The 55272-nt window shown below is 59.2% G+C and carries 62 protein-coding genes (2 of these 62 running past the window's edge); 11 read left to right on the top strand and 51 right to left on the bottom strand.

Features of this window, described 5'->3' with window-relative positions:
* From thiL to nrdR, 7 genes are all read right to left on the bottom strand, one after another.
* Positions 1-961 carry the 5' portion of a thiamine-phosphate kinase gene (gene thiL, locus ACVWZP_RS24090; RefSeq protein ID WP_457370195.1) on the bottom strand. 5 nt of this gene lie to the left of the window's left edge, so the window shows 961 of its 966 coding nt (coding positions 1-961); the start codon lies at positions 959-961; the stop codon falls past the left edge of the window.
* 18 nt (positions 962-979) lie between these two features.
* Positions 980-1480: a transcription antitermination factor NusB gene (gene nusB, locus ACVWZP_RS24085; protein ID WP_017849576.1), complete on the bottom strand. Its 501-nt coding sequence runs from the start codon at positions 1478-1480 to the stop codon at positions 980-982.
* Positions 1477-1953, bottom strand: coding sequence for a 6,7-dimethyl-8-ribityllumazine synthase (gene ribH / locus ACVWZP_RS24080; RefSeq protein ID WP_017849577.1), 477 nt, complete (start codon positions 1951-1953; stop codon positions 1477-1479). Before ribH ends, nusB begins: the two co-directional genes overlap by 4 nt.
* A gap of 88 nt (positions 1954-2041) precedes the next feature.
* Positions 2042-3133: a bifunctional 3,4-dihydroxy-2-butanone-4-phosphate synthase/GTP cyclohydrolase II gene (gene ribBA / locus ACVWZP_RS24075; protein ID WP_017849578.1), complete on the bottom strand. Its 1092-nt coding sequence runs from the start codon at positions 3131-3133 to the stop codon at positions 2042-2044.
* Positions 3134-3148: 15 nt separating this feature from the next.
* Positions 3149-3826, bottom strand: coding sequence for a riboflavin synthase (locus ACVWZP_RS24070; protein ID WP_017849579.1), 678 nt, complete (start codon positions 3824-3826; stop codon positions 3149-3151).
* A gap of 47 nt (positions 3827-3873) precedes the next feature.
* The gene (gene ribD, locus ACVWZP_RS24065) at positions 3874-5010 is read right to left on the bottom strand and encodes a bifunctional diaminohydroxyphosphoribosylaminopyrimidine deaminase/5-amino-6-(5-phosphoribosylamino)uracil reductase RibD (RefSeq protein WP_046381891.1); all 1137 of its coding nucleotides are present in this window, start codon (positions 5008-5010) and stop codon (positions 3874-3876) included.
* Positions 5007-5471 carry a transcriptional regulator NrdR gene (nrdR, locus tag ACVWZP_RS24060; RefSeq protein ID WP_026140361.1) on the bottom strand — a complete coding sequence of 155 codons (465 nt, stop codon included), beginning with the start codon at positions 5469-5471 and terminating at the stop codon, positions 5007-5009. The genes ribD and nrdR overlap by 4 nt, the downstream gene beginning before the upstream one ends.
* A gap of 139 nt (positions 5472-5610) precedes the next feature.
* Here nrdR and ACVWZP_RS24055 point away from each other — a divergent pair, with 139 nt between their 5' ends.
* From ACVWZP_RS24055 to trxA, 3 genes are read left to right on the top strand one after another with little or no spacing between them, the layout of a single operon-like run.
* Entirely contained in the window at positions 5611-6066 is a 456-nt protein-coding gene (locus ACVWZP_RS24055; RefSeq protein ID WP_017849582.1) for a YbaY family lipoprotein, read from the top strand.
* Complete coding sequence (locus tag ACVWZP_RS24050; RefSeq protein ID WP_017849583.1) at positions 6063-6725, top strand: class I SAM-dependent methyltransferase; 663 nt, start codon at positions 6063-6065, stop codon at positions 6723-6725. The genes ACVWZP_RS24055 and ACVWZP_RS24050 overlap by 4 nt, the downstream gene beginning before the upstream one ends.
* A gap of 32 nt (positions 6726-6757) precedes the next feature.
* Positions 6758-7630 carry a thioredoxin gene (trxA, locus tag ACVWZP_RS24045; RefSeq protein ID WP_046381889.1) on the top strand — a complete coding sequence of 291 codons (873 nt, stop codon included), beginning with the start codon at positions 6758-6760 and terminating at the stop codon, positions 7628-7630.
* Positions 7631-7731: 101 nt separating this feature from the next.
* Here trxA and ACVWZP_RS24040 read toward each other — a convergent pair whose 3' ends face one another.
* Positions 7732-8082: a hypothetical protein gene (locus ACVWZP_RS24040; RefSeq protein WP_046381888.1), complete on the bottom strand. Its 351-nt coding sequence runs from the start codon at positions 8080-8082 to the stop codon at positions 7732-7734.
* Positions 8083-8214: 132 nt separating this feature from the next.
* Here ACVWZP_RS24040 and ACVWZP_RS24035 point away from each other — a divergent pair, with 132 nt between their 5' ends.
* The 5 genes from ACVWZP_RS24035 to ACVWZP_RS24015 all read left to right on the top strand — a co-directional run bounded on the left by ACVWZP_RS24035 (position 8215) and on the right by ACVWZP_RS24015 (position 12130).
* Complete coding sequence (locus ACVWZP_RS24035) at positions 8215-8820, top strand: DUF2796 domain-containing protein (RefSeq protein ID WP_046381887.1); 606 nt, start codon at positions 8215-8217, stop codon at positions 8818-8820.
* A 6-nt stretch (positions 8821-8826) separates the two neighbouring features.
* Positions 8827-9537 carry an ABC transporter ATP-binding protein gene (locus ACVWZP_RS24030; protein ID WP_046381886.1) on the top strand — a complete coding sequence of 237 codons (711 nt, stop codon included), beginning with the start codon at positions 8827-8829 and terminating at the stop codon, positions 9535-9537.
* Between the two features lies 1 nt (position 9538).
* Positions 9539-10804, top strand: coding sequence for an ABC transporter permease (locus ACVWZP_RS24025; RefSeq protein ID WP_026140362.1), 1266 nt, complete (start codon positions 9539-9541; stop codon positions 10802-10804).
* A gap of 11 nt (positions 10805-10815) precedes the next feature.
* Positions 10816-11337: a DUF3299 domain-containing protein gene (locus ACVWZP_RS24020; protein ID WP_046482555.1), complete on the top strand. Its 522-nt coding sequence runs from the start codon at positions 10816-10818 to the stop codon at positions 11335-11337.
* Between the two features lie 94 nt (positions 11338-11431).
* Positions 11432-12130 (top strand): OmpW/AlkL family protein, encoded by a 699-nt coding sequence (locus tag ACVWZP_RS24015; RefSeq protein ID WP_017849590.1) that lies wholly within the window; start codon positions 11432-11434, stop codon positions 12128-12130.
* Positions 12131-12266: 136 nt separating this feature from the next.
* Here ACVWZP_RS24015 and ACVWZP_RS24010 read toward each other — a convergent pair whose 3' ends face one another.
* Positions 12267-13151: a sugar nucleotide-binding protein gene (locus tag ACVWZP_RS24010; RefSeq protein WP_026140363.1), complete on the bottom strand. Its 885-nt coding sequence runs from the start codon at positions 13149-13151 to the stop codon at positions 12267-12269.
* Between the two features lie 166 nt (positions 13152-13317).
* On the opposite strand from ACVWZP_RS24010, the gene ACVWZP_RS24005 reads away from it, so the two are divergent.
* Entirely contained in the window at positions 13318-17565 is a 4248-nt protein-coding gene (locus ACVWZP_RS24005) for a DEAD/DEAH box helicase (RefSeq protein ID WP_457370194.1), read from the top strand.
* Between the two features lie 164 nt (positions 17566-17729).
* On the opposite strand, the gene ACVWZP_RS24000 is transcribed toward ACVWZP_RS24005, so the two are convergent.
* Positions 17730-18701 (bottom strand): GlxA family transcriptional regulator, encoded by a 972-nt coding sequence (locus ACVWZP_RS24000; protein WP_046482562.1) that lies wholly within the window; start codon positions 18699-18701, stop codon positions 17730-17732.
* Positions 18702-18798: 97 nt separating this feature from the next.
* Here ACVWZP_RS24000 and ACVWZP_RS23995 point away from each other — a divergent pair, with 97 nt between their 5' ends.
* Positions 18799-19359: a cysteine hydrolase family protein gene (locus ACVWZP_RS23995; protein ID WP_177030066.1), complete on the top strand. Its 561-nt coding sequence runs from the start codon at positions 18799-18801 to the stop codon at positions 19357-19359.
* Between the two features lie 21 nt (positions 19360-19380).
* Here the strand turns inward: ACVWZP_RS23995 and tam are convergent, their stop codons facing one another.
* The 3 genes from tam to ACVWZP_RS23980 all read right to left on the bottom strand — a co-directional run bounded on the left by tam (position 19381) and on the right by ACVWZP_RS23980 (position 22236).
* The gene (gene tam, locus ACVWZP_RS23990; protein ID WP_046381880.1) at positions 19381-20142 is read right to left on the bottom strand and encodes a trans-aconitate 2-methyltransferase; all 762 of its coding nucleotides are present in this window, start codon (positions 20140-20142) and stop codon (positions 19381-19383) included.
* A 174-nt stretch (positions 20143-20316) separates the two neighbouring features.
* A complete protein-coding gene (locus ACVWZP_RS23985; RefSeq protein WP_017849542.1) occupies positions 20317-20832 on the bottom strand; it encodes a single-stranded DNA-binding protein in 516 nt (171 codons plus the stop codon).
* 9 nt (positions 20833-20841) lie between these two features.
* Positions 20842-22236 (bottom strand): MFS transporter, encoded by a 1395-nt coding sequence (locus ACVWZP_RS23980; protein WP_017849543.1) that lies wholly within the window; start codon positions 22234-22236, stop codon positions 20842-20844.
* A gap of 178 nt (positions 22237-22414) precedes the next feature.
* Between ACVWZP_RS23980 and uvrA the strand changes: the two genes are divergently transcribed.
* Entirely contained in the window at positions 22415-25249 is a 2835-nt protein-coding gene (gene uvrA, locus ACVWZP_RS23975; protein ID WP_017849544.1) for an excinuclease ABC subunit UvrA, read from the top strand.
* Positions 25250-25315: 66 nt separating this feature from the next.
* Here uvrA and bfr read toward each other — a convergent pair whose 3' ends face one another.
* The 38 genes from bfr to rplJ all read right to left on the bottom strand — a co-directional run.
* The gene (gene bfr, locus ACVWZP_RS23970; RefSeq protein WP_017848805.1) at positions 25316-25780 is read right to left on the bottom strand and encodes a bacterioferritin; all 465 of its coding nucleotides are present in this window, start codon (positions 25778-25780) and stop codon (positions 25316-25318) included.
* Positions 25781-25935: 155 nt separating this feature from the next.
* Complete coding sequence (locus ACVWZP_RS23965; protein ID WP_017848804.1) at positions 25936-27384, bottom strand: catalase; 1449 nt, start codon at positions 27382-27384, stop codon at positions 25936-25938.
* 239 nt (positions 27385-27623) lie between these two features.
* Positions 27624-28010, bottom strand: coding sequence for a 50S ribosomal protein L17 (gene rplQ, locus ACVWZP_RS23960; protein WP_003176402.1), 387 nt, complete (start codon positions 28008-28010; stop codon positions 27624-27626).
* A gap of 41 nt (positions 28011-28051) precedes the next feature.
* Positions 28052-29053 (bottom strand): DNA-directed RNA polymerase subunit alpha, encoded by a 1002-nt coding sequence (locus ACVWZP_RS23955; protein ID WP_003176403.1) that lies wholly within the window; start codon positions 29051-29053, stop codon positions 28052-28054.
* Positions 29054-29075: 22 nt separating this feature from the next.
* Positions 29076-29696: a 30S ribosomal protein S4 gene (gene rpsD / locus ACVWZP_RS23950; protein ID WP_003176404.1), complete on the bottom strand. Its 621-nt coding sequence runs from the start codon at positions 29694-29696 to the stop codon at positions 29076-29078.
* An 18-nt stretch (positions 29697-29714) separates the two neighbouring features.
* Positions 29715-30104 (bottom strand): 30S ribosomal protein S11, encoded by a 390-nt coding sequence (gene rpsK / locus ACVWZP_RS23945; RefSeq protein ID WP_002555466.1) that lies wholly within the window; start codon positions 30102-30104, stop codon positions 29715-29717.
* A 30-nt stretch (positions 30105-30134) separates the two neighbouring features.
* Complete coding sequence (rpsM, locus tag ACVWZP_RS23940) at positions 30135-30491, bottom strand: 30S ribosomal protein S13 (protein WP_017848803.1); 357 nt, start codon at positions 30489-30491, stop codon at positions 30135-30137.
* A gap of 129 nt (positions 30492-30620) precedes the next feature.
* Positions 30621-30737, bottom strand: a complete 117-nt coding sequence (rpmJ, locus tag ACVWZP_RS23935; protein WP_002555468.1) for a 50S ribosomal protein L36 — start codon at positions 30735-30737, stop codon at positions 30621-30623.
* Between the two features lie 27 nt (positions 30738-30764).
* Positions 30765-32093, bottom strand: coding sequence for a preprotein translocase subunit SecY (gene secY / locus ACVWZP_RS23930; RefSeq protein WP_003176406.1), 1329 nt, complete (start codon positions 32091-32093; stop codon positions 30765-30767).
* Complete coding sequence (gene rplO / locus ACVWZP_RS23925) at positions 32094-32531, bottom strand: 50S ribosomal protein L15 (RefSeq protein ID WP_003176407.1); 438 nt, start codon at positions 32529-32531, stop codon at positions 32094-32096. It abuts the gene before it with no gap.
* A 3-nt stretch (positions 32532-32534) separates the two neighbouring features.
* Positions 32535-32711, bottom strand: coding sequence for a 50S ribosomal protein L30 (gene rpmD, locus ACVWZP_RS23920; RefSeq protein WP_003176408.1), 177 nt, complete (start codon positions 32709-32711; stop codon positions 32535-32537).
* 2 nt (positions 32712-32713) lie between these two features.
* Positions 32714-33214, bottom strand: a complete 501-nt coding sequence (gene rpsE, locus ACVWZP_RS23915; RefSeq protein WP_003186035.1) for a 30S ribosomal protein S5 — start codon at positions 33212-33214, stop codon at positions 32714-32716.
* Positions 33215-33217: 3 nt separating this feature from the next.
* On the bottom strand, positions 33218-33568 hold the full coding sequence (rplR, locus tag ACVWZP_RS23910) for a 50S ribosomal protein L18 (RefSeq protein WP_003186037.1): 351 nt from the start codon (positions 33566-33568) through the stop codon (positions 33218-33220).
* A gap of 10 nt (positions 33569-33578) precedes the next feature.
* Complete coding sequence (rplF, locus tag ACVWZP_RS23905) at positions 33579-34112, bottom strand: 50S ribosomal protein L6 (RefSeq protein ID WP_003176412.1); 534 nt, start codon at positions 34110-34112, stop codon at positions 33579-33581.
* A 12-nt stretch (positions 34113-34124) separates the two neighbouring features.
* Positions 34125-34517: a 30S ribosomal protein S8 gene (gene rpsH / locus ACVWZP_RS23900; RefSeq protein ID WP_017848802.1), complete on the bottom strand. Its 393-nt coding sequence runs from the start codon at positions 34515-34517 to the stop codon at positions 34125-34127.
* A 206-nt stretch (positions 34518-34723) separates the two neighbouring features.
* Positions 34724-35029 (bottom strand): 30S ribosomal protein S14, encoded by a 306-nt coding sequence (gene rpsN / locus ACVWZP_RS23895; protein ID WP_003176414.1) that lies wholly within the window; start codon positions 35027-35029, stop codon positions 34724-34726.
* Positions 35030-35042: 13 nt separating this feature from the next.
* A complete protein-coding gene (gene rplE, locus ACVWZP_RS23890) occupies positions 35043-35582 on the bottom strand; it encodes a 50S ribosomal protein L5 (RefSeq protein ID WP_003194642.1) in 540 nt (179 codons plus the stop codon).
* Positions 35583-35604: 22 nt separating this feature from the next.
* The gene (gene rplX / locus ACVWZP_RS23885) at positions 35605-35919 is read right to left on the bottom strand and encodes a 50S ribosomal protein L24 (RefSeq protein WP_007896770.1); all 315 of its coding nucleotides are present in this window, start codon (positions 35917-35919) and stop codon (positions 35605-35607) included.
* A gap of 11 nt (positions 35920-35930) precedes the next feature.
* Positions 35931-36299, bottom strand: a complete 369-nt coding sequence (gene rplN / locus ACVWZP_RS23880; RefSeq protein WP_002555479.1) for a 50S ribosomal protein L14 — start codon at positions 36297-36299, stop codon at positions 35931-35933.
* 23 nt (positions 36300-36322) lie between these two features.
* Complete coding sequence (gene rpsQ, locus ACVWZP_RS23875) at positions 36323-36589, bottom strand: 30S ribosomal protein S17 (protein WP_003176419.1); 267 nt, start codon at positions 36587-36589, stop codon at positions 36323-36325.
* Between the two features lie 2 nt (positions 36590-36591).
* Positions 36592-36783, bottom strand: a complete 192-nt coding sequence (rpmC, locus tag ACVWZP_RS23870) for a 50S ribosomal protein L29 (protein ID WP_002555481.1) — start codon at positions 36781-36783, stop codon at positions 36592-36594.
* Positions 36783-37196 carry a 50S ribosomal protein L16 gene (gene rplP, locus ACVWZP_RS23865; protein WP_003232424.1) on the bottom strand — a complete coding sequence of 138 codons (414 nt, stop codon included), beginning with the start codon at positions 37194-37196 and terminating at the stop codon, positions 36783-36785. Before rplP ends, rpmC begins: the two co-directional genes overlap by 1 nt.
* 12 nt (positions 37197-37208) lie before the next feature.
* Complete coding sequence (gene rpsC, locus ACVWZP_RS23860) at positions 37209-37895, bottom strand: 30S ribosomal protein S3 (protein ID WP_003176422.1); 687 nt, start codon at positions 37893-37895, stop codon at positions 37209-37211.
* 13 nt (positions 37896-37908) lie between these two features.
* Positions 37909-38241, bottom strand: a complete 333-nt coding sequence (rplV, locus tag ACVWZP_RS23855) for a 50S ribosomal protein L22 (RefSeq protein WP_003103908.1) — start codon at positions 38239-38241, stop codon at positions 37909-37911.
* Positions 38242-38252: 11 nt separating this feature from the next.
* Positions 38253-38528 carry a 30S ribosomal protein S19 gene (gene rpsS, locus ACVWZP_RS23850; RefSeq protein ID WP_002555486.1) on the bottom strand — a complete coding sequence of 92 codons (276 nt, stop codon included), beginning with the start codon at positions 38526-38528 and terminating at the stop codon, positions 38253-38255.
* A 16-nt stretch (positions 38529-38544) separates the two neighbouring features.
* Positions 38545-39369, bottom strand: coding sequence for a 50S ribosomal protein L2 (gene rplB / locus ACVWZP_RS23845; RefSeq protein ID WP_003210080.1), 825 nt, complete (start codon positions 39367-39369; stop codon positions 38545-38547).
* 14 nt (positions 39370-39383) lie between these two features.
* Positions 39384-39683, bottom strand: a complete 300-nt coding sequence (gene rplW / locus ACVWZP_RS23840; protein WP_002555488.1) for a 50S ribosomal protein L23 — start codon at positions 39681-39683, stop codon at positions 39384-39386.
* Positions 39680-40282, bottom strand: a complete 603-nt coding sequence (rplD, locus tag ACVWZP_RS23835) for a 50S ribosomal protein L4 (RefSeq protein ID WP_003210082.1) — start codon at positions 40280-40282, stop codon at positions 39680-39682. Before rplD ends, rplW begins: the two co-directional genes overlap by 4 nt.
* 12 nt (positions 40283-40294) lie before the next feature.
* Complete coding sequence (rplC, locus tag ACVWZP_RS23830) at positions 40295-40930, bottom strand: 50S ribosomal protein L3 (RefSeq protein WP_007253310.1); 636 nt, start codon at positions 40928-40930, stop codon at positions 40295-40297.
* 81 nt (positions 40931-41011) lie between these two features.
* Entirely contained in the window at positions 41012-41323 is a 312-nt protein-coding gene (rpsJ, locus tag ACVWZP_RS23825; protein ID WP_003186070.1) for a 30S ribosomal protein S10, read from the bottom strand.
* Positions 41324-41481: 158 nt separating this feature from the next.
* Entirely contained in the window at positions 41482-42675 is a 1194-nt protein-coding gene (gene tuf / locus ACVWZP_RS23820) for an elongation factor Tu (protein ID WP_017848801.1), read from the bottom strand.
* A gap of 30 nt (positions 42676-42705) precedes the next feature.
* Positions 42706-44811 carry an elongation factor G gene (gene fusA, locus ACVWZP_RS23815; protein WP_017848800.1) on the bottom strand — a complete coding sequence of 702 codons (2106 nt, stop codon included), beginning with the start codon at positions 44809-44811 and terminating at the stop codon, positions 42706-42708.
* 30 nt (positions 44812-44841) lie between these two features.
* Positions 44842-45312 carry a 30S ribosomal protein S7 gene (gene rpsG, locus ACVWZP_RS23810; RefSeq protein ID WP_002555493.1) on the bottom strand — a complete coding sequence of 157 codons (471 nt, stop codon included), beginning with the start codon at positions 45310-45312 and terminating at the stop codon, positions 44842-44844.
* Between the two features lie 118 nt (positions 45313-45430).
* Positions 45431-45802: a 30S ribosomal protein S12 gene (gene rpsL, locus ACVWZP_RS23805; RefSeq protein ID WP_002555494.1), complete on the bottom strand. Its 372-nt coding sequence runs from the start codon at positions 45800-45802 to the stop codon at positions 45431-45433.
* Positions 45803-46019: 217 nt separating this feature from the next.
* Entirely contained in the window at positions 46020-50219 is a 4200-nt protein-coding gene (gene rpoC, locus ACVWZP_RS23800; protein WP_017848799.1) for a DNA-directed RNA polymerase subunit beta', read from the bottom strand.
* 64 nt (positions 50220-50283) lie between these two features.
* Positions 50284-54357: a DNA-directed RNA polymerase subunit beta gene (gene rpoB, locus ACVWZP_RS23795; RefSeq protein WP_017848798.1), complete on the bottom strand. Its 4074-nt coding sequence runs from the start codon at positions 54355-54357 to the stop codon at positions 50284-50286.
* Positions 54358-54576: 219 nt separating this feature from the next.
* Positions 54577-54942 carry a 50S ribosomal protein L7/L12 gene (gene rplL / locus ACVWZP_RS23790; RefSeq protein WP_057005470.1) on the bottom strand — a complete coding sequence of 122 codons (366 nt, stop codon included), beginning with the start codon at positions 54940-54942 and terminating at the stop codon, positions 54577-54579.
* 78 nt (positions 54943-55020) lie between these two features.
* A protein-coding gene (gene rplJ, locus ACVWZP_RS23785) for a 50S ribosomal protein L10 (RefSeq protein ID WP_016969477.1) crosses the window boundary here: on the bottom strand, positions 55021-55272 show its 3' portion. Its footprint extends 249 nt past the window's final position; the window shows 252 of its 501 coding nt (coding positions 250-501); its start codon lies beyond the right edge, outside the window — the gene reads right to left on this strand; its stop codon occupies positions 55021-55023.

Here is a 55272-nt window from a genome sequence, read left to right as displayed (position 1 = left end):
GCGTCTCGCGAAAATGTTGATAACCGCGAACGGCCGGGGTGATGTCGCGCCCGTTCGCGTCGAGCAGCGTCACCCCCTGCCCCGCCTCGACCCGGCCGATCACATGCACCGGCCAGCCGCCCGCCAGCAATGGTGCCAGCCCGGCCGGTGGCAGGGTGAACACCAACACATAGTCGTCGCCGCCACTCAAGGCCGCCACCCGCGCCACGTCATCGCCGACAAACGCGAGCAAGGCCTTGGATAACGGCAGTCGCTGGCGCTCGACCAGCAGGCTGACAGCCGATGCCTTAGCGATATGCCCACAATCGGCCAGGAGCCCGTCGGAAATATCCATTGCAGACGTCGCCTTGCCCCGAAGGGCAACGCCCAGGGCCAACTGCGGTTGCGGCGACCAGTAATGCGCCAGCAGCGGGTCGGCGATGCTGGCCTCGGCGCTGCGCTGGCCCAGCACCAACGGCAGCGCTCCCGCCGCGTTGCCCAATTCCCCGCCCACACACAGCAAGTCACCCGGCCGCGCACCGCTGCGGGTCAACGCTTGCCCGGCCGGTACACGGCCGAACACGGTCATGGTCAGGCTCAGCGGCCCGCGCGTGGTGTCGCCGCCGACCAGGCCCACGCGGCAGCTCTGCGCCATGGCGTTCAAACCCTGAGCATAGCGTTGCAGCCAATCGGCATCGACGGTGGGTGTTGTGAGGGCCAGGGTAAACGCGATGGGGTCGGCGCCCATGGCGGCCAGATCGCTCACCGCCACGGCCAGCGAGCGCTGGCCGAGCAGGAACGGATCACAGGGGTCGGCGAAATGCACGCCGGCCACCAAGGTATCGGTGGAGATTGCCAACTGCTCCCCGGCGGGGAGCGCCAGCAAGGCGCAGTCATCGCCGATCCCCAGGGCAATGCCCTCGCCGCCCTGCGCACAAGGCGCGGCGGCGAAGTATTTGCGGATCAGCTCAAACTCGCCCATCGGGAACTCAAGCGCGGATCAGCGCTTGTGTTCCTTCACTTCGGCTTCGCGCAGGCGCGGGGCCAGCTTGTCGAGCACGCCGTTGACGAACTTGTGACCGTCGGTCGAACCGTAGACTTTCGCCAGTTCGATGCCTTCGTTGATCACCACGCGGTACGGCACGTCGACGCGCTTGAGCAACTCCCAGGTGGACAGGCGCAGTACGGCCAGTTCAACCGGGTCCAGCTCGTCGAGGGTCAGGTCCAGGCACGGTGCCAGCGCGATGTCGATTTCGGTCTTATTGGCCGGGACGCCGTGCAGGATGTCGTGGAAGTAGCTGGCATCGACGTCGCTGAAATCGTTGTCGACGCGAAATTGCGCCTCGATTTCGTTCAGCGAGGTTTTCGCCATGTGCCACTGATACAGCGCCTGGGTCGCAAGCTGACGCGCTTCGCGACGCTTGACGCTCTTGGACGGCTTGCCAGCGTCGGCTGGGCGTGGGTCACGCGGGTTGAAACGATCGCTCTCGTCGGAAATCACTTGGCCTCCAACTGCGCCAGCAGGCTGACCATTTCCAGGGCGGACAGGGCAGCTTCAGCACCTTTGTTACCGGCCTTGGTGCCGGAACGTTCGATGGCTTGTTCGATCGAATCCACGGTCAGCACGCCGAATGCAACCGGTACGCCGAACTCCATGGACACCTGGGCCAGGCCCTTGGTGCATTCGCCAGCCACGTATTCGAAGTGCGGCGTACCGCCACGAATGACCGCGCCCAGGGCGACGATCGCCGCGTATTCACCCCGTTGCGCAACTTTTTGCGCAACCAGTGGAATTTCGAAGGCGCCAGGGGCACGGATGATGGTGATGTCGCTCTCGCTCACACCGTGGCGAACCAGGGCGTCCACGGCACCGCTTACCAGGCTTTCAACCACGAAGCTGTTGAAGCGGCCAACCACCAGGGCATAGCGGCCTTTGGGGGCGATGAAGGTACCTTCGATGGTCTTCAGGGTCATTCGACAAATCTCTTAAAGAGCCGGGACGCGAAAAGTGCGTCCCTCAGTGATGATTTAACCGCGAACAAGGGGCGAAAATCGCCAGCCTTTATTCGGAGGGCACGTATTCTACAACTTCCAGGTCGAAACCGGATATCGCATTAAATTTCATCGGTGCGCTCATCAGGCGCATTTTGCGCACGCCGAGGTCACGCAGGATCTGCGAACCGGCACCGACGATGCTGTAGGTGGTCGGCGTTTTGACCTGGGCCTGCTCGGCGGTTTCGCGGATATGCGCGAGCAAGACGTCGCCATCCACCGGGTTGCCCAACAGCAATACCACCCCGCTGCCGGCCTCGGACACCGCGGCCATCGCGGCGCGCAGGCTCCAGCGCCCGGGTTGCTTGACCATCAACAGGTCGCGCAGCGGGTCCATGTTATGCACGCGCACCAGGGTCGGTTCGTCGGCGCAGATGGTGCCCAGGGTCAGCGCCATGTGAACGTCGCCTTCCACCGAATCACGGTAGGTCACCAGGTTGAATTGGCCCAGTTCGCTGTCCAGCGGCTGCTCGGCAATCCGCTGAACGGTACGTTCGTGGATCATCCGGTAGTGAATCAGGTCGGCAATCGTGCCGATCTTGAGGTTGTGTTGGGCGGCAAAGGTTTCGAGTTCGCTACGACGGGCCATGGTGCCGTCGTCGTTCATCACTTCGCAGATCACCCCGCTCGGCTCGAAACCGGCCATGCGCGCCAGGTCGCAGGCGGCTTCGGTGTGGCCGGCGCGGGCCAGGGTGCCGCCCGGCTGGGCCATCAGCGGGAAGATGTGGCCCGGGCTGACGATGTCTTCGGCCTTGGCGTCTTTCGCGGCGGCCGCTTGCACGGTGCGCGCACGGTCGGCGGCGGAGATCCCGGTGGTCACGCCGGTGGTGGCCTCGATCGATACGGTGAACTTGGTGCCAAACCCGGAACCGTTGCGCGGCGCCATCAGCGGCAGCTTGAGCAACTCGCAGCGTTCGCGGCTCATGGGCATGCAGATCAACCCACGGGCGTGCTTGGCCATGAAGTTGATGTGCTCCGGCTTGCACGCCTCGGCGGCCATGATGATGTCGCCTTCGTTCTCACGGTCTTCGTCATCCATCAGGATGACCATCTTGCCTTGGCGGATATCTTCAACCAGTTCTTCGATGCTATTGAGCGCCACAGGGCACCCCCTTGGTCAGGATTTCAGGTAGCCGTTAGCGGCCAGAAAACTTTCGGTGATGTTACTGGCAGGCTTTTGTCGAGAGTCAGACTCTGCGGCCTTATCGCCCATAAGCAGGCGCTCCAGGTAACGGGCAAGCAAGTCGACTTCCAGGTTCACCCGGCGACCTGGCTGGTACGACGCCATGATGGTTTCGCTCAGGGTGTGGGGAATGATGGTCAGTGCGAATTCGGCGCCATCCACGGCGTTCACGGTCAGGCTGGTGCCATCGACGGTGATCGAGCCTTTGTGGGCGATGTATTTGGCCAACTCCTTGGGCGCGCGGATGCGGAACTCCACGGCGCGGGCGTTTTCGCTGCGCGCCACTACTTCGCCGACGCCGTCGACATGGCCGCTGACCAGATGACCGCCCAGGCGCGTGGTCGGGGTCAGGGCTTTTTCCAGGTTGACCGGGCTGCCGGCCTTGAGGTCGCTCATCGCCGTGCAGTCCAGGGTTTCGCGGCTGACATCGGCGGCAAAGCCGTTGCCCGGCAAGTCGACGACGGTCAGGCACACGCCGCTGACGGCGATGCTGTCGCCCAGCTTGACGTCGCCCAGGTCGAGCTTGCCAGTGTCAACCAGCAGGCGCACGTCGCCGCCCTTGGGGGTCATGGCACGGATGCTGCCGATGGATTCGATAATGCCGGTGAACATGGCCTTCTCCTGGAAAACGGTGCGGGCGTTTGAGCGCCCGGTCAGAATTATACGCTCGCTGCTGGCACAGGGATGGCAGTGACTCGCCAGTCATCGCCCACAGCGCGCATTTCAGTGATCTTGAGTTGGGGCGCGTCGGCCAGTTTCTCAAGCGGCCAGTCCAGCAAAGGCCGGGCTGCGGAGCCGAGGAACTTGCCGGCGACGAAAATCACGTATTCGTCCACCAGGCCCTGCTGGGCGAACGCGCCCGCCAGGCTTGGCCCGGCTTCCACCAGCACGTCGTTGACGCCACGGGCCGCCAACGCCACCAGCGCCGAGCGCAGGTCGACCTGGCCATCGACACCGGGCACCACCAGGCACTCGGGGCCACGGGGGAACTGGTTTTCCGCAGTGACACAGGTGATGACCAGCGCCGGGCCGGCCTTGAAGAACGGCGCATTGAGCGGCACCCGCAGGCGGCCGTCGATCAATACGCGCAGCGGCGGACGCGACATGGCCAGCGCGGTGGTTTCTGCGTCCAGGCCGAGTTCGGCGGCGCGCACGGTCAGGCGCGCACCATCGGCCAGCACGGTGTCGGCGCCGGTCAGCACTACGCTGGCCTCGGCGCGCAGGCGCTGCACGGCGGCGCGGGCGGCGGGGCCGGTGATCCATTGGCTCTCGCCGCTGGCCATCGCGGTGCGGCCGTCCAGGCTCATCGCCAGCTTGACACGCACAAACGGCAGGCCGTGTTCCATGCGTTTGAGGAAACCTTTATTGAGCGCCCGCGCTTCCACTTCGAGCACACCGCTGCGCACTTCGATGCCGGCCTGGGCCAAACGCTGCATACCGCGCCCGGCGACATCCGGGTTGGGGTCCTGCATCGCCGCGACCACCCGCGCCACCCCGGCACTCACCAGCGCATCGGCGCACGGCGGGGTATGGCCGTAATGGCTGCAGGGTTCCAGGGTGACGTAGGCCGTGGCGCCACGGGCTTTGTCAGCGGCTGCGCGCAAGGCATGCACTTCTGCATGGGGCTCGCCGGTACGTACATGCCAACCTTCGCCGACGATCTGCCCATCGCGCACAATCACGCAACCCACACGCGGGTTGGGATGGGTGGTGTACAGGCCGTTGCGCGCCAGTTCGAGGGCGCGGGCCATGTAATGGGCGTCGAGGATGGCCTGTTCAGCAGACGGTGGGTTCATTTTTTGATCGGCTCACGGGCCAGGCGGTCGATCTCTTCGCGGAACTCATTGAGGTCCTGGAAACGTCGATACACCGAAGCGAAACGGATATAGGCGACTTCGTCGAGCTTTTGCAGCTCGCCCATCACCAGCTCTCCAACCACCAGGGACTTGACCTCGCGCTCGCCGGTCGCGCGCAACTTGTGCTTGATATGCGCCAGCGCCGCCTCCAGCCGCTCGACACTCACCGGGCGTTTTTCCAGGGCGCGCTGCATACCGGCGCGCAATTTGTCTTCGTCGAAAGGCTGGCGGCTGCCGTCGGATTTGATCAGGCGCGGCAATACCAGTTCGGCGGTTTCGAAGGTGGTGAAACGTTCACCGCAGGCCAGGCATTCGCGCCGGCGACGCACTTGATCGCCCTCGGCGACCAGACGCGAGTCAATGACCTTGGTGTCGTTGGCACCGCAGAAGGGACAGTGCATGGTGGCAGGCAACAAAAAAAGGGAGGGCCATGGTAGCGCATCCCCGTGGCAAGACAAGCCATAGCCTTTACGGTATATAGGCTGACGATTATGTTTCCTGTTTTTTAAGCCACGGATTTTGTCCTTTCTGGAGCCGTACATGCAGTTACGACCACTCGTTTTACTCACCTTGTTCGGTTTTCTGGTCGCCTGCAGCAGCGAAGCCCCAAAACCTTCGACGCCGCAGCCTCAGCCGGCGCAAGAGAAAAAAGTCCCCGGCATCGAAGACCTCGGCCCGCTGCCGGCCTACCAGCGTGAGATCAACGGCAGCCTGACCAACGTGCCCGCCGGCGCCGAAGTCGAAATGGCGCTGTTGGTGATCGACGACCGCAGCCGCCCGCAACAACTGCTCGCCAGCAGCGTGCTGAGCGGCAACGGCAAGCCCCTGGCCTTCCGCCTGCGCTTCAGCCCCGACGCGTTCCCGGCCGGTGCGCGGGTCGAACTGCGCGGGCGCGCCAGCCAGTCCGGCCAACTGATCCTGCACCTGCCCGCGGTACGCATCACCCAGGCCATCACCCAGACCACCGGCCCCCTGCAACTCGTCAAGGCACCATGACGCCACCGCTCGACCTGCAACGGGCGCTGAGCGCCCTGATCGGCGACGCACAGCTGGTGCCCTGCCCGTTGCCGGGCACCGACCTGGCGTTGTGGCTGCTCGACGCCGACAACATGGACCGCGCCTTCAGCCCCGAAGAAACCCGGCGCATCCTGCATGAGCCGCCCTACTGGAGTTTTTGCTGGGCCAGCGGCCTGGCACTCGCACGCTACCTGGCGGCGAACCCGGAATGGGTCGCGGGCAAGCGCGTGCTGGATTTCGGCGCCGGCTCCGGCGTCGCCGGGATTGCCGCCGCCAAGGCCGGCGCGCTGGAAGTGGTGGCCTGCGACCTGGACCCACTGGCATTGGCGTCCTGCCGTGCGAATGCCGAACTCAACGGGGTTGAACTGGGCTATTCGACGGACTTTTTCGCCGAGGCCGACCGCTTCGACCTGATCCTGGTGGCCGACGTGCTCTACGACCGCGCCAACCTGCCGCTGCTCGACCAGTTCCTCACGCGCGGGCGTGAAGCACTGGTGGCGGACTCGCGGGTGCGGGACTTTCAGCATCCGGATTATCAGCGCCTGGCGATACTCGATGCCCTGACATTGCCGGACTTGGCCGAGCCTTGGGAGTTTCGCAAGGTGAGCCTGTACCATTCGCGGCGCCAGCCCTTATAGTTGCCCCATTCCCGCTTTATTCGAGACGCCCCATGAGTGAGCCCACGCCGTATATCTTCGACGCCACCACCGCCACGTTCGACCAGGCGGTGATCCAGAACTCCTTCGAAAAGCCCGTGCTCGTGGACTTCTGGGCCGAGTGGTGCGCGCCGTGCAAGGCGTTGATGCCGATGCTGGCGAAGATCGCCGAGAGTTATCAGGGCCAATTGCTGCTGGCCAAGGTCGATTGCGAGGCCGAGCAGGACATCGTTGCGCGCTTTGGTATTCGCAACCTGCCGACGGTGGTGCTGTTCAAGGACGGCCAACCGGTGGACGGGTTTGCCGGGGCGCAGCCGGAGTCGGCGGTACGGGCGATGCTCGAACCTCACGTGCAGATGCCGCCGCCGGCTGCGGCGGACCCGCTGGAGCAGGCTCAGGCGCTGTTTACCGAGGGCCGTATCAGTGAAGCCGAAGCCGTGCTGGTCGCGCTGCTGGGCGAAGACAACAGCAACGCCGGCGCGCTGATTCTGTACGCGCGCTGCCTGGCCGAACGCGGTGAATTGGGCGAAGCCCAGGCCGTTCTCGACGCCGTCAAGAGCGACGAGCACAAGGCCGCCCTCGCTGGCGCCAAGGCGCAAATCACCTTCCTGCGCCAGGCCGCCGACCTGCCCGACCCCGCCGACCTGAAAAGCCGCCTGGCGCAAAACCCGCAGGACGACGAAGCGGCCTATCAGTTGGCCATTCAGCAACTGGCGCGCCAGCAGTACGATGCCGCGCTGGAAGGCTTGCTCAAACTGTTCATCCGCAACCGCAGCTACAGCGAAGGCTTGCCGCACAAGACCTTGCTGCAGGTGTTCGAACTGCTGGGCAACGATCACCCGCTGGTGACCGCGTACCGCCGCAAGCTGTTCGCCGCGCTGTACTAATCGCCCTGTAGGAGCGAGCTTGCTCGCGAAAAACTCAAGGACACCGCATTCATTCAGGATGGGCGCGTTGTGGTTGACGCTCTTCGCAAGCAAGCTCGCGCCTACAACGGGTCAATCCAGGTATAGAGCGGCGTATCACCGCCGCTGCTGACCTTGACCTGGCCGCTATGGCGCAGGCGCACCAGCAGGCGCTTGCCCGCTGCGGCGTCGCCGGCCAGTCCTTCCAGTTGATCGAGCAATTCCAGCCCGTTGAGCTGGCCGGCGGCGCGCAACAGGTCCTGGGCGTTCTGCCACAGGTCATCGTTCTGCTTGACCGCAACGGCCGGCGCAGCGGTGGCGCTGGGCACCGGCGTCGTCTGCAACTGCGCGCGCAGGCGTGCCCAATCAGCGTCATCCAGCTCCAGAGTCAAGTCCACCGGCAGGTCGCCGACAGTTCCACGAATCCGCAACATCGTCCCTACTCCTGCATTTTTTCCGACGGGCATGCTCCCATGCGGCTTGCGCAACGCCAAGCGGACGGTCAAACTCTCGACACTATTGTTATAAGATCACATAACATAAATTTCATGTTCTGGAGCTTCCCCATGCGCCGTCTGCTGCTTGCTTTGCCGTTTGCCCTGCTGCCACTGGCTATCGCCCACGCCGCTGACGAGCATGATCATGAGCATGCCAGCCTGGGAGCCCATGAACATGGGGTCGGCCGTCTCAACGCGGTGCTCGACGGCCAGGCCCTGGAGCTTGAGCTGGACAGCCCGGCGATGAACCTGGTGGGGTTCGAACACCCGGCCACCAGCGCCGCCGACAAAGCCAAGGTCGCCGCCGTGCGCAAACAGCTGGAAAACCCAGCCGCCCTGTTCAACCTGCCCAAGGCCGCCGGTTGCGTGGTCAGCACCCAGGAACTCAACAGCCCGCTGTTCGGCGACAAGCCCGAAGCCGAGCATGATGACGACGATGACGACCACGCCACCGCCGACAAAGACGCGGCCGCCCACGAGCACCATCACGACCACAGCGAAATCCACGCCCACTACCAGTTCACCTGCGCCACGCCGACGGCCTTGAGCAACCTCGACCTGAGCCAAGTGTTCAAGACCTTCCCCGCCACCCAGAAAATTCAGGTACAACTGATCGGCCCGAGCGGCCAGCAAGGTGTGGAAGCGACGGTCACAGCAGCCACCCTGAAGTTCTGAGTAGCCATGAGCCACGCATTGATCGAACTGTCCGACCTGGGCTTCAACTGGCCCGGACACCCGCCGTTGCTGGACATCCCCGCGTTCCGCCTGGAACCGGGGGAGACCCTGTTTCTCAAGGGCCCCAGCGGCAGTGGCAAGACCACCCTGCTCGGCCTGCTGGGCGGCGTGCAGACACCCGGCCGAGGCAGCATCCGTCTGCTCGGCCAGGAACTGACCGAACTCTCGGCCAGTGCCCGCGACCGTTTTCGCGTCGACCATACCGGCTACATCTTCCAGCAGTTCAACCTGCTGCCGTTCCTGTCGGTGCGCGAAAACGTCGAGTTGCCGTGCCACTTTTCCAAGCTGCGCGCGCAGCGGGCCAAGCAGCGCCACGGCAGTGTCGACCAGGCCGCCGCGGCGTTGCTGGCGCACCTGGGGTTGAAGGACAGCGCCCTGCTGGAGCGCCGCGCCGACTCGCTGTCGATCGGCCAGCAACAACGGGTGGCCGCCGCCCGTGCGCTGATCGGCCAGCCGGAGCTGGTGATCGCCGACGAGCCCACCTCGGCGCTGGACTACGACGCCCGCGAAGCCTTCCTGCAACTGTTGTTCGCCGAATGCCGCGAGGCCGGCGCCAGCCTGTTGTTTGTCAGCCATGACCAGAGCCTGGCCCCGCTGTTCGACCGTCACCTGTCGCTGGCCGAACTCAATCGCGCCGCCACGCCCGCAGAGGTTTGAGATGTATCTGTTCCGTCTAGCCATGGCCAGCCTGGCTAACCGCCGCTTTACCGCGATCCTCACCGCCTTCGCCATCGCCCTCTCGGTGTGCCTGCTGCTGGCGGTGGAACGGGTGCGCGTTGAAGCGCGCAACAGTTTCGCCAGCACCATCAGCGGCACCGACCTGATCGTCGGCGCGCGTTCCGGCTCGGTCAACCTGCTGCTGTATTCGGTGTTCCGCATCGGCAACGCCACCAACAATATCCGTTGGGACAGCTACGAACACTTCGCCGCCAACCCGCAGGTGAAATGGGCGATTCCGATCTCCCTCGGCGACTCCCATCGCGGTTACCGGGTGATGGGCACCAACGAATCCTATTTCGAGCACTACCAGTACGGCCGCAAGCAACACCTCGAACTGGCCAGCGGCCGCGCCTTCGCCACCGATCCGTTCGAAGTGGTACTCGGCGCCGAAGTGGCCGAAGCGCTGCACTACAAGCTCGGCGATCAGTTGGTGCTGGCCCATGGCGTGGCGGTGGTGAGCCTGGTCAAGCACGATGACAAACCGTTCACCGTGGTCGGCATCCTCAAGCGCACCGGCACCCCGGTGGACCGCACGCTGCATATCAGCCTCGGCGGCATGGAGGCGATCCATATCGACTGGCACAACGGCGTGCCGGCCCAGGGCAAAGGCCGCATCAGTGCCGATCAGGCGCGCAACATGGACCTGACCCCGCAAGCGATCACCGCCTTCATGCTCGGCTTGAACAACAAGATCTCCACCTTCGCCCTGCAACGCGAGATCAATGAATTCCGTGGCGAACCGATGCTGGCGATCCTGCCCGGCGTGGCGCTGCAAGAGCTGTGGAGCATGATGGGCACCGCGGAAAAAGCGCTGTTCGTGATCTCGCTGTTCGTGGTGCTGACCGGTTTGATCGGCATGCTCACCGCGATCCTCACCAGCCTCAACGAGCGCCGTCGCGAAATGGCGATCCTGCGTTCGGTGGGCGCGCGGCCGTGGCATATCGCGACGTTGCTGATCTTCGAAGCCTTCGCCCTGGCGCTGTCCGGTGTGATCGCCGGCGTGGGTCTGCTGTACGTGTGCATCGCCGCTTCACGCGGGTACCTGCAGGCCAACTACGGCCTGGACCTGCCGATGGCCTGGCCCAGCGAGTATGAATGGAGCTTGCTCGCCGGTATCCTCGCGGCGGCGCTGCTGATGGGCAGCGTGCCGGCGTGGCGGGCCTATCGACAATCCTTGGCCGATGGCCTGTCCATACGTTTATGAGGAAGGCTTCGATGCGTCGTGCCCTGTTTGCCCTGTTGTTGCTGCTGGCTGCGCCCGCCTGGGCGGAGGATCAGCCCAAGGATTTGTCCTGGCAGGAGATGATCCCGGCGGACGCGCCGCCGGAAATCCCCAATATGAAACCGCTGCACGACCTGTCGAAAATGGCCGATGCGTTATCGGTGGAGGCCGCGCCAGCGGCCAAGCAGGACTTGCCCAACGCACCGGTGGTGCCAAGCCTCGACGGCCGGCATATCCGCCTGCCGGGCTATATCGTGCCGCTGGAAGTCAGTGAAGAAGGCCGTACCACCGAGTTCCTGTTGGTGCCGTATTTCGGCGCGTGCATTCACGTACCGCCACCGCCGTCGAACCAGATCGTGCATGTGAAAAGCGAAGTCGGCGTGAAGCTCGACGAGCTGTATCAGCCGTATTGGATCGAGGGCGTGATGCAGGTCAAACCGTCCTCCAGTGAGTTGGCCGACGCCGGCTATCAGATGGATGCCGAGAAGATTTACGTCTACGAATTGCCGGAATAGCGCTTATCACCCATTCATTGAGCTGCGTCAAAAGACCGAACGGAACGATCTTTACCATTGGATGTACAACCTTTAAACGTCCTCTGGAGCTCCCATGAACAATAAGTCTCTGCTCGGCGCGTCACTCTTCGCGCTCGCCCTCGCCGCCCCCGTTGCCCACGCTCACGAGGCCGGTGACATTCTGGTTCGCGCAGGTGCAATCACCGTGAACCCGAATACCGACAGCGGCAGCGTCAAAGTTGACCAGGGCCCAATTGCCGGCACGAACCTGGGCGGCAAAGCGACCTTGAGCAGCGACACGCAACTGGGTCTGAACTTCGCCTACATGTTCACCAGCCACTGGGGTATCGAACTGCTGGCGGCCACACCGTTCTCGCATGACGTGAAGCTCAAGAATACCGCTTTGAGCCCAGCCAACGGTAAACTCGGCTCCCTGAAACAACTGCCGCCAACCCTGAGCGTCGTGTACTACCCGCTGGACAGCAAATCGGCGTTCCAACCGTATGTGGGTGCCGGTATCAACTACACCTGGATCTATGACGAGAGCGTCAGCGGCAGCGCGAAACAAAACGGTTTCAGCAACTTCAAGGCCGAAAACTCCTGGGGCTGGGCCGCGCAGATCGGCGCCGACTACATGATCAACGACAAGTGGATGATCAACGCCCAGGCGCGCTACATCGACATCAACACCAAGGCCACAGTGAACTACAACGCCGTGCCTGGCACTCGCGCCAAGGTCAATGTTGACGTTGATCCATTCGTTTACATGGTCGGTATCGGCTACAAGTTCTAAGCGATATTTCACAAACACCGCAAAACCAATGTGGGAGGGGGCTTGCCCCCGATAGCGCGGCGTCAGTCAACAGATTCATTGACTGAGCCACCGTTATCGGGGGCAAGCACCCTCCCACATTTTGCTTTGGGGTGTTTCAGCTACGGCGGTAGAACCGATCCAGCAACGCCGGCAACCCTGCTCGCCACGCCCGCGGCTTGATGCCGAAGGTGTGGAGGATTTTCTTGCAGGCCAGCACCGCGTGTTGCGGTTCTTCACCGGCATCCGGCCGAGCCGCATGGGCCTGGGCGGTGGGGGCTTCGATCACCAGCGCACGGAAACTGCGCGCTTCGGTGAGGATCGCCTGGCCCAGAGCCAACGGCGTGGTCGCCTCGTGACCGGCGTAGTGATAAGTGCCCCACAGCGGCGCCGCGCAATCGAGTTGCTTGAGCACGGAGATGATCACCCGTGCCGCATCGTCCACCGGCGTCGGATTGCCGCGACGGTCGTCCGCCATCAGCAGTTCTTCAGTCTGCTCGGCCCGCGCCAGGAAACGCCCGAGGGTGCCGTCGACACTGTCATCCAGCAGCCAGCCAAAGCGCAGCAACACATGCTGCGGGCAGGTGGCGCGCACGCTCTGTTCGATACGCCACAACGCCTGGCCGCGCAGGCCCAGGGGCACCGGCTCGTCCTTTTCGCTGTAGGCAGTGGCGCGGGAGCCATCGAACACGCGGTAGCTGGACGGTTGCAGCAAGGTGATGCTGTGGTGCTGACACAGTTCGGCCAGGCGTTCGATCGCCGACTCCTGGGCGGCCAGACGGCTTTCGCTGACCGTTTCGGCCTGGAACCAATCGAAATAGTAGGCGAGGTTGATCAACGCATCGGGACGGGTGTCGTCGAGCAATTGGGTAAGGCTCGCGGCATCCCAGCCGTCTTGGGGCGGTTTGGGGGCGAGGAAACCGATGTCTTCCTCTGCACCGAGGCGAATCAGCGCCTGCCCGAGGGCATTCCCGCCGCCCAACAACATAAGGCGCATTCGCATAGATTGAGCTGGCCCGGTCTGTTTGGAACGATGGTTAGTATCGACAGGCGTTTGAGCCTTGCCGTGGGTATTTGCCAGAATCGTTGCATTTTGCGGGTTTGTAGCGCAACCGTCACGGACAAAGTGCGGGCTTGCAACTTGGCCCGGGCGGTTGCATATAGGGATCATGAACCTTCCTGAAACAACCGATACGGTCTTGAACGGCTTTCACCCCGCCGTCAGCGCCTGGTTCCGCAGCACCTTCCCCTCGGTGACCCACGCCCAGGCCCAGGCGTGGCCGCTGATCCGCCAGCGCCGCTCGACGCTGATCGCCGCGCCCACCGGCTCCGGCAAGACGCTGACGGCCTTCCTCGCGGTGCTCGATGACCTGGTTCATCAAGGCCTGGCCAACGGCGGGCAACTGCCGGATGAAACCCAGGTGGTGTATGTGTCGCCGCTCAAGGCGCTGTCCAACGATATCCAGATCAACCTGCAAACCCCGCTGACCGGGATCACCGCGCATTTACAGCAACTGGGCCTGCCACCGCTGGCGATCCGCACCGCCGTGCGTACCGGCGACACGCCGCAAAAAGACCGCGTGCTGATGCGCAAGCGTGCGCCGCATATTCTGGTGACCACGCCGGAATCGCTCTACGTGCTGCTGGGCTCGGACTCCGGCCGGCAGATGCTCGCCAGCACGCGCACGGTGATCGTCGATGAGATCCATGCGATCGCGGCGAGCAAACGCGGCAGTCACCTGGCCCTGAGCCTCGAACGCCTGCAAGGCTTGTGCGCCGAGCCGTTGATACGCATCGGTCTGTCGGCCACGCAAAAACCCATCGAGGCGGTGTCGCGTTTTCTGGTGGGCACGGCACGTCCGTGCGCGATCGTCGACATCGGCCATGCGCGCCCGCGTGACCTGGATATCGAAGTGCCGCCGGTGCCGCTGTCAGCGGTAATGGCCAACGACGTGTGGGAATTGGTCTACGACCGCCTCGCCGCCCTCGCCCGCGAACACAGCACCACGCTGATTTTCGTCAACACCCGGCGCCTGGCCGAACGCCTGGCGCGGCATTTGAGCGAGCGCCTGGGCAAGTCCGCCGTGGCCGCGCACCACGGCAGCCTGGCCAAGGAGTTGCGCCTGGACGCCGAACAACGGCTCAAGGCTGGCGCGCTGCAAGTGCTGATCGCCACCGCATCCCTGGAGTTGGGGATCGATATCGGCGAGGTCGACCTGGTGTGCCAGATCGGCTCGCCCGGTTCCATCAATGGGTTTCTGCAAAGAGTCGGCCGCTCCGGGCACCAGGTCGGTGGCACGCCCAAGGGGCGCCTGTTCGCTACCACCCGCGATGATCTGATCGAATGCGCCGCCCTGCTCGACTGCGTGCGCCGGGGCGAGTTGGACACCTTGCACATCCCGGTCGCGCCGCTGGACGTGCTGGCCCAGCAAATCGTCGCCGAAGTCAGCGCGCGGGAATGGCCGGAACAGGCGCTGCTCGAACTTATCCACCGCGCCGCGCCCTATACCAAGCTGGATGAACGCCATTACCAGGCGCTGGTGCAGATGCTCTGCGACGGCTACAACGGCCGCCAGGGCATCCGCAGCGCCTACCTGCACCGCGACGCCGTGACCGGCACCCTGCGCGGCCGTCGGGGCGCCAGGCTGACCGCCGTGACCAGCGGCGGCACCATCCCCGACAACGCCGACTACAGCGTGTTGCTCGAGCCTCAGGGCCTGAACATCGGCAGCGTCAACGAAGACTTCGCGGTGGAAAGCATCGCCGGGGATGTCTTCCAGCTCGGTAATACGTCCTACCGGATCTTGCGGGTCGAAGCCGGCAAGGTGCGGGTCGAGGACGCCCATGGCCAGCCGCCGACCATCCCGTTCTGGCTCGGCGAAGCGCCGGGGCGCAGCCGCGAACTGTCGGCGGCGGTCGCGCGTTTGCAGGGCCAGTTGGACGAACTGCTCGGCGCCACGCCCGGCGATCTGCAGCCCACCCTCGCCTGGCTCACCGACACCCTGGGCCTGAACCGCGCCAGCGCCGAACAGATCGTGGATTACCTGGCCCGCGCGCGCCTGGCGCTCAGCGCGTTGCCGTCCCAGGACACGCTGATCATGGAGCGGTTTTTCGACGAGTCCGGCGGCACCCAACTGATCATCCACACGCCGTTCGGCAGCCGCATCAACCGCGCCTGGGGCCTGGCGCTGCGCAAGCGTTTCTGCCGCACCTTCAACTTCGAACTGCAAGCGGCGGCCAGCGAGAATGCGATCGTGCTGTCGCTGTCCACCAGCCACAGTTTCGCGCTGGATGAGGTGTGGCGTTATCTCAACAGCCAGACCGCCGAGCACCTGCTGATCCAGGCCGTGCTCGACGCGCCGTTGTTCGGCGTGCGCTGGCGCTGGAACGCCGGGGTGGCCCTGGCGTTGCCGCGTTTTACCGGCGGGCGCAAGGTGGCGCCGCAGATCCAGCGGATGAAAAGCGAAGACCTGATCGCCAGCGTGTTTCCCGACCAGATCGCGTGCCTGGAAAACCTCGCCGGCGAGCGCGAAGTACCCGACCACCCGCTGGTCGAACAAACCCTGGATGACTGCCTGCACGAAGCGATGGACAGCGACGCCTGGCTGGCCCTGTTGCGGCGCATCGAGCGCGGCGAGGTACGCCTGATCAGCCGCGACCTGCCGGCGCCCTCGCCCATGGCCGCGGAAATTCTCAGCGCGCGGCCCTACACCTTTCTCGACGACGCGCCGCTGGAAGAACGCCGCACCCAGGCCGTGCTCAACCGGCGCTGGAGCGACCCGCAGAGCACCGACGACCTTGGCGCGCTGGACGCCGACGCCATCGCCGGCGTGCGCGAAGAGGCCTGGCCGGCGCCCCATGGCCTGGATGAAATGCATGAAGCCTTGATGAGCCTGGCGTGCATCGTCGACAGCGAGGTTACGCCGCAATGGCAGCAGTGGTTGCAAACGCTGGCCAAGGGCGGACGCGCCTGTCATCTGCCCCAAGGCCAGTGGGTGGCGGTGGAACGCCTGAGTTGCTTGCGGGCGATTTACCCCAACGACTTGCCGCTGTTGCCCGGCTTCGATGAGCCCTGGACCTTCGATGACGCGCTGGTGGAAGTGCTGCGCGCGCGCCTCGGGGGGTTCGGCCCGCTGAGCCTGATCGAAATCGCCGCGCCCCTTGGGCTGCCGGTGACCGACATCGCCCAGGCCCTGGCCCGCCTGGAGCAGGAAGGCTATGTGTTGCGCGGGCGTTTCAGCCCCGGCGCTCGCGAGGAACAATGGTGTGAACGGCACCTGCTGGCGCGGATTCATCGCTACACGGTCAAGCGCCTGCGCCGGGAAATCGAGCCGGTGGCGTTGCAGGACTTCATGCGCTTTCTGTTCGATTGGCAGCACCTGTCCGACGGTACGCGTGGCCAGGGCAGCGCGATGTTGCCGCAGATCGTCGCCCAGTTCGAAGGCTACGCGGCGGCCACCTCGGCCTGGGACAGTGACTTGCTCAGCGCGCGGCTCAAGGATTACACATCAACCTGGCTCGACGACCTGTGCCGCAGCGGCAAGCTGGTGTGGACACGCCTGAGCAACAAGCCCGGCGCCACCGCCCTGCGCAGCACGCCCGTGGTGCTGCTGCCACGCAGCCAGGTGCCGCTGTGGAGCGGGCTGACCGAACAGACCGACAGCACGACGTTGTCGCCCAAGGCGCAGAAAGTCCACCAGACCCTGCGCGAGCACGGCGCGTTGTTTTTCGATGAGCTGGCCCACGAAGCCCATCTGCTGCGCAGCGAGCTGGAAACGGCGCTGCAGGAGCTGGTCGGTGCCGGCCTGGTGAACGCCGACAGTTTCGCCGGGCTGCGTGCACTGACCACTCCCGCGAGTAAACGCCAGGCGCGCAGCAGCCGGCGCGGGCGCGGTGCATTTGTCGGCGGCATGGACGATGCCGGGCGCTGGGCGCTGATCCGGCGCCCGTCGACCGCCGCCGGCCCGCACTCGGCCGAAACCCTGGAGCATGTGGCGATGACCTTGCTGCGCCGCTACGGCGTGGTGTTCTGGCGACTGCTGGAGCGCGAGGCGGATTGGCTGCCAAGCTGGCGCGAACTGTTGCGCACCTTTCACCGCCTGGAGGCACGCGGGGAGATTCGCGGCGGGCGGTTCGTCAGCGGGTTGGCGGGCGAACAGTTCGCCTTGCCGGAAGCGATCCCGCTGCTGCGTGAGGTGCGGCGGCGGGCCCATGATGGAAGCCTGATCGCGGTGTGCGGGGCTGATCCGCTGAACCTGGTGGGCACGCTATTGCCGGGCAGCAAAGTGCCGGCGGTGAGTGGTAATCGGATTGTGTATCGCGATGGGTTGCCGGCGGCGGTGATGGTCGGCGGCAAACAGCAACTGTTGGTGGAGGGGGATCAGCGGGCGGTGTTGGAGAAGTTGATCAGGCATTGAGCCGGGTGACTTTGAAGGCCTCATCGGGGGCAAGCCCCCTCCCACATTTGATTGTGTTCACAGATCAACATGTGGGAGGGGGCTTGCCCCCGATGAGGCCAGAACATCATCAGGCCTATAGGAAGCTGACGAGGCGAGCGAGGGCGGTGACGACGAAACATTCTTCACACACCAAACCGGCTGCGATACTCGCTGGGGGCCAGGCCGGTGATTTTCTTGAAGGTGGCGCGAAACGCGCTGGGGTCCTGATAGCCCACGGTCCAGGCGATATGGTCGATGGTGCCGTTGGTGAACTCGAGCATTTGCCGGGCTTTGCCCACTCGCAGGTGTTGGCAGTATTCGGTGGGTTTCAAACCCGTCGCGCCGCGAAAGCGCCGCAGGAACGTGCGTTCTTCGAGGCCGGCCTCCTGCGCCATCGCCGCCACCGAGACATCCACCGCGCCACTGGCTTGCAACCAGTGCTGCACTTTCAGGATCGCGCCGTCGCCATGCCCGAGAATCGGCGCAAAGTTGCTGCCGCACTGGCTGGCGCTGTCGCTGTGTTCGATCACCAGAAAGCGCGCCGTGTCCGCCGCAACGCTCGGCCCCATGAGGCGGTCGACCAGACGCAGGCCCAGTTCGGACCACGCCATCAGCCCGGCGGTGGTGATCAGGTCGCCGTCATCGACGATCGGTTTATCCGCTTCCAGACGCACCGCAGGGTAATGCTCTGCGAACGTACTGGCGGAAGACCAATGGGTGGTGGCGCTGCGCCCGTCCAGCAAACCACTGCGCGCCAGCATGATCGAGCCGATGCACACGCCACCGAGCACGGTACCCGCCGCGTGTTGTTGGCGTAGCCATTGCAACAACGCGGGTGGCGTCTGTTGCTCGGTGAATTCGCCAATCGACGGTGGCACCAGCACGGCCATCAGCGGTTGGCCGGGGCCGGGATGGCTGGCGAATACGCGCGCGGGCGTACCATCTGCCGCCACCTGCCAATGGCTGACCCGCAGCAGCGGCAATTGCGCGGATTGGTGCGCGGCGGCGATCCGGTTGGCCACCCCGAACAGATCGGTCAGGCCATGCACCGCCGCCAGCTGCGCGCCCTGATAGATCAACACACCCAACTCGATGATCGAGCGTTCCACGGCCATTGTCAGTTTTCCCCCTGTTATTGTCGGTGCAGCCAATCCCCGGTCGGTGCGCCAGCTACGATACTGGCGCCCATCAACCCATCACGAGGCAACACACATGGCCAAGCAAGCGCTCATCCTAATCGATATCCAGAATGACTACTTCCCCCACGGCAAGTGGCCACTCGACGGCGTGGAAGCCGCGGCAGACAAGGCCGCGCAGGCGCTGCAGGCATTTCGCCAGGCGGGCGATGCGGTGATTCATGTGCGCCATGAGTTCACCTCGGAAGATGCGCCGTTCTTCACCCCAGGCTCCGAAGGCGCGCATCTGCATCCCAAGGTGCTGAACGAAGGCAGTGAGCCGGTGGTGCTTAAACATTTCGTGAATGCGTTTCGCGAAACCCAGCTGCGCACCGTGCTGGAACAACGCAGCATCACGGACCTGGTGGTGGTCGGCAGCATGAGCCATATGTGCATCGACGCCGTGGTACGGGCGGCGGCGGACCTCGGTTACAAGGTCACCGTGCTCCATGACGCCTGCGCCACGCGGGATCAGGAGTTCAACGGGCAAGTGATTCCGGCGGCGCAGGTGCATGGGGCGTATATGGCATCGCTGGCATTTGGGTATGCGAGCGTGGTGTCGACGCAGGAATACTTGCAGGCGCAAGCGGCGGCCTGACCGCCACGTGCGGGCGTGGGGCTAGCGGGTTGCGATGATGAACAGGCGCGGGAAAGGCAGCAGCACGGTGCCATCAGCCAGGGCCGGATAAGCCTGGGTAATTCGCGCCTGATAGTCCTGCAGGAAAGCGGCTTTTTCGTCGTCACTCAACGGTGCGAGGAACGGCCGCAATGCCGAGGCCTTGAACCACTCCACCACAGCCGCGTGATCCGCCAGCGGGTGCAGGTAGGTGGTGCGCCACACATCGACAGCGCTGCAGTGTTTGCTCAGCAGTTCGTAGTAATAGCTCGCCGTGTGCCGTTCATTGTGTTTGACCGCGCCGATCCTGGCGGACCATGGGCCATCGGCGGCGACTTCACGCGCCAGCCGATGGGCGGGCTCGTCGAGGTTGTCCGGGGTTTGCACCGCCAGGGTTCCGCCGGAGGTCAACTGGCTGACCAGGTGCGGGTAAAGCGTGGCGTGGTCCGGCAGCCATTGCAGGGAAGCATTCGCCAGGATCACATCGAACGGTTGCGCCGGGCTCCAGGCGCCGATATCCGCCCGTTCGAAGTTCAGCGTCGGCAGGCGCTTGCGGGCGTCGGCCAGCATGTCGTCGGAGCTGTCCATGCCGGTGACGCGAGCCTGCGGAAAACGTTCGGCCAACACTTGCGTGGAATTACCGGGGCCGCAGCCCAGGTCGACGGCGGTTTGCACCGCGGTATTGGGAATGGCCGCGACCAGATCACGGACGGGGCGTGTGCGCTGTTGTTCGAACAGCGTGTATTGCTTGGCGGACCAGGTCATCGCGGCGTTCCTTGTGTTTAAAGGTTGATCACAGCCTAAATGTTGTGAGCCGTGGGAACAAATGTCGGGGCTGGCAATGTGAGCTTCGACGGAGGCCTGATCAACGGACATAAAAAACCCCCGCGGCCTACGCCAGCGGGGGTTCTTGTGTATTGCTCGTTTTGGGTCTTGGACCTAGAACGGAATATCGTCATCAAAGCTATCAAAATCCGCAGCCGGTTGCGGAGCGGCCTGTTGTGGCGCTGGGCGCGACTCACGCTGTGGTTGCTGGCTTGGCTGCGGACGCGACTGCTGTGGACGCGGTGCCGAGTTGGACATGCCGCCCTGGCCCTGTTGGTCGCCCTGTGGACGGCCGCCGAGCAGTTGCATGGTGCCTTGCATGTCGACCACGATTTCAGTGGTGTAACGCTTGATGCCGTCTTTTTCCCACTCGCGGGTCTGCAGTTTGCCTTCGATGTAGACCTGCGAACCTTTGCGCAGGTATTCACCGGCGATCTCTGCCACTTTGCCGAACATCGACACACGGTGCCATTCGGTTTTCTCGACCTTCTGGCCGGTCTGCTTGTCGGTCCACTGTTCGCTGGTCGCCAGACTCAGGTTGGTCACGGCGTTACCGTTAGGCAAGTAGCGAACTTCGGGATCCTGGCCGCATGTACCGACCAATATGACTTTGTTAACCCCACGGGCCATAACGTTCTCCTAAGCTGGGCGCGCTGTCGGCACTGGGTTGACCAGTTGCTCGAGCGTCGCGCGATCCAATAATTCGGTGTCCAATTTGATGTAGATGGCGGCTTCTTCAGCAATAACCACAGCATCGGTAACCCCTGTAACGGCCTTAAGGCGCTCGGCCAAGCCAGCTTCGCGTATCGCTTCAGGCGATAACGGCAAGCGCAGACTCGTCACATAGGGAGGTTCACGCATGGTAACAGCAAAGGCTAGCCAGAGGGCAGCCAGACCTGCGCATCCGAGGAACACAACCGACAAACCGCCGTGCTGAAACATCCAGCCACCCATGATGCCGCCCAGTGCAGAGCCCAGGAACTGGCTGGTGGAATACACCCCCATCGCCGTGCCCTTGCCGCCGGCCGGTGAAACTTTACTGATCAGCGAAGGCAGCGAAGCCTCCAGCAGGTTGAACGCGGTGAAGAACACCACCGTACCGATTACCAGCGCCCGCAGGCTGTCGCCGAACTGCCAGAAGAATAGCTCAGTGAGCATCAGCGTCACGACGGCGCCGAGTAAAACTCGTTTCATTTTGCGTTTCTTCTCGCCATAGATGATGAACGGGATCATGGCGAAGAATGAAATCAGCAGCGCGGTCAGATAGACCCACCAGTGCTGTTCCTTGGGCAGCCCGGCTTTTTCCACCAGGGCCAGGGGCAAGGCCACGAAGCTGCTCATCAGCATCGCGTGCAATACAAAGATACCTAAATCCAGGCGCAGCAGGTCCGGGTGCTTGAGGGTAGGCAGCAGCGCCTGACGCGCGACGCCGGATTCACGGTGCTGCAGAGTGCCGGTGGAACGCGGCACCATGAAGGCCACGATCACGATACCGAACAACGCCATGCCGCCGGTGGCCAGGAACAGCCCGTGCAAACCGAAGGCGCGGGTCAGCAACGGGCCGACCACCATCGCGACGGCGAACGACAGGCCGATGGTCATGCCGATCATGGCCATGGCCTTGGTGCGGTGTTGTTCGCGGGTCAGGTCCGACAGCAAGGCCATGACCGCTGCGGAAATCGCGCCGGCGCCCTGTAGGACACGCCCGGCAATCACGCCCCAGATCGAATCGGACTGGGCCGCGAGTACGCTGCCGAGGGCAAACACGATCAACCCGAGGTAGATCACCGGGCGGCGGCCGATGCGGTCGGAAATGATCCCGAACGGAATCTGGAAAATTGCCTGGGTCAGGCCATAAGCGCCAATGGCCAGGCCGATCAGGGCGGGGGTCGCGCCTGCGAGATCCATCCCGTAGGTCGCCAGCACCGGCAACACCATGAACATGCCAAGCATACGGAAGGCGAACACCAGGGCCAGACCGCTTGCTGCTCGGGTCTCGCCGCTACTCATGCGTTCGCTGTGGGGATCGTGCATGGAAAAACCTCGTGTGAACCGGCGGCGATTCTACCAGTCCCATCGATTGAGAGGGTATATGCGGCGGTTTGCCGCGCAGGTTTCATGTAAGGCTGCACCTGGCACCTTGACAGTGTATATTCATCCAGTCTTTAGCCGTATACTCCGGCATTATTTACGCCCGCCGTGCGAGGCCATCTTGGACAAGATCCTGATTCGTGGGGCTAGAACCCACAACCTGAAGAACATCGACCTGACCCTGCCCCGGGACAAACTGATCGTCATCACCGGTTTGTCCGGGTCCGGCAAATCGTCGCTGGCGTTCGACACGCTGTACGCCGAAGGCCAGCGGCGCTATGTCGAGTCGCTGTCGGCCTATGCCCGCCAGTTTCTGTCGATGATGGAAAAACCCGACGTCGACACCATCGAAGGCCTGTCGCCGGCAATTTCCATCGAGCAGAAGTCGACTTCCCACAACCCGCGCTCCACCGTGGGCACCATCACCGAGATCTACGACTACCTGCGCCTGCTGTATGCGCGCGTCGGTATCCCGCGCTGCCCGGACCACGACATCCCGCTGGAAGCCCAGACCGTCAGCCAGATGGTCGACCTGGTGCTGGCCCAGCCGGAAGGCGCCAAGCTGATGCTGCTGGCGCCGGTGATTCGCGAGCGCAAGGGTGAACACCTTTCAGTGTTTGAAGAACTGCGCGCGCAAGGTTTCGTGCGTGCGCGGATCAACGGCAAGCTGTACGAGCTGGACGAAGCGCCGAAGCTCGACAAGCAGAAGAAGCACTCGATCGATGTCGTGGTCGACCGCTTCAAAGTCCGCGCCGATTTGCAGCAGCGTCTGGCGGAGTCCTTCGAGACAGCCCTGAAGCTGGCGGACGGTATCGCCCTGGTCGCGCCGATGGACGACGAACCGGGCGAAGAGATCATTTTCTCCGCACGCTTTGCCTGCCCGATCTGTGGCCACGCCATCAGCGAGCTGGAACCCAAGCTGTTTTCCTTCAACAACCCGGCCGGCGCCTGCCCGACCTGCGATGGCCTGGGCGTGAAGCAGTTTTTCGACATCAAGCGCCTGGTCAATGGCGAGCTGACGCTGGCGGAAGGCGCGATACGCGGCTGGGACAGGCGTAATGTCTATTACTTCCAGATGCTCGGCTCATTGGCCTCGCACTATAAGTTCAGCCTGGAAGTACCGTTCAACCAACTGCCGGCGGATCAGCAGAAGGTCATTCTCAACGGCAGCGGCTCGCAGAACGTCGACTTCAAATACCTCAACGACCGTGGCGATATCGTCAAACGCTCGCATCCGTTCGAAGGCATCGTACCCAACCTCGAACGCCGCTACCGCGAGACCGAGTCGGCGAGCGTGCGGGAAGAACTGGCCAAGTTCCTCAGCACCCAGCCCTGCCCGGATTGCCGTGGCACCCGCCTGCGCCGTGAGGCGCGGCACGTATGGGTTGGCGAGAAGACCCTGCCGGCGGTGACCAACCTGCCGATCGGCGACGCCTGTGAATATTTCGGCGTACTCAAGCTGACCGGACGCCGTGGGGAGATTGCCGACAAGATCCTCAAGGAGATTCGCGAGCGCCTGCAGTTCCTGGTCAACGTCGGCCTGGATTACCTGTCGCTGGACCGCAGCGCGGATACCTTGTCGGGCGGTGAAGCCCAGCGCATCCGCCTGGCCAGCCAGATCGGCGCCGGTCTGGTGGGCGTGTTGTATATCCTCGATGAGCCGTCGATTGGCTTGCACCAACGCGATAACGATCGCCTCCTGGGCACGCTGAAACACCTGCGGGACATCGGCAACACGGTGATCGTGGTCGAGCACGACGAAGACGCGATTCGCCTGGCCGATTATGTGGTCGATATCGGCCCGGGCGCTGGCGTGCATGGTGGGCATATCGTCGCCCAAGGCACGCCTGCCGAAGTGATGGCTCATCCAGACTCGCTGACCGGCAAGTACCTGTCCGGGCGCGTGAGGATTGAAGTGCCGTCCAAGCGCACGCCACGCAACAAGAAGATGGCGTTGCACCTCAAGGGCGCGCGCGGCAACAACCTGCGCAATGTCGACCTGGAAATTCCGCTGGGTCTGCTGACCTGCGTGACGGGTGTTTCCGGCTCGGGCAAGTCGACGCTGATCAACAACACGCTGTTCCCGTTGAGCGCCACCGCCCTGAACGGCGCGACCACGCTGGAAGCGGCAGCACATGACAGCATCAAGGGCCTGGAGCTCCTCGACAAAGTGGTCGATATCGACCAGAGCCCGATTGGCCGTACCCCCCGCTCCAACCCGGCGACCTATACCGGGCTGTTCACGCCCATTCGCGAGTTGTTCGCCGGCGTGCCGGAATCCCGCTCGCGGGGCTACGGGCCGGGCCGGTTCTCGTTCAACGTCAAGGGCGGGCGCTGCGAAGCGTGCCAGGGCGATGGCTTGATCAAGGTAGAGATGCACTTCCTGCCGGACATCTACGTGCCGTGCGATGTGTGCAAGAGCAAGCGCTACAACCGCGAAACCCTTGAGATCAAATACAAGGGCAAGAACATCCACGAAACCCTGGAGATGACCATCGAGGAAGCGCGGGTGTTCTTCGACGCGGTTCCGGCGTTGGCGCGCAAGCTGCAGACGCTGATGGATGTGGGCTTGTCGTACATCAAGCTGGGGCAATCGGCGACCACGCTGTCCGGTGGTGAAGCGCAACGGGTCAAGCTGTCCCGTGAGCTGTCCAAGCGCGATACCGGTAAAACCCTGTATATCCTCGATGAGCCGACCACGGGCCTGCACTTCGCGGACATTCAGCAATTGCTGGATGTGTTGCACCGCCTGCGCGACCACGGCAACACCGTGGTGGTGATCGAGCACAACCTGGATGTGATCAAGACCGCCGACTGGCTGGTCGACCTCGGGCCGGAAGGCGGTTCCAAGGGCGGTCAGATCATCGCGGTAGGTACGCCGGAGCAGGTCTCCGAGATGCCGCAATCGCACACGGGTTACTACTTGAAACCGTTGCTCGCGCGCGACCGGGCCTGATTTATCCGGCCCAATAAAAAGCCCCTGTCACTTCAACGGTGACAGAGGCTTTTTTACAGCCGGGAATCAGAACTGCGATTGCAGGTAATTCTCCAGGCCGACCAGCTTGATCAGGCCCAGCTGCTTTTCCAGCCAGTAGGTGTGATCTTCTTCGGTATCGGCCAACTGCACGCGCAGAATTTCACGGGTGACATAGTCGTTGTGCTGCTCGCACAGCTCGATGCCCTTGCACAGCGCGGCACGGACCTTGTTCTCGAGGCGCAGGTCAGCGGCGAGCATCTCAGGCACCGTTGTGCCTACGTCCAAGTCGTCGGGACGCATGCGTGGCGTGCCTTCGAGCATCAGGATACGGCGCATCAGTGCGTCGGCGTGCTGGGTCTCTTCTTCCATCTCATGGTTGATACGCTCGTAGAGCTCGGTAAAGCCCCAGTCTTCATACATACGCGAATGAATGAAATATTGGTCACGAGCCGCGAGTTCGCCCGTCAGCAACGTGTTGAGGTAATCGATTACGTCGGGGTGACCTTGCATCGCCCTACATCTCCCTGCTTGAAAGTCTTTAGTTTGAACCATGCTGACCCATAGGTCACGGAGCCAACGGCTGAAAAGTGAAGATTTCCTGAGAAAAACAGCTGATTTAACGCAAAAACCGCCCAAATGAGGGCGGTTCTGCTTATCGTTTAGAGTCAGTTAATCGATACACCCAGCGCCTTTGCGATTGCTTCTCCATAAGCCGGATCGGCTTTGAAGAAGTGCTGCAACTGACGCTGGACCACATCACTGGAAACCCCCGCCATGGCGCCGGCGATGTTGCCGGTGAGCAAGGCTTTCTGCTCATCGTTCATCAGGCGGAACAGCGCACCGGCGTGGCTGTAATAGTCGGTGTCTTCGCGGTGATCGTAACGATCCGCGGCACCGCTCAGGGCCAATGCGGGCTCGGCGTACTGTGGCGCTTGTTTCGGCGCGTCGGCGTAGCTGTTTGGCTCATAGTTGGGCGCCCCACCGCCGTTGCTGCCGAAGGCCATCGAGCCATCACGCTGGTAGCTGTTGACCGGGCTACGTGGGGCATTCACCGGCAATTGCTGGTGGTTGGTGCCGATACGGTAGCGGTGGGCATCTGCGTAAGCGAAGACGCGACCTTGCAGCATGCGGTCCGGCGACAGGCCAACACCCGGGACCATGTTGCTCGGGCCGAACGCCGCTTGTTCCACTTCGGCGAAGTAGTTCTGCGGATTACGGTTGAGCTCCAGTTCACCGACTTCGATCAGCGGGAACTCCTTCTGCGACCAGGTTTTGGTCACGTCAAAGGGGTTCTCGTAATGTGCGTTGGCCTGGGCCTCGGTCATGATCTGAATGCAAACGCGCCATTTCGGGAAATCCCCGCGCTCGATCGCACCAAACAGATCGCGCTGTGCGTAATCAGGGTCGGTACCGGCCAAACGTGCCGCCTCGGCCGGTGCCAGGTTCTTGATGCCTTGCTTGGTCTTGTAGTGCCACTTCACCCAGTGCCGCTCGCCCTTGGCGTTGATCAAGCTGTAGGTGTGGCTACCGAAGCCGTGCATGTGGCGGTAACCGTCAGGGATACCACGGTCCGAAAACAGGATGGTGACCTGGTGCAGCGCCTCCGGGGAGTGCGACCAGAAATCCCACATCATCTGCGCGCTTTTCAGATTGCTTTGCGGCAGGCGTTTTTGAGTGTGGATGAAATCAGGGAACTTGAGTGGGTCGCGGATGAAGAACACCGGGGTGTTGTTACCGACGATGTCCCAGTTACCTTCTTCGGTGTAGAACTTCAAGGCAAAGCCGCGAGGGTCGCGCTCGGTATCCGCCGAACCACGTTCGCCACCAACCGTGGAGAAACGCAGAAAGGTCGGCGTTTGTTTACCAACGGCCTCGAACAGCTTGGCGCTGGTGTACTGAGTAATGTCCCGGGTAACGGTGAACGTGCCGTAAGCACCCGAACCTTTGGCGTGTACGCGACGCTCAGGGATGTTTTCGCGGTTGAAGTGAGCGAGCTTCTCGATCAGGTGAAAATCATCGAGCAACAACGGGCCACGCGGGCCGGCGGAACGGGAGTTCTGGTTATCCGCCACGGGAGCGCCGCTGGCGGTGGTAAGAATTTTGTTCTGGCTCATGTTCAATCTTCCTCAGGTCGGACTTGGAACTGCCGGCTAATCGGCTTGCAGTGAGTATTGATCATCAACATGACGTCTACAAATTCATTAAATTGTGGACATCAATAGAAAATCACTACCAATACACCCGACGCCCATAATGCCGCGGCCAGATCGATGCACGCTTGTATCCATGGCGCTTTTCTTACGCGCACAAAAAACCGGGCGCTAGGCCCGGTTCTTCGTTACAGACTGTCGTCTTACTCGGCGCTTACAGCTTCGCCGGCAGTAGCACGATCAACCAACTCGACATACGCCATAGGCGCGTTGTCGCCAGCGCGGAAACCGCACTTGAGGATGCGCAGGTAGCCACCCTCACGGGTAGCGTAACGCTTGCCCAGGTCGTTGAAGAGCTTACCAACGATAGCTTTCGAACGAGTACGGTCGAAGGCCAGACGGCGGTTAGCCAGGCTGTCTGTCTTAGCCAAAGTGATCAGCGGCTCAGCAACGCGACGCAGTTCTTTAGCTTTCGGCAGTGTAGTTTTGATCAGCTCGTGCTCGAACAGCGACACCGCCATGTTTTGGAACATGGCCTTACGGTGCGAGCTGGTACGGCTCAGGTGACGTCCACTTTTACGATGACGCATGGTTCATTCCTTACCAAACTCACGTTCGGTGATTACGACGATCAGGCAGTCGCCTTGTCGTCCTTCTTAAGACTTGCAGGCGGCCAGTTGTCGAGGCGCATGCCGAGGGACAGACCGCGGGAGGCCAGAACGTCCTTGATTTCAGTCAAGGATTTCTTGCCCAGGTTCGGAGTCTTCAACAGTTCTACTTCGGTACGCTGAATCAGGTCGCCGATGTAGTAAATGTTTTCCGCCTTAAGGCAGTTAGCCGAACGTACAGTCAGTTCCAGATCGTCAACCGGGCGAAGCAGGATCGGATCGATCTCGTCTTCCTGCTCGATTACCACTGGTTCGCTGTCGCCTTTGAGGTCGACGAACGCAGCCAACTGCTGTTGCAGAATGGTTGCAGCGCGACGGATAGCCTCTTCAGGGTCCAGAGTACCGTTGGTTTCCAGATCAATAACCAGCTTGTCCAGGTTAGTACGCTGCTCGACACGGGCGTTTTCCACCACGTATGCGATGCGGCGAACCGGGCTGAACGAAGAGTCAAGCTGCAAGCGACCAATGCTGCGGCTTTCGTCTTCATCGCTCTGACGCGAGTCGGCCGGTTCATAACCACGACCACGAGCTACAGTGAGCTTCATGTTCAGGGCGCCGTTAGACGCCAGGTTAGCGATTACGTGATCGGGGTTAACGATCTCGACATCATGATCCAGCTGAATATCGGCAGCGGTAACCACCCCCGAACCCTTCTTCGACAAGGTCAGCGTAACTTCGTCACGGCCGTGCAGCTTGATAGCCAGACCTTTAAGGTTCAACAGGATTTCAATTACGTCTTCCTGTACACCTTCGATGGCGCTGTACTCGTGGAGCACACCGTCAATCTCGGCCTCGACTACTGCACAGCCGGGCATTGAGGACAACAGGATGCGGCGCAGCGCGTTGCCCAGGGTGTGGCCAAAACCACGCTCGAGAGGCTCGAGTGTGATTTTGGCGCGGGTTGGACTGACAACCTGCACATCAATGTGGCGGGGTGTCAGGAACTCATTTACCGAAATCTGCATGGATGCACCTATTTTCTAGCCCTTACTTGGAGTAGAGCTCGACAATCAGGCTTTCGTTGATGTCGGCGGACAGATCACTGCGAGCTGGAACGTTCTTGAAAACGCCCGACTTCTTCTCAGTGTCTACTTCTACCCATTCTACGCGGCCACGTTGGGCACACAGATCGAGAGCTTGGACAATGCGAAGTTGGTTTTTTGCTTTCTCGCGAACAGCGACCACGTCACCAGCACGAACCTGGTAGGACGGAACGTTTACGGTCTGGCCGTTAACGCTGATCGACTTGTGCGATACCAGCTGACGGGATTCGGCACGAGTAGAACCAAAGCCCATACGGTATACAACGTTGTCCAGACGGCATTCGAGCAGTTGCAGCAGGTTTTCACCGGTTGCACCTTTCTTGCCAGCAGCTTCTTTGTAGTAGCCGCTGAACTGACGCTCGAGAACGCCGTAGATACGACGGACCTTCTGCTTTTCACGCAGTTGGGTGCCGTAATCGGACTGGCGACCGCGGCGTTGGCCGTGGATACCAGGTGCTGCTTCAATGTTGCACTTCGATTCGATCGCGCGCACGCCGCTCTTCAGGAAGAGATCGGTGCCTTCGCGACGAGCGAGTTTGCATTTTGGACCAATGTAACGAGCCATTCTTTACAATCTCCTGGATTACACGCGGCGCTTCTTCGGCGGACGGCACCCGTTGTGCGGGATTGGCGTCACGTCGGTGATGCTGGCGATCTTATAGCCACAGCCGTTCAAAGCACGGACAGCGGACTCACGACCTGGACCTGGACCTTTGACGTTAACGTCGAGGTTTTTCAGGCCGTATTCCAGCGCAGCTTGACCAGCACGTTCAGCAGCTACTTGAGCAGCGAACGGGGTGGACTTGCGGGAACCGCGGAAACCCGAACCACCGGAGGTAGCCCAAGAAAGCGCGTTACCTTGACGGTCGGTGATGGTCACGATGGTGTTGTTAAAAGAAGCATGGATGTGGGCGATGCCATCAACCACTGTCTTTTTAACTTTTTTACGAGGACGAGCAGCAGGTTTTGCCATGATAATTTTCCTGTCGATTCGCGGGGGCGATTACTTGCGGATCGGCTTACGCGGACCTTTACGGGTACGCGCGTTAGTCTTGGTACGCTGACCGCGTACTGGAAGACCACGACGATGACGCAGACCGCGATAGCAACCGAGGTCCATCAAACGCTTGATTTTCATGTTGATTTCGCGACGCAGGTCACCTTCAGTGGTGAACTTCGCCACTTCGCCACGCAGCAATTCAACCTGCTCGTCGCTCAGATCCTTGATCTTAGCGGCTGGGTTTACCCCAGCGACCGCGCAAATTTTCTGCGCAGTAGTGCGACCAACACCATAGATGTAGGTCAGCGAGATAACAGTGTGCTTGTTATCTGGAATGTTAACGCCTGCAATACGGGCCATTCAGTGGGACTCCAATTGACAGCTACCTACGCCCCGGAAGCCAAGAAATAGGGCGCGAGATAATATCGCTGTAATAACAAATAATCAACCCGGCAGCGCACTAGCTGCCGGGCTTCAAGCGGATCACACTCAGCCTTGGCGCTGTTTGTGACGCGGTTCCGCGCTGCAAATTACTCGAACAACACCTTCGCGGCGAATAATCTTGCAGTTACGGCACAGCTTTTTCACCGATGCACGAACTTTCATCACCAACTCCTCGAACCTTATGGGTACTCAGCGCAACATGCCGCTGCCGTAACCCTTCAGGTTGGCTTTCTTCATCAGGGATTCGTACTGGTGCGAAACGAGGTGCGATTGTACTTGGGACATGAAGTCCATCACAACCACGACCACGATCAGCAACGAGGTCCCGCCAAGGTAGAACGGAACGTTTGCTGCAACCACCAGGAACTGGGGCAACAAGCACACGGCCGTCATATATAGAGCACCGAACAGGGTCAAACGAGTCAGAACGCCATCAATGTAGCGTGCAGACTGCTCACCTGGACGGATGCCCGGAATAAAGGCACCGGACTTCTTCAGGTTTTCCGCTACGTCTTTCGGATTGAACATCAACGCCGTATAGAAGAAGCAGAAGAAAATAATCCCTGCACTAAACAGCAGAATATTCAACGGCTGACCAGGAGCGATCGACTGAGAGAGGTCCTGCAGCCAGCCCATGTTTTCAGACTGACCAAACCAGGTACCCAACGAAGCCGGAAACAGCAAGATGCTGCTCGCGAAAATCGCCGGAATAACACCGGCCATATTCACTTTCAGCGGCAAGTGGCTGGTCTGCGCGGCAAAGACCTTGCGGCCCTGCTGACGCTTGGCGTAGTGAACAGCAATACGACGCTGGCCACGCTCAATGAACACCACAAAACCGATAATCGCTACTGCCAGCAAACCGATGGCAACCAGGGCGAAAATGTTGATATCACCCTGACGTGCAGACTCGAAAGACTGCCCGATCGCTCTCGGAAGACCGGCGACGATACCTGCGAAAATCAACATCGAGATACCGTTACCAACACCACGCTCAGTAATCTGCTCACCCAGCCACATCATGAACATCGCACCAGCCACAAACGTGGATACCGCGACGAAATGGAAGCCAAAGTCACCAGTGAACGCAACACCCTGCCCCGCCAGGCCAACGGACATGCCGATAGCTTGAACCAGGGCGAGGATGACAGTGCCGTAGCGGGTGTACTGGCTAATCTTGCGACGGCCAGCTTCACCTTCCTTCTTCAACTGCTCCAGCTGCGGGCTGACGGCGGTCATCAGTTGCATGATGATCGATGCCGAAATGTACGGCATGATCCCCAGTGCAAAGATGCTCATCCGTTCCAGCGCGCCGCCGGAAAACATGTTGAACAAGCTAAGAATGGTCCCCTCATTCTGTCGAAACAGGTCTGCGAGTCGGTCCGGGTTGATACCTGGAACCGGGATGTGTGCGCCTATTCGGTAGACGATAATCGCCAGGAACAGAAAACGCAGACGAGCCCAAAGTTCAGACATACCGCCTTTGCCGAGCGCTGAGAGAGCACCTTGCTTAGCCATTTATTCCTCGAACTTGCCGCCAGCTGCTTCGATAGCCGAACGCGCACCTTTGGTGGCGCCGATTCCCTTGCCGATAGTGACAGCGCGAGTCACTTCACCGGACAGCATGATTTTCACACGCTGTACGTTGACGTTGATCACGTTGGCATCTTTCAGGGTCTGCACAGTAACGATGTCGCCTTCCACTTTAGCCAGCTCGGACAGACGCACTTCTGCGCGGTCCATGGCTTTCAGGGATACGAAACCGAACTTAGGCAGGCGACGATGCAGCGGCTGTTGACCGCCTTCAAAGCCTGGAGCAATGGTGCCACCGGAGCGGGAGGTTTGACCTTTGTGGCCACGGCCACCAGTCTTACCCAAACCGCTACCGATACCACGGCCCGGACGATGCTTTTCGCGACGGGAACCCGGCGCTGGACTCAGATCATTGAGTTTCATCGATTAACCCTCGACACGCAGCATGTAGTAAGCCTTGTTGATCATCCCGCGATTCTCGGGAGTATCCTGGACTTCTACAGTGTGACCGATGCGACGCAGACCCAAACCCTTAACGCACAATTTGTGGTTAGGGATGCGGCCGGTCATGCTTTTGATCAGCGTTACTTTAACGGTAGCCATGATCAGAAGATCTCCTTGACGCTTTTGCCACGCTTGGCGGCAATGGATTCAGGAGACTGCATTGCTTTCAAACCCTTGAAAGTGGCGTGAACCACGTTTACTGGGTTAGTCGAGCCGTAGCACTTGGCCAGAACGTTCTGAACGCCAGCAACTTCGAGGACAGCACGCATAGCGCCGCCAGCGATGATACCGGTACCTTCAGAAGCAGGCTGCATGTACACCTTCGAAGCGCCATGGGCGGACTTCATTGCGTACTGCAGAGTGGTGCCGTTCAGATCAACTTGGATCATGTTGCGACGAGCAGCTTCCATTGCCTTCTGGATCGCAGCAGGCACTTCACGTGACTTGCCACGGCCGAAGCCAACGCGCCCTTTACCATCACCCACCACGGTCAACGCGGTGAAAGTGAAGATACGGCCGCCTTTAACGGTTTTGGCTACGCGGTTAACTTGAACCAGCTTCTCAATGTAGCCTTCGTCGCGCTTTTGGTCGTTATTTGACATAACTTAGAACTCCAGCCCAGCTTCACGAGCAGCATCAGCCAGCGCCTTGACGCGACCGTGATACTTGAAGCCAGAGCGGTCGAAAGCCACCTGCGAGACGCCAGCGGCTTTAGCACGCGTAGCGACCAGCTGGCCAACCTTAGTGGCCGCGTCGATGTTGCCGGTGGCACCATCACGCAGTTCTTTATCCAAAGTCGAGGCGCTTGCCAGGACTTTGTTGCCGTCGGCCGAGATGACCTGGGCGTAGATGTGCTGCGACGAGCGGAACACGCAGAGACGCACGACTTCGAGTTCGTGCATTTTCAGGCGTGCTTTGCGAGCGCGACGCAGTCGAGTAACTTTTTTGTCGGTCATTTGCTATGCCCTACTTCTTCTTGGCTTCTTTACGACGGACGACTTCGTCCGCGTAGCGCACACCTTTGCCTTTGTACGGCTCTGGTGGACGGAAGTCGCGGATCTCAGCGGCCACCTGACCTACCAGCTGCTTATCGATGCCCTTGATCAGGATATCGGTTTGGCTAGGGGTCTCAGCGGTGATGCCTTCCGGCAGTTCGTAATCCACTGGGTGCGAGAAGCCAAGGGCCAGGTTCAAAACCGTGCCTTTTGCTTGCGCTTTGTAACCAACACCGACCAGCTGGAGCTTACGCTCGAAGCCTTGGCTTACGCCTTGGACCATGTTGTTTACCAACGCACGCGTGGTACCGGCCATTGCGCGAGTTTGTTGATCGCCATTGCGAGCAGCGAAACGCAGCTCACCAGCTTCTTCAACGATCTCAACGGACGAATGGATGTTCAGTTCAAGAGTACCCTTGGCACCCTTCACCGAAAGCTGTTGGCCTGCGAATTTTACTTCGACACCGGCTGGCAGCTTAACGGGGTTCTTAGCGACGCGAGACATGCTTATCCCCCCTTAGAACACAGTGCAAAGAACTTCGCCGCCGACACCGGCAGCGCGCGCAGCACGATCCGTCATCACACCTTTGTTGGTGGAGACGATAGACACGCCAAGACCGCCACGAACTTTCGGCAGATCTTCAACGGACTTGTACTGACGCAGGCCTGGACGGCTAACGCGCTTCACTTCCTCGATGACCGGACGGCCTTCGAAGTACTTCAGCTCGATGGACAGCAGTGGTTTGATTTCGCTGCTGATCTGATAACCCGCAATGTAGCCTTCGTCTTTCAGGACTTTGGCAACAGCTACCTTCAACGTGGAAGATGGCATGCTTACGACGGACTTTTCAGCCATCTGGGCATTACGGATACGAGTTAGCATGTCCGCTAACGGGTCCTGCATACTCATGGGCTAGACGCTCCTAATACAAAAAATTAGCCTTGCGGCTACATATGTCGCTGAGTATCTCCGGGCATAGAAAACACGGGCTCAGGCGAGCCGGGTATTCTAGACACACTCCGGAAATGAAACAAGCCCCAAAAGGGGCTTGTTCCAGATTCAAGGTACCGGCGGTCAGTATCTTGCGATTCAGACCGTCCGGACTTTGAAAGTACTTACCAGCTGGCTTTAACCAGACCTGGTACGTCACCACGCATTGCCGCTTCACGCAGTTTGTTACGGCCGAGGCCGAACTTGCGGTAAACGCCGTGTGGACGACCGGTCAGGCGGCAGCGGTTACGCATGCGCGAGGCGCTTGCGTCACGTGGCTGCTTCTGCAGAGCTACTGTGGCTTCCCAACGTGCTTCTGGACTTGCGTTCAGATCAACGATGATTGCTTTCAGTGCTGCACGCTTCTTGGCGTACTTGGCAACCGTGAGCTGACGTTTCAGCTCGCGGTTTTTCATGCTCATCTTGGCCATAGTCCTACTCCAATCAGTTGCGGAACGGGAATTTGAAAGCACGCAACAGGGCGCGACCTTCATCATCGTTCTTGGCAGTGGTGGTCAGGGTGATGTCCAGACCGCGGAGAGCATCGATCTTGTCGTAGTCGATTTCCGGGAAGATGATCTGCTCTTTCACGCCCATGCTGTAGTTACCACGACCATCGAAGGACTTGGCATTCAGGCCGCGGAAGTCGCGGACCCGAGGCAGGGAGATCGACAGCAGACGATCCAGGAATTCGTACATACGCTCACGGCGCAGAGTCACTTTGACGCCGATCGGCCAACCTTCACGGACTTTAAAGCCAGCGATGGATTTCCGAGCGTAAGTCACAACGACTTTTTGACCGGTGATCTTTTCCAGGTCAGCAACAGCGTGCTCGATGACTTTTTTGTCGCCGATCGCTTCGCCCAGACCCATGTTCAGGGTGATTTTGGTAACGCGCGGAACTTCCATCACGTTCCCGAGCTTAAGTTCTTCCTTAAGCTTGGGGGCGATTTCCTTCCGGTAAATCTCTTGTAGTCGTGCCATGGTCTTATCTACCTAGCAGTGTTCAAGCATCAACCGCTTTTTGGGTCGACTTGAAGACACGAATTTTCTTACCGTCTTCTACTTTGAAACCAACGCGGTCAGCCTTGTTGGTTTCGCCGTTGAAGATGGCGACGTTAGAAGCGTGCAGTGGCGCTTCTTTCTCGACGATACCGCCTTGTACGCCCGACATAGGGTTAGGCTTGGTATGACGCTTGACCAGGTTCAGACCACCGACGACCAGACGGTCGTCAGCGAGAACCTTCAGCACCTTACCGCGCTTACCTTTGTCTTTGCCGGCGATCACGATGATCTCGTCGTCACGACGAATCTTTTGCATGTCGGATCTCCTTACAGCACTTCTGGGGCGAGCGAGACGATCTTCATGAACTTCTCAGTACGAAGTTCACGGGTCACTGGCCCAAAGATACGGGTGCCGATCGGCTCTTGCTTGTTGTTCAGAAGAACAGCAGCGTTGCCATCAAAGCGGATAATGGAGCCATCTGCACGGCGAACGCCGTGACGAGTGCGGACTACAACAGCAGTCATCACTTGGCCTTTTTTCACTTTACCGCGAGGAATTGCTTCCTTCACGGTAACTTTGATGATGTCACCGATACCAGCGTAACGACGATGGGAGCCACCCAGCACCTTGATGCACATAACACGGCGAGCGCCGCTGTTATCGGCCACATCGAGCATGGATTGAGTCTGAATCATATAATTTCTCCGACCCCTAGTCCTTAGACTTCCACAGCGCGTTCGAGAACATCAACCAGTGCCCAAGACTTGGTCTTGGCCAGCGGACGAGTTTCACGAATAGTGACTTTGTCGCCGATGTGGCACTGGTTGGTTTCGTCGTGCGCGTGCAGCTTAGTCGAACGCTTAACATATTTACCGTAGATCGGGTGCTTAACGCGACGCTCGATCAAAACGGTGATGGTTTTGTCCATCTTGTCGCTGACAACACGGCCAGTCAGCGTACGGACAGTCTTTTCGGCTTCAGCCATGATCACTTACCTGCCTGCTGGTTGAGCACAGTCTTCACGCGAGCGATGTCACGCTTAACTTGCGAGAGCAGATGAGACTGCCCCAACTGGCCAGTTGCTTTCTGCATGCGCAGATTGAACTGGTCGCGCAGCAGGCCGAGCAGTTGCTCGTTCAGCTGCTGTGCGGATTTTTCACGAAGTTCATTCGCTTTCATCACATCACCGTCCGTTTAACAAAGGCGGTGGCGAGCGGCAGCTTTGCAGCAGCCAGGGCAAAAGCCTCACGCGCCAGCTCTTCAGTTACACCCTCGATTTCATACAGGACTTTGCCTGGCTGAATCTGGGCTACCCAGTATTCCACGTTACCCTTACCTTTACCCATCCGAACTTCGAGGGGCTTTTTGGAGATCGGCTTGTCCGGGAATACACGGATCCAGATCTTGCCGCCACGTTTTACGTGACGGGTCAGAGCACGACGCGCTGACTCGATCTGACGAGCGGTGAGACGACCACGAGCTACAGACTTCAGCGCGAATTCGCCGAAGCTGACTTTGCTACCGCGCTGAGCCAGACCACGGTTGTGGCCTGTCATCTGCTTGCGGAACTTCGTACGCTTTGGTTGCAACATTTGGCGTACCCCTTACTTAGCAGCTTTTTTACGAGGCGCTGGTGCTTGTGGTTTCAGTTCTTCTTGGCGACCACCAATTACTTCGCCTTTGAAGATCCAAACCTTTACACCGATCACACCATAAGTGGTGTGAGCTTCGTAGTTGGCATAGTCGATGTCGGCACGCAGGGTGTGCAGTGGCACACGACCTTCGCGATACCATTCAGTACGTGCGATTTCAGCACCGCCGAGACGACCGCTCACTTGGATTTTGATGCCTTTGGCACCAATACGCATGGCGTTCTGTACGGCGCGCTTCATAGCGCGACGGAACATGACGCGACGCTCCAGCTGCTGAGCTACGCTCTGCGCAACCAGCATACCGTCGAGCTCCGGCTTGCGGATCTCTTCGATATTGATGTGCACAGGCACACCCATTTGCTTGGTCAGGTCCTGACGCAGTTTCTCAACATCTTCACCTTTCTTCCCGATAACGATACCTGGACGAGCGGTGTGGATGGTGATACGTGCAGTTTGTGCCGGACGATGGATATCGATACGGCTTACGGACGCGCTTTTTAGTTTGTCTTGGAGATACTCACGCACCTTCAGATCAGCGAACAAATAGTCCGCATAAGTCCGACCGTCTGCGTACCAGACGGAGGTGTGCTCCTTGACGATTCCCAGGCGAATGCCAATGGGATGTACTTTCTGACCCATCTCTTCGACTCCGTTACTTGTCAGCAACCTTGACAGTGATATGGCAAGACCGCTTGACGATGCGATCAGCACGGCCTTTGGCACGCGGCATGATACGCTTCAGCGAACGCCCTTCGTTGACGAAAACGGTGCTGACCTTCAGGTCATCAACGTCTGCGCCTTCGTTATGCTCGGCGTTGGCTACGGCCGACTCCAGCACTTTCTTCATGATCTCGGCGGCTTTCTTACTGCTGAAAGCCAACAGGTTGAGCGCTTCGCCCACCTTCTTCCCGCGGATCTGGTCGGCGACCAAGCGGGCTTTCTGGGCGGAGATTCGAGCGCCCGACAACTTAGCGGCTACTTCCATTTCCTTACCCCTTAACGCTTGGCTTTCTTGTCTGCCACGTGCCCACGATAAGTGCGGGTACCGGCAAACTCGCCTAGTTTGTGGCCGACCATGTCTTCGTTAACGAGAACTGGGACGTGTTGACGACCGTTGTGTACTGCGATGGTCAGACCGACCATTTGTGGCAGGATCATCGAACGACGCGACCAGGTCTTAACTGGTTTGCGATCGTTCTTTTCCGCCGCCACTTCGATCTTCTTCAGTAGGTGAAGATCAATAAAAGGACCTTTTTTCAGAGAACGTGGCACTGTCGTATCCCTCTATTTACTTGCGACGACGGACGATCATTTTGTCGGTACGCTTATTACCACGAGTCTTCGCGCCCTTAGTCGGGAAGCCCCATGGCGATACCGGATGACGACCACCAGAGGTACGACCTTCACCACCACCGTGTGGGTGGTCAACCGGGTTCATGGCAACACCACGAACGGTTGGGCGAACGCCACGCCAGCGTTTGGCACCAGCTTTACCCAGCGAACGCAGGCTGTGCTCGGAGTTCGAGACTTCACCCAGGGTCGCGCGGCATTCAGCCAGCACTTTACGCATCTCACCAGAACGCAGACGCAGGGTCACGTAGACACCTTCACGAGCGATCAGCTGAGCCGAAGCACCAGCGGAACGAGCGATTTGCGCGCCTTTACCTGGCTTCAATTCGATGCCGTGTACGGTGCTACCAACTGGAATGTTACGCAGTTGCAGAGCGTTGCCCGGCTTGATCGGTGCCAGAGCACCTGCGATCAGCTGGTCACCAGCACTCACGCCTTTAGGGGCGATGATGTAGCGACGCTCGCCATCTGCGTACAGCAGCAGAGCGATGTGAGCAGTACGGTTTGGATCGTATTCGATACGCTCGACAGTGGCAGCGATGCCATCTTTGTCGTTGCGACGGAAGTCGACCAGACGATAATGCTGTTTATGGCCACCACCGATGTGACGAGTGGTAATGCGACCATTGTTGTTACGACCACCAGTCTTCGATTTCTTCTCGAGCAGCGGTGCGTGAGGAGCGCCTTTATGCAGCTCCTGGTTGACCACCTTGACCACAAAACGGCGGCCAGGGGAAGTCGGTTTGCATTTAACGATTGCCATGATGCACCCCTTCCTTACTCAGCACTGCTGCTGAAATCGAGATCTTGGCCTGGCTGAAGGGAGATAACTGCCTTCTTCCAGTCATTACGCTTGCCCAGACCGCGAGCAGTGCGCTTGCTCTTACCCAGAACATTCAGGGTAGTAACACGCTCTACTTTCACGCTGAACAGGCTTTCGACGGCCTTCTTGATTTCCAGCTTGGTTGCGTCAGTTGCAACCTTGAAAACGAACTGGCCTTTCTTGTCAGCCAGAACCGTAGCCTTTTCGGAAACGTGCGGGCCAAGCAGAACTTTAAATACGCGTTCCTGGTTCATCCCAGCAGCTCCTCGAATTTCTTCACGGCCGACACGGTGATCAACACCTTGTCGTATGCGATCAGACTAACTGGATCGGAACCTTGCACGTCACGTACATCAACGTGTGGCAGGTTGCGAGCAGCCAGGTACAGGTTCTGATCAACAGCTTCAGACACGATCAAGACGTCAGTCAGGCCCATGCCGTTCAGCTTGTTCAGCAGATCTTTGGTTTTCGGTGCTTCAACAGCGAAGTCCTGAACCACGACCAGACGATCAGTACGCACGAGTTCAGCAAGGATGGAGCGCAGTGCTGCGCGGTACATCTTCTTGTTGAGCTTCTGAGTGTGATCCTGCGGACGAGCTGCGAAAGTGGTACCGCCGCCGCGCCAGATTGGGCTACGGATAGTACCGGCACGAGCACGGCCAGTACCTTTCTGACGCCAAGGGCGCTTACCGCCACCACGAACGTCGGAACGGGTCTTTTGCTGCTTGCTACCTTGACGGCCGCCGGCCATGTAGGCCACGACTGCTTGGTGAACGAGCGTCTCGTTGAATTCGCCGCCAAATGTCAGTTCGGAAACTTCGATCGCTTGAGCGTCATTTACATTTAATTGCATGTCAGCTTCCCCTTAACCGCGAGCCTTGGCCGCTGGACGTACAACCAGGTTGCCGCCAGTAGCGCCAGGAACAGCACCCTTGACCAACAACAGATTGCGTTCAGCGTCGACGCGCACTACTTCGAGGGACTGCACGGTCACGCGCTCAGCGCCCATATGACCGGACATTTTTTTGCCCTTGAATACACGACCAGGAGTCTGGCACTGGCCAATAGAGCCCGGGACGCGGTGGGAAACGGAGTTACCGTGAGTGTTGTCTTGGCCACGGAAATTCCAACGCTTGATCGTACCCTGGAAGCCTTTACCCTTGGACTGACCGGTTACATCAACCAGTTGACCAGCGGCGAAGATTTCAGCGTTGATCAGATCGCCAGCCTGGTAGTCGCCTTCTTCAAGACGGAACTCCATAACAGTGCGACCAGCTGCAACGTTTGCTTTAGCGAAGTGACCTGCTTGAGCAGCAGTCACGCGCGAAGCACGACGCTCGCCGACAGTGACTTGCACTGCACGATAGCCATCGGTTTCTTCAGTTTTGAACTGGGTGACGCGATTCGGTTCGATCTCAATGACCGTGACCGGAATGGAGACACCTTCTTCGGTGAAAATACGGGTCATACCGCATTTACGACCGACTACACCAATAGTCATGTTGTAAACCTCATGAGTGTACGGGGCTTTCACCCGCTATGGCCGCCCATTTCAGAGCGTTACACGACTAAGACCCAAGTCTTAGCCGAGGCTGATCTGTACTTCCACACCGGCCGCCAGATCAAGCTTCATAAGTGCATCAACGGTTTTATCCGTTGGCTGGACGATGTCCAGTACGCGCTTATGAGTACGGATCTCGTACTGGTCACGCGCGTCTTTGTTGACGTGCGGGGAGACCAGAACGGTGAACCGCTCTTTACGGGTAGGCAGTGGAATTGGACCACGCACTTGAGCACCAGTACGTTTCGCGGTTTCCACGATTTCCTGGGTGGATTGGTCGATCAGGCGATGGTCAAAAGCCTTCAACCTGATACGGATTTGCTGATTTTGCATTGGATTTCAGACTCCGGCTGCTATTCCCAGCGAGCGCAATACGCCCGTTAAAAGGAGGCGCAATTCTATAGACGCCCCAGATAGGTGTCAACCCAATAAAAAAAGCCCCCGCTGAGCGGGGGCTTTTTCAAAACCTCGAAGCTAACTCAAAAAAGAGCTTACTCGATGATTTTAGCTACAACGCCAGCACCAACGGTACGGCCGCCTTCACGGATAGCGAAGCGCAGACCGTCTTCCATTGCGATGGTTTTGATCAGGGTAACAGTCATTTGAATGTTATCGCCTGGCATTACCATTTCAACGCCTTCTGGCAGTTCGCAGTTACCAGTCACGTCAGTAGTACGGAAGTAGAACTGTGGACGGTAGCCTTTGAAGAACGGAGTGTGACGACCGCCTTCTTCCTTGCTCAGAACGTAAACTTCTGCGGTGAACTTGGTGTGCGGCTTAACGGTACCTGGCTTAACCAAAACCTGACCACGTTCAACGTCATCACGCTTGGTGCCGCGCAGCAGTACGCCGCAGTTCTCGCCAGCACGACCTTCGTCGAGCAGCTTGCGGAACATTTCAACACCGGTGCAAGTGGTAACGGTGGTGTCACGCAGACCAACGATTTCCAGCGGGTCTTGAACGCGAACGATACCACGCTCGATACGACCAGTCACAACAGTACCGCGACCCGAGATCGAGAATACGTCTTCGATTGGCATCAGGAATGGCTTGTCGGTCAGACGAACTGGTTCTGGGATGTAGCTGTCCAGAGTTTCAACCAGTTTACGAACGGCAGTGGTGCCCATTTCGTTGTCGTCTTTGCCTTCCAGCGCCATACGAGCAGAACCGATGATGATCGGAGTGTCGTCGCCTGGGAAGTCGTAAGTGCTCAGCAGATCGCGCACTTCCATCTCAACCAGTTCCAGCAGCTCAGCGTCGTCTACCAGGTCAGCCTTGTTCAGGAAAACCACGATGTACGGAACGCCTACCTGACGGGACAGCAGGATGTGCTCACGGGTTTGTGGCATCGGACCATCAGCGGCCGAGCAAACCAGGATCGCGCCGTCCATCTGGGCAGCACCAGTGATCATGTTCTTCACATAGTCAGCGTGACCTGGGCAGTCAACGTGAGCGTAGTGACGAATCTTCGAGTTGTACTCGACGTGCGCGGTGTTGATGGTGATACCACGAGCTTTTTCTTCTGGTGCGCTGTCGATTTTATCGAAATCAACGATTGCGGAACCGAATACTTCGGAGCAAACGCGAGTCAGAGCAGCAGTCAGAGTGGTTTTACCGTGGTCAACGTGACCGATGGTGCCAACGTTGACGTGCGGTAGGGAACGATCAAATTTTTCTTTAGCCACGACAATTAACTCCTTGCCTAAAGGACTGAATCAGCCTTGTTTTTTGGATACAGTTTCAGCGATGTGCGCCGGAGCTGTGTTGTATTTTTTGAATTCCATAGAGTAGCTTGCGCGACCCTGGGACATGGAGCGAACGTCGGTCGCATAACCGAACATCTCACCCAACGGAACCTCGGCGCGAATCACTTTGCCGGAAACCGTGTCTTCCATACCCAAGATCATGCCGCGACGACGGTTAAGGTCGCCCATGACATCACCCATATAGTCTTCAGGTGTAACAACTTCTACCGCCATGATTGGCTCAAGCAACTCACCACCGCCCTTCTGGGCCAGTTGCTTGGTTGCCATGGAAGCAGCCACCTTGAACGCCATCTCGTTGGAGTCGACGTCGTGGTAAGAACCGTCAAAAACGGTTGCTTTCAGGCCGATCAGCGGATAGCCGGCGACAACACCGTTCTTCATCTGCTCTTCGATACCCTTCTGGATAGCAGGGATGTATTCCTTAGGAACAACACCACCTACTACTTCGTTCACGAATTGCAGACCTTCCTGACCTTCGTCAGCAGGAGCAAAACGGATCCAGCAGTGACCGAACTGACCACGACCGCCGGACTGACGAACGAACTTGCCTTCGATTTCACAGTTCTTCGTGATGCGCTCACGATAGGAAACCTGAGGCTTACCGATGTTGGCTTCGACGTTGAACTCACGGCGCATCCGGTCAACCAGGATGTCCAGGTGCAACTCGCCCATGCCGGAGATGATCGTTTGACCAGTCTCTTCATCAGTCTTGACGCGGAAAGATGGATCTTCCTGAGCAAGTTTGCCCAGAGCGATACCCATTTTTTCCTGGTCATCCTTGGTCTTAGGCTCTACGGCAACCGAAATAACCGGCTCCGGGAAGTCCATGCGAACCAGGATGATTGGCTTAGCAGCGTCGCACAAAGTTTCACCAGTGGTGACGTCCTTCATGCCGATCAGGGCCGCGATGTCACCAGCGCGCACTTCCTTGATCTCTTCACGGGCGTTTGCGTGCATTTGCACCATACGACCCACGCGCTCTTTCTTACCTTTAACCGAGTTGATCACGCCGTCGCCGGAGGCCAACACGCCCGAGTAAACGCGGACGAAAGTCAAGGTACCCACGAATGGGTCGGTTGCGATCTTGAACGCCAGAGCCGAGAACGGCTCGCTGTCATCGGCGTGACGCTCCATCTCTTCTTCCTCGTTATCAGGGTTGGTACCCTTGATAGCAGGAATGTCGGTTGGAGCAGGCAGGTAGTCGATAACGGCGTCGAGAACCAGGGGAACACCCTTGTTCTTGAAGGAAGAACCACAAACAGCCAAGACGATCTCACCAGCGATAGTACGCTGACGCAGAGCGGCCTTGATTTCCGCGTTGGTGAGCTCTTCACCTTCGAGGTACTTGTTCATCAGCTCTTCGCTGGCTTCGGCAGCAGCCTCAACCATGTTGTTACGCCATTCGTCAGCCAGCTCCTGCAGTTCAGCAGGGATAGGCTTACGAACAGGAACCATACCTTTGTCGGCGTCATTCCAGTAGACGGCTTCCATGGCGATCAGATCGATCTGGCCCTGGAAGTTATCTTCGGAACCGATTGCCAATTGAATTGGCACCGGAGTGTGACCCAGACGCTGCTTGATCTGACCGATCACGCGCAGGAAGTTGGCACCAGCACGGTCCATCTTGTTTACGTAAACAAGACGTGGAACGCCGTACTTGTTGGCTTGACGCCATACGGTTTCCGACTGAGGCTCAACACCCGAGGTACCGCAGAACACAACGACAGCGCCGTCGAGTACACGCAGGGAACGTTCAACTTCAATGGTGAAGTCTACGTGGCCTGGGGTATCGATAACGTTGAAGCGGTGCTCGTCTTTGTACTGCTTCTCGGAACCTTTCCAGAAGGCGGTAATAGCAGCAGAAGTAATGGTAATACCACGCTCCTGCTCCTGAACCATCCAGTCTGTGGTCGCGGCGCCGTCATGCACCTCGCCCATCTTGTGACTTTTGCCGGTGTAAAAAAGGACGCGCTCGGTGGTGGTGGTTTTACCAGCATCCACGTGAGCAACGATACCAATGTTACGGTAGCGATTAATCGGTGTAGTACGAGCCATAAAGCCCTCGCAAATTGAGTGACGCTGGATTTAGAAGCGGTAGTGCGAGAAAGCCTTGTTAGCTTCAGCCATACGGTGCACGTCTTCACGCTTCTTAACAGCAGCGCCTTTACCTTCAGCAGCGTCCAACAGTTCGCCAGCCAAACGCAGAGCCATAGACTTCTCGCCACGCTTACGGGCGAAGTCTACCAACCAGCGCATTGCCAGGGCGTTACGACGGGACGGACGAACTTCAACCGGAACCTGGTAAGTAGCACCGCCTACACGGCGCGACTTCACTTCGACCAGCGGAGCGATGGCGTCGAGAGCTTTCTCGAAGATTTCCAGGGGGTCGCTGTTCTTGCGTTCTTTAACCTTTTCCAGCGCGCCATAAACGATACGCTCGGCAACGGCTTTCTTGCCGCTTTCCATCACGTGGTTCATGAACTTGGCCAGGATTTGGCTTCCGTATTTTGGATCGTCAAGCACTTCGCGCTTGGCTGCTACGCGTCTTCTTGGCATGGATAAGCCCTCAAACGGTCTTCAGGTTCGCTCGGAATCGGTGCCCTTTCGGGACGCCTCCGACCTTACTCTTATCGACTCAGAAAATAAGATGATTCAGTTTTACAAAAAGCCGCTACTACTTAGGCTTCTTGGTACCGTACTTCGAACGACCCTGGTTACGACCTTTAACGCCGGAAGTATCCAAGGAGCCGCGTACGGTGTGGTAACGAACACCTGGCAAGTCTTTTACACGACCGCCGCGGATCAGTACCACGCTGTGCTCTTGCAGGTTGTGGCCTTCACCGCCGATGTACGAGGAAACCTCGAAACCGTTGGTCAGACGCACACGGCATACTTTACGCAGTGCCGAGTTAGGTTTTTTCGGCGTAGTGGTATACACGCGAGTGCATACGCCACGACGTTGCGGGCAGTTCTGCAGCGCAGGTACGTCGGATTTCTCGACGATACGCTTACGCGGCTGACGTACCAGCTGGTTGATAGTTGCCATCTACTAGCTCCACTGTTGTCTTGCGACGCTATTGTCTTGCAAGAAAAGCAAAATGGCAGGAACGAATTCCCGCCAAATTTAGGGGTACAAGAGTCTAAAGAGGATCTTGCCCCCAGTCAAGGCAAGGCCCCGACCTCCCCTCTCAACGAACCGGGGCAAAACTGCCTCGATCCGACGAATGGGGGCTGCCAGGGCCCAGACTTATTTATCGCAGAACTCAGTTACCGCTTGAGTTCAGCGCTTCGGTCAGTGCAGCTTCCACTTCACTGGCGCTTACGCGCAACGGCTTGTCAGCATCACGGCGGCGCTTGCGCTCGCTGTGGTAAGCCAAACCGGTACCGGCTGGGATCAGACGACCCACAACCACGTTTTCTTTCAGGCCGCGCAGGTAATCGCGCTTGCCGGTTACCGCTGCTTCGGTCAGTACGCGAGTGGTCTCCTGGAAGGAGGCCGCCGAGATGAACGACTCAGTGGACAACGACGCCTTGGTGATACCCAGCAGTACACGAGTAAATTTGGAAACAAATTTCTCGTCGGCTGCCAGACGTTCGTTTTCTACCAGTACGTGAGTCAGTTCCATCTGGTCGCCCTTGATGAAACTGGAATCGCCGGATTCAGCGATTTCAACTTTACGCAGCATCTGACGCAGGATGGTCTCGATGTGCTTATCGTTGATCTTCACGCCTTGCAGACGGTAAACGTCCTGGATCTCGTTAACGATGTACTTGGCCAGCGCACTCACACCCAGCAGACGCAGGATGTCGTGTGGATCGCTCGGACCGTCGGAGATAACTTCGCCGCGGTTTACCTGCTCGCCTTCGAACACGTTCAGGTGACGCCACTTCGGAATCAGCTCTTCATACGGATCGCTACCGTCGTTCGGGGTAATGACCAGACGGCGCTTGCCCTTGGTCTCTTTACCGAACGCGATGGTGCCGCTGACTTCAGCCAGAATCGACGCTTCTTTCGGACGACGAGCTTCGAACAAGTCGGCAACACGCGGCAGACCGCCGGTGATGTCACGGGTCTTCGAAGTCTCTTGCGGGATACGCGCGATAACGTCACCGATCGCGATCTTCGCACCATCCGCCACACCGACCAGGGCGTTGGCTGGCAGGAAGTACTGAGCGATTACGTCAGTGCCTGGCAGCAACAGATCCTTGCCGTTGTCATCGACCATCTTCACGGCAGGACGGATGTCTTTACCGGCAGCTGGACGATCTTTCGCGTCGAGGACTTCAATGTTGGTCATACCGGTCAATTCGTCAGTCTGACGCTTGATCGTGATGCCTTCTTCCATGCCCACGTAGGTCACGGTACCTTTCATTTCGGTAACGATTGGGTGAGTGTGCGGATCCCACTTGGCCACGATTGCGCCAGCGTCGACCTTGTCACCTTCTTTAACCGAAATCACAGCACCATACGGCAGCTTGTAGCGCTCACGCTCACGACCGTAGTCATCAGCGATTGCCAGCTCACCGGAACGGGACACCGCAACCAGGCAACCATCCACTCGCTCAACGTGCTTGAGGTTGTGCAGGCGGACGGTACCGCCGTTCTTCACCTGAACGCTGTCGGCTGCGGAGGTCCGGCTTGCCGCACCACCGATGTGGAATGTACGCATGGTCAGCTGGGTACCCGGCTCACCGATGGACTGGGCAGCGATAACGCCGACCGCTTCACCGATGTTCACCTGGTGACCACGAGCCAAGTCACGGCCATAGCACTTGGCGCAAATGCCGAAGCGGGTTTCGCAGCTGATCGGCGAACGAACGATCACTTCGTCGATGCTGTTGAGTTCGATGAACTCGACCCACTTCTCGTCAACCAGGGTGCCGGCAGGAACGATAATTTCCTCGGTGCCCGGCTTGAATACGTCACGGGCAATAACACGGCCCAATACGCGCTCACCCAGCGGCTCTACAACGTCACCGCCTTCAATGTGCGGTGTCATCAGCAGGCCGTGCTCGGTGCCGCAATCGATCTCGGTTACAACCAGATCTTGTGCAACGTCTACCAGACGACGAGTCAGGTAACCGGAGTTAGCGGTTTTCAACGCGGTATCCGCCAGACCTTTACGAGCACCGTGAGTAGAGATGAAGTACTGAAGTACGCTCAAACCTTCACGGAAGTTCGCAGTAATCGGCGTTTCGATGATGGAACCGTCCGGCTTGGCCATCAGGCCACGCATACCGGCGAGCTGACGGATCTGCGCAGCAGAACCCCGTGCGCCCGAGTCGGCCATCATGTACATCGAGTTGAAAGACTCTTGATCGACTTCTACGCCATGACGGTCGATAACCTTCTCTTTCGAGAGGTTAGCCATCATCGCCTTCGACACTTCATCGTTGGCCTTGGACCAAAGGTCGATCACTTTGTTGTACTTCTCGCCCTGGGTTACCAGGCCGGAGGCGTACTGGCTTTCGATCTCTTTCACTTCATCGGTGGCAGCACTGATGATGCGGGCTTTTTCATCCGGGATAACGAAGTCGTTAACACCGATGGAAACGCCGGAAATGGTCGAATAGGCAAAACCGGTGTACATCAACTGGTCAGCGAAGATCACGGTCTCTTTCAGACCAACCACGCGGTAGCACTGGTTGATCAGCTTGGAGATCGCCTTTTTCTTCATCGGCAGGTTGACGACGTCGTAAGACAAACCTTTTGGCACAACCTGGTACAACAGCGCACGGCCGACAGTGGTGTCGACGATACGGACATTGCTCACGCTGCCGCCGTCACGGTCGTTCACGGTTTCGTGAATCCGCACTTTGACCTTGGCGTGCAGTGCGGCTTCGCCGGCACGGAACACACGGTCAACTTCCTGCAGGTCAGCGAACACACGACCTTCGCCCTTGGCGTTGATCGCTTCACGGGTCATGTAGTACAGACCCAATACAACGTCCTGCGACGGAACGATGATTGGCTCACCGTTAGCTGGCGACAGGATGTTGTTGGTCGACATCATCAACGCACGCGCTTCCAACTGGGCTTCCAGTGTCAGCGGTACGTGCACGGCCATTTGGTCGCCGTCGAAGTCGGCGTTGTACGCAGCACAGACCAGAGGGTGCAGCTGGATAGCCTTACCTTCGATCAGTACCGGTTCAAACGCCTGGATACCCAGACGGTGAAGGGTCGGTGCACGGTTGAGGAGAACCGGGTGTTCGCGGATCACTTCAGCGAGAACGTCCCAAACCTCTGGCAGTTCGCGCTCGACCATTTTCTTGGCCGCTTTGATCGTGGTCGCGAGACCGCGCATTTCCAGCTTGCCGAAGATGAACGGCTTGAACAGCTCAAGGGCCATCTTCTTAGGCAGACCGCACTGGTGCAGACGCAGGGTCGGGCCTACGGTAATTACCGAACGACCGGAGTAGTCAACACGCTTACCGAGCAAGTTCTGACGGAAACGACCTTGCTTACCCTTGATCATGTCAGCCAGGGATTTCAGAGGACGCTTGTTCGAACCGGTGATAGCGCGGCCACGACGACCGTTGTCGAGCAGGGCATCGACGGCTTCTTGCAACATACGCTTTTCGTTGCGCACGATGATGTCCGGAGCGGACAGATCGAGCAGGCGCTTCAAGCGGTTGTTACGGTTGATCACGCGGCGGTACAGGTCGTTGAGGTCGGACGTCGCGAAACGACCACCGTCCAACGGTACCAGCGGACGCAGGTCTGGCGGCAGAACCGGCAGAACGGTCAGCACCATCCACTCTGGCAAGTTGCCGGAACCCTGGAAGGCTTCCATCAACTTCAGACGCTTGGACAGCTTCTTGATTTTGGTTTCGGAGTTGGTTTGCGGAATTTCTTCACGCAGACGGCCAATCTCGTGTTCCAGGTCGATAGCGTGCAGCAGTTCGCGGACAGCTTCGGCACCCATGCGGGCATCGAAATCGTCGCCGAACTCTTCCAGCGCTTCGAAGTACTGCTCGTCGTTCAGCAGCTGACCTTTTTCAAGGGTGGTCATGCCTGGATCGATAACGACATAGCTCTCGAAGTAGAGAACGCGTTCGATATCACGCAGGGTCATGTCCATCAGCAAGCCGATACGGGACGGCAGCGATTTCAGGAACCAGATGTGGGCAACCGGCGAAGCCAGTTCGATGTGCGCCATGCGCTCACGACGAACCTTGGCCAGTGCAACTTCAACGCCGCACTTCTCGCAGATCACACCACGGTGCTTCAAGCGCTTGTACTTACCGCACAGGCACTCGTAATCCTTTACCGGGCCAAAGATCTTGGCGCAGAACAGGCCGTCACGCTCGGGTTTGAACGTACGGTAGTTGATGGTTTCCGGCTTTTTAACTTCACCGAACGACCACGAACGGATCATCTCAGGCGATGCCAGTCCAATACGGATGGCGTCGAACTCTTCGACTTGACCCTGGTTTTTCAGCAAATTCAGTAGGTCTTTCAAGGCCTTTCCTCCTGGCGGAGCAGAGAGCGGGCCAAATAGCCCCGCTCTCGATTCGCGTCACGTGTTATTCGGTTTCCAGATCGATATCGATGCCGAGGGAACGAATTTCTTTGATCAACACGTTGAAGGACTCGGGCATGCCCGGCTCCATACGGTGATCGCCGTCCACGATGTTTTTGTACATCTTGGTCCGACCGTTCACATCGTCCGACTTCACTGTGAGCATTTCTTGCAGAGTGTAAGCAGCACCGTATGCTTCCAGTGCCCAGACCTCCATCTCCCCGAAACGCTGACCACCGAACTGAGCCTTACCACCCAGCGGCTGCTGGGTAACCAGGCTGTACGAACCGGTAGAACGAGCGTGCATCTTGTCGTCTACCAAGTGGTTCAGCTTCAGCATGTACATGTAGCCAACAGTAACCGGGCGCTCGAACTTGTTGCCGGTGCGGCCGTCGAACAGCTGCATCTGGCCGCTTTCGGGCAGGTCTGCCAGTTTCAGCATGGCCTTGATTTCGCTTTCCTTGGCACCGTCGAACACCGGGGTAGCCATTGGAACGCCGCCGCGCAGGTTCTTCGCCAGATCCAGGATTTCCTGGTCGGAGAAGGTATCCAGCTCTTCTTTGCGGCCGCCGATCTCGTTGTAGATCTCGTGCAGGAACTTGCGCAGGTCAGCAACCTTGCGCTGCTCTTCGATCATACGGTTGATCTTCTCGCCCAGACCTTTGGCCGCGAGGCCCAGGTGGGTTTCGAGGATCTGACCAACGTTCATACGCGAAGGTACGCCCAACGGGTTGAGGACGACGTCGACCGGGGTGCCATTGGCATCGTGCGGCATGTCTTCAACCGGCATGATCACGGAGACCACACCCTTGTTACCGTGACGACCGGCCATCTTGTCGCCCGGTTGGATGCGGCGACGGATTGCCAGGTAAACCTTGACGATTTTCAGCACGCCTGGAGCCAGGTCATCGCCCTGCTGCAGTTTGCGCTTCTTGTCTTCGAACTTGTCGTCCAGCAGACGGCGGCGATCGACGATGTAGGCCTGGGCCTTCTCGAGCTGCTCGTTCAGAGCGTCTTCAGCCATGCGCAGTTTGAACCACTGGCCGTGCTCAAGACCGTCGAGGACTTCGTCGGTGATGTCCTGACCTTTCTTCAGGCCCGCGCCGCCTTCGGCCTTGTGGCCTACCAGAGCGGAACGCAGACGTTCGAAGGTCGCGCCTTCAACGATACGGAACTCTTCGTTCAGGTCCTTGCGGATCTCGTCGAGCTGGGTCTTCTCGATGGACAGTGCACGAGCATCACGCTCAACGCCGTCGCGGGTGAAGACCTGTACGTCGATGACAGTACCTTTGGTACCGGTCGGTACGCGCAGGGAGGTGTCTTTAACGTCGCTGGCTTTTTCACCGAAGATGGCACGCAACAGCTTCTCTTCCGGAGTCAGTTGGGTCTCGCCTTTCGGAGTGACCTTACCGACCAGGATGTCGCCTGCGCCAACTTCAGCACCTACGTAAACGATACCGGCTTCGTCCAGCTTGTTCAGTGCAGCTTCACCCACGTTCGGGATGTCTGCAGTGATTTCCTCTGGCCCAAGCTTGGTATCACGCGCCACACAGGTCAGTTCCTGGATGTGGATCGTGGTGAAGCGGTCTTCTTGAACCACACGCTCGGACAGGCAGATGGAGTCTTCGAAGTTGAAGCCGTTCCATGCCATGAACGCGATACGCATGTTCTGGCCCAGCGCCAGTTCACCCATGTCGGTGGACGGGCCGTCAGCCATGATGTCGCTGCGCTGAACGCGATCACCCTTACGCACCAGCGGACGCTGGTTGATGCAGGTGTTCTGGTTCGAGCGGGTGTATTTGGTCAGGTTGTAGATGTCGACACCGGCTTCGCCAGTTTCAACTTCGTCATCGGCAACACGCACCACGATACGGCTGGCATCAACGGAGTCGATCACGCCGCCACGACGAGCCACGACGCAAACGCCGGAGTCACGGGCTACGTTACGCTCCATGCCGGTACCTACCAGCGGCTTGTCAGCACGCAGGGTCGGTACAGCTTGACGCTGCATGTTGGAACCCATCAACGCACGGTTGGCGTCATCGTGCTCCAGGAACGGGATCAGCGACGCGGCGACCGAAACTACCTGCTTGGGCGATACGTCCATCAAGGTGACGTCTTCCGGCGCCTTGACGGTGAACTCGTTCAAGTGACGAACAGCTACCAGCTCGTCGACCAGGACTTTCTTCTCGTTCATCGTGGCCGAAGCCTGAGCGATCACGTGATCGGCTTCTTCGATGGCGGACAGGAATACGATCTCGTCGGTGACCAGAGCGTCTTTCACCACACGGTACGGGCTCTCAAGGAAGCCGTACTGGTTGGTGCGCGCATAGGCGGCCAGGGAGTTGATCAGACCGATGTTCGGACCTTCCGGCGTTTCGATCGGGCAAACACGACCGTAGTGCGTCGGGTGTACGTCACGGACTTCGAAGCCAGCACGCTCACGGGTCAGACCGCCCGGGCCCAGTGCAGATACACGGCGCTTGTGGGTGATCTCGGAGAGCGGGTTGTTCTGGTCCATGAACTGCGAGAGCTGGCTGGAACCGAAGAACTCTTTCACCGCCGCAGCCACTGGCTTGGCGTTGATCAGGTCTTGCGGCATCAGGCCTTCGCTTTCAGCCATCGACAGACGCTCTTTGACCGCACGCTCAACACGTACCAGGCCAACGCGGAACTGGTTCTCGGCCATTTCGCCTACGCAGCGAACACGACGGTTACCCAGGTGGTCGATGTCATCGACGATGCCTTTGCCGTTACGGATGTCGACCAGAGTCTTCAGGACCGCAACGATGTCTTCCTTGCACAGCACGCCCGAACCTTCGATCTCGGTACGACCGATACGACGGTTGAACTTCATCCGGCCGACCGCAGACAGGTCATAGCGCTCAGGGCTGAAGAACAGGTTGTTGAACAGGGTTTCGGCAGCGTCTTTGGTCGGTGGCTCGCCAGGACGCATCATGCGATAGATCTCGACCAGCGCTTCCAATTGGTTGCTGGTGGAGTCGATCTTCAGGGTGTCGGAGACGAACGGACCGCAGTCGATATCGTTGGTGTACAAGGTCTCGATGCGAACAACCTGGGCCTTGGCGATTTTTGCCAGGATCTCGGTGTTCAGCTCGGTGTTGCACTCAGCCAGGATTTCGCCTGTGGCCGGGTGAACGATAACCTTGGCGGTCGTGCGACCCAGGACGTAGTCCAGAGGCACTTCCAGCGACTTGATACCGGCTTTTTCGATCTGGTTGATGTGGCGCGCAGTGATACGGCGGCCGGCTTCAACGATGACCTTGCCATTTTCGTCCTGGATGTCCAGGACAGCAATTTCACCACGCAGACGCGAAGCGATCAGTTCCAGGCTGAGGGTTTCGTCCTTCAGGCTGAACACGTTGGTGGTGTAGAAAGCATCAAGCACTTGCTCAGTGGTATAGCCGAGCGCGCGCAGCAGTACCGAGGCCGGCAGCTTGCGACGACGGTCGATACGCACGAACACGCAGTCTTTCGGGTCGAACTCGAAGTCCAACCACGAACCACGGTACGGAATGATCCGCGCGGAGTACAGGAGCTTGCCGGAGCTGTGCGTCTTGCCGCGGTCGTGGTCGAAGAACACGCCCGGGGAACGGTGCAGCTGGGAAACGATAACACGCTCGGTACCGTTGATAACGAAGGTACCGTTTTCAGTCATCAGTGGGATTTCGCCCATGTAGACTTCTTGCTCTTTGATGTCCTTGATCGCTTTGTTCGACGATTCTTTGTCGAAAATGATCAGACGGACTTTTACCCGCAAAGGTACGGCGTACGTAACACCGCGCAACACGCATTCTTTGACATCAAATGCCGGTTCGCCCAGGCGATAACCGACGTACTCCAGCGCAGCATTGCCGGAGTAGCTGATGATCGGGAAAACGGATTTGAAGGCCGCATGCAGGCCCACGTCGCGGAACTGATCTTTGGTCGCTCCCGCCTGCAAGAATTCACGATACGAATCCAGCTGGATAGCCAGAAGGTACGGGACATCCATGACGTCCGGCAACTTGCTAAAGTCCTTGCGGATACGTTTTTTCTCAGTATATGAGTAAGCCATCAGCGTTCCCCAGCTTGGTCACCTGCTTGTTTGGCCCTCCCGACGGGAGCAGCCAGAAAATCTTGCAAACCCCTTGGTTTGCACCACCGCACCGGGTGGCTACAGCACGTTAATGGCGGCGACCGAGTCGACAGCCAAGAACGGAAAAAGGCCGGTGGCAAGAGCCACCAGCCATCAGCCTTCAGCTTAACGCTTGGGCTGGAGACGCAAGGTCGATGCTTACTTCAGCTCGACTTTAGCGCCTGCTTCTTCCAGAGATGCTTTGGCTTTGTCAGCTGCGTCTTTGGCAACAGCTTCCAGAACCAAGGCAGGAGCGCCGTCAACTACAGCCTTGGCTTCTTTCAGGCCCAGACCGGTCAGTTCACGAACTGCCTTGATCACGTTTACTTTCTTCTCGCCAGCTTCCAGCAGCATGACGTTGAATTCGGTTTGCTCTTCAGCAACAGCAGCAACAGCGGCTGGGCCAGCGGAAGCAGCGGCAGCGGAAACGCCGAATTTTTCTTCGAAAGCTTTGATCAGCTCAACAACCTGCAGAACCGACATTTCAGCTACGGCGTTGAGGATATCTTCTTGGGAGATAGACATTACTGTATTTCCTGAATTGGGGGACGGCCTACGCGGCCATCGAAATAAACAAAAATACGCGAGAGAAAATGCTCAGCCTTAGGCTGCGGCAGCTTCTTTTTGCTCGCGAACTGCAGCCAGAGTACGAGCCAGCTTGCTGGTAGCGCCTTGAATCACGCTCATCAGTTGCGAAATAGCTTCGTCACGGGTCGGCAGTGTTGCCAGTACGTCGATTTGGTTAGCTGCGAGGAACTTGCCCTCGAACGCAGCTGCCTTGATCTCGAACTTGTCCTGACTCTTGGCGAACTCTTTGAACAAACGGGCAGCAGCGCCTGGATGTTCTTTGGAGAA

This window comes from Pseudomonas sp. TE36184 (assembly GCF_054060055.1).
The sequence above is the reverse complement of the archived record's forward strand: the minus strand, read 5'-3'. Positions and strand labels throughout refer to the sequence as shown.

What these genes read in the sequence shown, in the direction of transcription:
- ACVWZP_RS23995 (WP_177030066.1), top strand. Translation starts at nt 18,799, where the DNA reads ATGGCCAAGCAAGCGCTCATCCTAATCGATATCCAGAATGACTACTTC.
- rpsL (WP_002555494.1), bottom strand. Translation starts at nt 45,802, where the DNA reads ATGGCAACTATCAACCAGCTGGTACGTCAGCCGCGTAAGCGTATCGTC.
- ACVWZP_RS24050 (WP_017849583.1), top strand. Translation starts at nt 6,063, where the DNA reads ATGACGCCACCGCTCGACCTGCAACGGGCGCTGAGCGCCCTGATCGGC.
- rpsJ (WP_003186070.1), bottom strand. Translation starts at nt 41,323, where the DNA reads ATGCAAAATCAGCAAATCCGTATCAGGTTGAAGGCTTTTGACCATCGC.
- rplN (WP_002555479.1), bottom strand. Translation starts at nt 36,299, where the DNA reads ATGATTCAGACTCAATCCATGCTCGATGTGGCCGATAACAGCGGCGCT.
- ACVWZP_RS23980 (WP_017849543.1), bottom strand. Translation starts at nt 22,236, where the DNA reads ATGCACGATCCCCACAGCGAACGCATGAGTAGCGGCGAGACCCGAGCA.
- rpoB (WP_017848798.1), bottom strand. Translation starts at nt 54,357, where the DNA reads ATGGCTTACTCATATACTGAGAAAAAACGTATCCGCAAGGACTTTAGC.
- rplQ (WP_003176402.1), bottom strand. Translation starts at nt 28,010, where the DNA reads ATGCGTCATCGTAAAAGTGGACGTCACCTGAGCCGTACCAGCTCGCAC.
- rpsD (WP_003176404.1), bottom strand. Translation starts at nt 29,696, where the DNA reads ATGGCTCGTTACATTGGTCCAAAATGCAAACTCGCTCGTCGCGAAGGC.
- ACVWZP_RS24070 (WP_017849579.1), bottom strand. Translation starts at nt 3,826, where the DNA reads ATGTTCACCGGCATTATCGAATCCATCGGCAGCATCCGTGCCATGACC.
- tam (WP_046381880.1), bottom strand. Translation starts at nt 20,142, where the DNA reads ATGACCTGGTCCGCCAAGCAATACACGCTGTTCGAACAACAGCGCACA.
- nrdR (WP_026140361.1), bottom strand. Translation starts at nt 5,471, where the DNA reads ATGCACTGTCCCTTCTGCGGTGCCAACGACACCAAGGTCATTGACTCG.
- rplF (WP_003176412.1), bottom strand. Translation starts at nt 34,112, where the DNA reads ATGTCTCGCGTCGCTAAGAACCCCGTTAAGCTGCCAGCCGGTGTCGAA.
- secY (WP_003176406.1), bottom strand. Translation starts at nt 32,093, where the DNA reads ATGGCTAAGCAAGGTGCTCTCTCAGCGCTCGGCAAAGGCGGTATGTCT.
- rpsH (WP_017848802.1), bottom strand. Translation starts at nt 34,517, where the DNA reads ATGAGTATGCAGGACCCGTTAGCGGACATGCTAACTCGTATCCGTAAT.
- fusA (WP_017848800.1), bottom strand. Translation starts at nt 44,811, where the DNA reads ATGGCTCGTACTACACCGATTAATCGCTACCGTAACATTGGTATCGTT.
- trxA (WP_046381889.1), top strand. Translation starts at nt 6,758, where the DNA reads ATGAGTGAGCCCACGCCGTATATCTTCGACGCCACCACCGCCACGTTC.
- rpmD (WP_003176408.1), bottom strand. Translation starts at nt 32,711, where the DNA reads ATGGCTACCGTTAAAGTAACGCTGATCAAAAGCATGACCGGCCGCATC.
- rplR (WP_003186037.1), bottom strand. Translation starts at nt 33,568, where the DNA reads ATGACCGACAAAAAAGTTACTCGACTGCGTCGCGCTCGCAAAGCACGC.
- ACVWZP_RS23955 (WP_003176403.1), bottom strand. Translation starts at nt 29,053, where the DNA reads ATGCAGATTTCGGTAAATGAGTTCCTGACACCCCGCCACATTGATGTG.
- rplX (WP_007896770.1), bottom strand. Translation starts at nt 35,919, where the DNA reads ATGCAAAAGATTCGTCGTGACGACGAGATCATCGTGATCGCCGGCAAA.
- rplC (WP_007253310.1), bottom strand. Translation starts at nt 40,930, where the DNA reads ATGACTATTGGTGTAGTCGGTCGTAAATGCGGTATGACCCGTATTTTC.
- ACVWZP_RS23965 (WP_017848804.1), bottom strand. Translation starts at nt 27,384, where the DNA reads ATGAGCCAGAACAAAATTCTTACCACCGCCAGCGGCGCTCCCGTGGCG.
- rplD (WP_003210082.1), bottom strand. Translation starts at nt 40,282, where the DNA reads ATGCAATTAAATGTAAATGACGCTCAAGCGATCGAAGTTTCCGAACTG.
- rpsN (WP_003176414.1), bottom strand. Translation starts at nt 35,029, where the DNA reads ATGGCCAAGATGAGCATGAAAAACCGCGAGCTGAAACGTCAGCTCACG.
- rpsG (WP_002555493.1), bottom strand. Translation starts at nt 45,312, where the DNA reads ATGCCAAGAAGACGCGTAGCAGCCAAGCGCGAAGTGCTTGACGATCCA.
- rpsM (WP_017848803.1), bottom strand. Translation starts at nt 30,491, where the DNA reads ATGGCCCGTATTGCAGGCGTTAACATTCCAGATAACAAGCACACTGTT.
- rplL (WP_057005470.1), bottom strand. Translation starts at nt 54,942, where the DNA reads ATGTCTATCTCCCAAGAAGATATCCTCAACGCCGTAGCTGAAATGTCG.
- ACVWZP_RS23985 (WP_017849542.1), bottom strand. Translation starts at nt 20,832, where the DNA reads ATGGCCCGTGGGGTTAACAAAGTCATATTGGTCGGTACATGCGGCCAG.
- ribH (WP_017849577.1), bottom strand. Translation starts at nt 1,953, where the DNA reads ATGACCCTGAAGACCATCGAAGGTACCTTCATCGCCCCCAAAGGCCGC.
- ACVWZP_RS24010 (WP_026140363.1), bottom strand. Translation starts at nt 13,151, where the DNA reads ATGCGAATGCGCCTTATGTTGTTGGGCGGCGGGAATGCCCTCGGGCAG.
- rpsK (WP_002555466.1), bottom strand. Translation starts at nt 30,104, where the DNA reads ATGGCAAAACCTGCTGCTCGTCCTCGTAAAAAAGTTAAAAAGACAGTG.
- rplV (WP_003103908.1), bottom strand. Translation starts at nt 38,241, where the DNA reads ATGGAAGTAGCCGCTAAGTTGTCGGGCGCTCGAATCTCCGCCCAGAAA.
- rplE (WP_003194642.1), bottom strand. Translation starts at nt 35,582, where the DNA reads ATGGCACGACTACAAGAGATTTACCGGAAGGAAATCGCCCCCAAGCTT.
- rpmJ (WP_002555468.1), bottom strand. Translation starts at nt 30,737, where the DNA reads ATGAAAGTTCGTGCATCGGTGAAAAAGCTGTGCCGTAACTGCAAGATT.
- rplW (WP_002555488.1), bottom strand. Translation starts at nt 39,683, where the DNA reads ATGAACCAGGAACGCGTATTTAAAGTTCTGCTTGGCCCGCACGTTTCC.
- bfr (WP_017848805.1), bottom strand. Translation starts at nt 25,780, where the DNA reads ATGCAAGGTCACCCCGACGTAATCGATTACCTCAACACGTTGCTGACG.
- rplO (WP_003176407.1), bottom strand. Translation starts at nt 32,531, where the DNA reads ATGAAACTCAATGATCTGAGTCCAGCGCCGGGTTCCCGTCGCGAAAAG.
- rpmC (WP_002555481.1), bottom strand. Translation starts at nt 36,783, where the DNA reads ATGAAAGCGAATGAACTTCGTGAAAAATCCGCACAGCAGCTGAACGAG.
- ACVWZP_RS24015 (WP_017849590.1), top strand. Translation starts at nt 11,432, where the DNA reads ATGAACAATAAGTCTCTGCTCGGCGCGTCACTCTTCGCGCTCGCCCTC.
- ACVWZP_RS24000 (WP_046482562.1), bottom strand. Translation starts at nt 18,701, where the DNA reads ATGGCCGTGGAACGCTCGATCATCGAGTTGGGTGTGTTGATCTATCAG.
- rpsE (WP_003186035.1), bottom strand. Translation starts at nt 33,214, where the DNA reads ATGTCAAATAACGACCAAAAGCGCGACGAAGGCTACATTGAGAAGCTG.
- rplB (WP_003210080.1), bottom strand. Translation starts at nt 39,369, where the DNA reads ATGGCAATCGTTAAATGCAAACCGACTTCCCCTGGCCGCCGTTTTGTG.
- ACVWZP_RS24040 (WP_046381888.1), bottom strand. Translation starts at nt 8,082, where the DNA reads ATGTTGCGGATTCGTGGAACTGTCGGCGACCTGCCGGTGGACTTGACT.
- ribD (WP_046381891.1), bottom strand. Translation starts at nt 5,010, where the DNA reads ATGAACCCACCGTCTGCTGAACAGGCCATCCTCGACGCCCATTACATG.
- ACVWZP_RS24035 (WP_046381887.1), top strand. Translation starts at nt 8,215, where the DNA reads ATGCGCCGTCTGCTGCTTGCTTTGCCGTTTGCCCTGCTGCCACTGGCT.
- rplP (WP_003232424.1), bottom strand. Translation starts at nt 37,196, where the DNA reads ATGTTGCAACCAAAGCGTACGAAGTTCCGCAAGCAGATGACAGGCCAC.
- ACVWZP_RS24020 (WP_046482555.1), top strand. Translation starts at nt 10,816, where the DNA reads ATGCGTCGTGCCCTGTTTGCCCTGTTGTTGCTGCTGGCTGCGCCCGCC.
- rpsQ (WP_003176419.1), bottom strand. Translation starts at nt 36,589, where the DNA reads ATGGCTGAAGCCGAAAAGACTGTCCGTACGCTGACTGGCCGTGTTGTC.
- ACVWZP_RS24030 (WP_046381886.1), top strand. Translation starts at nt 8,827, where the DNA reads ATGAGCCACGCATTGATCGAACTGTCCGACCTGGGCTTCAACTGGCCC.
- rpsC (WP_003176422.1), bottom strand. Translation starts at nt 37,895, where the DNA reads ATGGGTCAGAAAGTACATCCCATTGGCATTCGCCTGGGAATCGTCAAG.
- ACVWZP_RS24005 (WP_457370194.1), top strand. Translation starts at nt 13,318, where the DNA reads ATGAACCTTCCTGAAACAACCGATACGGTCTTGAACGGCTTTCACCCC.
- ACVWZP_RS24025 (WP_026140362.1), top strand. Translation starts at nt 9,539, where the DNA reads ATGTATCTGTTCCGTCTAGCCATGGCCAGCCTGGCTAACCGCCGCTTT.
- ACVWZP_RS24055 (WP_017849582.1), top strand. Translation starts at nt 5,611, where the DNA reads ATGCAGTTACGACCACTCGTTTTACTCACCTTGTTCGGTTTTCTGGTC.